General features: G+C 70.2%; 59 protein-coding genes and 1 other RNA gene (1 of these 60 running past the window's edge). 41 read left to right on the top strand and 19 right to left on the bottom strand.

Going from position 1 to position 54,179, the window contains the following annotated elements; all coding sequences use genetic code 11:
- The 3 genes in view from H1W00_RS00300 to H1W00_RS00290 are tightly spaced (at most 55 nt apart) and all read left to right on the top strand, a layout consistent with a single transcriptional unit that may run on beyond the window.
- A protein-coding gene (locus H1W00_RS00300; RefSeq protein WP_181752593.1) for an acyl-CoA carboxylase subunit beta crosses the window boundary here: on the top strand, nt 1-989 show its 3' portion. 520 nt of this gene lie to the left of the window's left edge; 989 of the gene's 1,509 nt are visible here — the last part of the coding sequence; its start codon lies beyond the left edge, outside the window; it ends in the stop codon at nt 987-989.
- Entirely contained in the window at nt 986-1,213 is a 228-nt protein-coding gene (locus H1W00_RS00295; RefSeq protein WP_181752591.1) for a biotin/lipoyl-binding carrier protein, read from the top strand. Before H1W00_RS00300 ends, H1W00_RS00295 begins: the two co-directional genes overlap by 4 nt.
- 55 nt (nt 1,214-1,268) lie before the next feature.
- On the top strand, nt 1,269-1,970 hold the full coding sequence (locus tag H1W00_RS00290; protein ID WP_181752589.1) for a thioesterase family protein: 702 nt from the start codon (nt 1,269-1,271) through the stop codon (nt 1,968-1,970).
- On the opposite strand, the gene H1W00_RS00285 is transcribed toward H1W00_RS00290, so the two are convergent.
- On the bottom strand, nt 1,971-2,363 hold the full coding sequence (locus H1W00_RS00285; RefSeq protein ID WP_181752587.1) for a globin: 393 nt from the start codon (nt 2,361-2,363) through the stop codon (nt 1,971-1,973).
- The gene (locus tag H1W00_RS00280) at nt 2,360-3,262 is read right to left on the bottom strand and encodes a mechanosensitive ion channel domain-containing protein (protein WP_181752585.1); all 903 of its coding nucleotides are present in this window, start codon (nt 3,260-3,262) and stop codon (nt 2,360-2,362) included. Before H1W00_RS00280 ends, H1W00_RS00285 begins: the two co-directional genes overlap by 4 nt.
- Nucleotides 3,263-3,318: 56 nt before the next feature.
- On the opposite strand from H1W00_RS00280, the gene H1W00_RS00275 reads away from it, so the two are divergent.
- From H1W00_RS00275 to H1W00_RS00260, 4 genes are all read left to right on the top strand, one after another.
- Complete coding sequence (locus tag H1W00_RS00275; protein ID WP_181752583.1) at nt 3,319-3,639, top strand: hypothetical protein; 321 nt, start codon at nt 3,319-3,321, stop codon at nt 3,637-3,639.
- Nucleotides 3,640-3,642: 3 nt separating this feature from the next.
- Nucleotides 3,643-3,852 carry a hypothetical protein gene (locus H1W00_RS00270; protein ID WP_181752581.1) on the top strand — a complete coding sequence of 70 codons (210 nt, stop codon included), beginning with the start codon at nt 3,643-3,645 and terminating at the stop codon, nt 3,850-3,852.
- Between the two features lie 78 nt (nt 3,853-3,930).
- Entirely contained in the window at nt 3,931-4,797 is an 867-nt protein-coding gene (locus tag H1W00_RS00265) for a hypothetical protein (protein WP_181752579.1), read from the top strand.
- A 133-nt stretch (nt 4,798-4,930) separates the two neighbouring features.
- The gene (locus H1W00_RS00260) at nt 4,931-5,284 is read left to right on the top strand and encodes a histone-like nucleoid-structuring protein Lsr2 (protein ID WP_181752577.1); all 354 of its coding nucleotides are present in this window, start codon (nt 4,931-4,933) and stop codon (nt 5,282-5,284) included.
- Between the two features lie 10 nt (nt 5,285-5,294).
- On the opposite strand, the gene H1W00_RS00255 is transcribed toward H1W00_RS00260, so the two are convergent.
- Nucleotides 5,295-6,320, bottom strand: coding sequence for an SGNH hydrolase domain-containing protein (locus H1W00_RS00255; protein WP_181752575.1), 1,026 nt, complete (start codon nt 6,318-6,320; stop codon nt 5,295-5,297).
- Between the two features lie 42 nt (nt 6,321-6,362).
- On the bottom strand, nt 6,363-6,974 hold the full coding sequence (locus tag H1W00_RS16210; RefSeq protein WP_206679939.1) for a DUF2510 domain-containing protein: 612 nt from the start codon (nt 6,972-6,974) through the stop codon (nt 6,363-6,365).
- Between the two features lie 105 nt (nt 6,975-7,079).
- Here H1W00_RS16210 and H1W00_RS00245 point away from each other — a divergent pair, with 105 nt between their 5' ends.
- The 7 genes from H1W00_RS00245 to H1W00_RS00215 all read left to right on the top strand — a co-directional run bounded on the left by H1W00_RS00245 (nt 7,080) and on the right by H1W00_RS00215 (nt 13,028).
- Nucleotides 7,080-7,229, top strand: coding sequence for a hypothetical protein (locus H1W00_RS00245; RefSeq protein ID WP_181752573.1), 150 nt, complete (start codon nt 7,080-7,082; stop codon nt 7,227-7,229).
- A 77-nt stretch (nt 7,230-7,306) separates the two neighbouring features.
- Nucleotides 7,307-9,028, top strand: coding sequence for an alkaline phosphatase (gene phoA, locus H1W00_RS00240; protein ID WP_181752572.1), 1,722 nt, complete (start codon nt 7,307-7,309; stop codon nt 9,026-9,028).
- A gap of 140 nt (nt 9,029-9,168) precedes the next feature.
- Nucleotides 9,169-10,281, top strand: a complete 1,113-nt coding sequence (gene prfB, locus H1W00_RS00235; RefSeq protein ID WP_181752569.1) for a peptide chain release factor 2 — start codon at nt 9,169-9,171, stop codon at nt 10,279-10,281.
- Nucleotides 10,282-10,288: 7 nt separating this feature from the next.
- Nucleotides 10,289-10,966: a coenzyme F420-0:L-glutamate ligase gene (gene cofE, locus H1W00_RS00230; protein ID WP_181752568.1), complete on the top strand. Its 678-nt coding sequence runs from the start codon at nt 10,289-10,291 to the stop codon at nt 10,964-10,966.
- Nucleotides 10,966-11,907, top strand: coding sequence for a 2-phospho-L-lactate transferase (gene cofD, locus H1W00_RS00225; protein WP_181752566.1), 942 nt, complete (start codon nt 10,966-10,968; stop codon nt 11,905-11,907). The genes cofE and cofD overlap by 1 nt, the downstream gene beginning before the upstream one ends.
- A gap of 225 nt (nt 11,908-12,132) precedes the next feature.
- Nucleotides 12,133-12,522, top strand: coding sequence for a hypothetical protein (locus H1W00_RS00220; protein ID WP_181752564.1), 390 nt, complete (start codon nt 12,133-12,135; stop codon nt 12,520-12,522).
- Nucleotides 12,523-12,623: 101 nt separating this feature from the next.
- Nucleotides 12,624-13,028 (top strand): hypothetical protein, encoded by a 405-nt coding sequence (locus tag H1W00_RS00215; protein WP_181752561.1) that lies wholly within the window; start codon nt 12,624-12,626, stop codon nt 13,026-13,028.
- Nucleotides 13,029-13,031: 3 nt separating this feature from the next.
- Here the strand turns inward: H1W00_RS00215 and H1W00_RS00210 are convergent, their stop codons facing one another.
- The 3 genes from H1W00_RS00210 to cofG are packed head-to-tail and all read right to left on the bottom strand — an operon-like array spanning nt 13,032 to nt 17,255.
- On the bottom strand, nt 13,032-13,622 hold the full coding sequence (locus H1W00_RS00210; protein WP_181752560.1) for an NTP transferase domain-containing protein: 591 nt from the start codon (nt 13,620-13,622) through the stop codon (nt 13,032-13,034).
- Complete coding sequence (locus tag H1W00_RS00205; RefSeq protein ID WP_181752558.1) at nt 13,615-15,054, bottom strand: flavin-containing monooxygenase; 1,440 nt, start codon at nt 15,052-15,054, stop codon at nt 13,615-13,617. The genes H1W00_RS00210 and H1W00_RS00205 overlap by 8 nt, the downstream gene beginning before the upstream one ends.
- Nucleotides 15,051-17,255: a 7,8-didemethyl-8-hydroxy-5-deazariboflavin synthase CofG gene (gene cofG / locus H1W00_RS00200; protein WP_181752556.1), complete on the bottom strand. Its 2,205-nt coding sequence runs from the start codon at nt 17,253-17,255 to the stop codon at nt 15,051-15,053. Before cofG ends, H1W00_RS00205 begins: the two co-directional genes overlap by 4 nt.
- Before the next feature lie 154 nt (nt 17,256-17,409).
- Between cofG and ftsE the strand changes: the two genes are divergently transcribed.
- The 5 genes from ftsE (at nt 17,410) to H1W00_RS00175 (ending at nt 21,853) form a co-directional block, all read left to right on the top strand.
- The gene (gene ftsE / locus H1W00_RS00195) at nt 17,410-18,096 is read left to right on the top strand and encodes a cell division ATP-binding protein FtsE (RefSeq protein WP_181756104.1); all 687 of its coding nucleotides are present in this window, start codon (nt 17,410-17,412) and stop codon (nt 18,094-18,096) included.
- Between the two features lie 5 nt (nt 18,097-18,101).
- Nucleotides 18,102-19,016, top strand: coding sequence for a permease-like cell division protein FtsX (gene ftsX, locus H1W00_RS00190; protein WP_181752554.1), 915 nt, complete (start codon nt 18,102-18,104; stop codon nt 19,014-19,016).
- A 116-nt stretch (nt 19,017-19,132) separates the two neighbouring features.
- On the top strand, nt 19,133-20,440 hold the full coding sequence (locus tag H1W00_RS16675) for a M23 family metallopeptidase (RefSeq protein WP_181752552.1): 1,308 nt from the start codon (nt 19,133-19,135) through the stop codon (nt 20,438-20,440).
- Between the two features lie 67 nt (nt 20,441-20,507).
- Nucleotides 20,508-20,981, top strand: coding sequence for an SsrA-binding protein SmpB (gene smpB / locus H1W00_RS00180; RefSeq protein ID WP_181752550.1), 474 nt, complete (start codon nt 20,508-20,510; stop codon nt 20,979-20,981).
- Nucleotides 20,978-21,853 (top strand): amidohydrolase family protein, encoded by an 876-nt coding sequence (locus tag H1W00_RS00175; RefSeq protein ID WP_181752548.1) that lies wholly within the window; start codon nt 20,978-20,980, stop codon nt 21,851-21,853. Before smpB ends, H1W00_RS00175 begins: the two co-directional genes overlap by 4 nt.
- 46 nt (nt 21,854-21,899) lie before the next feature.
- On the opposite strand, the gene H1W00_RS00170 is transcribed toward H1W00_RS00175, so the two are convergent.
- On the bottom strand, nt 21,900-22,457 hold the full coding sequence (locus tag H1W00_RS00170) for a YdeI/OmpD-associated family protein (protein ID WP_181752546.1): 558 nt from the start codon (nt 22,455-22,457) through the stop codon (nt 21,900-21,902).
- A 105-nt stretch (nt 22,458-22,562) separates the two neighbouring features.
- Here H1W00_RS00170 and ssrA point away from each other — a divergent pair.
- Nucleotides 22,563-22,934: a transfer-messenger RNA gene (gene ssrA, locus H1W00_RS00165) on the top strand.
- A 71-nt stretch (nt 22,935-23,005) separates the two neighbouring features.
- On the opposite strand, the gene H1W00_RS00160 is transcribed toward ssrA, so the two are convergent.
- A complete protein-coding gene (locus H1W00_RS00160) occupies nt 23,006-24,091 on the bottom strand; it encodes an NADH:flavin oxidoreductase (RefSeq protein WP_338072781.1) in 1,086 nt (361 codons plus the stop codon).
- Nucleotides 24,092-24,156: 65 nt separating this feature from the next.
- On the opposite strand from H1W00_RS00160, the gene H1W00_RS00155 reads away from it, so the two are divergent.
- Together H1W00_RS00155 and H1W00_RS00150 are read left to right on the top strand one after the other, a co-directional pair.
- Nucleotides 24,157-24,558: a pyridoxamine 5'-phosphate oxidase family protein gene (locus H1W00_RS00155; protein ID WP_206679938.1), complete on the top strand. Its 402-nt coding sequence runs from the start codon at nt 24,157-24,159 to the stop codon at nt 24,556-24,558.
- Between the two features lie 10 nt (nt 24,559-24,568).
- The gene (locus H1W00_RS00150; protein ID WP_181752544.1) at nt 24,569-25,363 is read left to right on the top strand and encodes an MBL fold metallo-hydrolase; all 795 of its coding nucleotides are present in this window, start codon (nt 24,569-24,571) and stop codon (nt 25,361-25,363) included.
- An 87-nt stretch (nt 25,364-25,450) separates the two neighbouring features.
- On the opposite strand, the gene H1W00_RS00145 is transcribed toward H1W00_RS00150, so the two are convergent.
- From H1W00_RS00145 to H1W00_RS00135, 3 genes are all read right to left on the bottom strand, one after another.
- Entirely contained in the window at nt 25,451-25,654 is a 204-nt protein-coding gene (locus H1W00_RS00145) for a cold-shock protein (RefSeq protein ID WP_078700207.1), read from the bottom strand.
- Between the two features lie 171 nt (nt 25,655-25,825).
- Nucleotides 25,826-26,821 carry an NYN domain-containing protein gene (locus tag H1W00_RS00140; protein WP_181752542.1) on the bottom strand — a complete coding sequence of 332 codons (996 nt, stop codon included), beginning with the start codon at nt 26,819-26,821 and terminating at the stop codon, nt 25,826-25,828.
- Complete coding sequence (locus tag H1W00_RS00135) at nt 26,818-27,987, bottom strand: cation:proton antiporter (protein ID WP_181752540.1); 1,170 nt, start codon at nt 27,985-27,987, stop codon at nt 26,818-26,820. Before H1W00_RS00135 ends, H1W00_RS00140 begins: the two co-directional genes overlap by 4 nt.
- Before the next feature lie 160 nt (nt 27,988-28,147).
- On the opposite strand from H1W00_RS00135, the gene H1W00_RS00130 reads away from it, so the two are divergent.
- The 10 genes from H1W00_RS00130 to H1W00_RS00085 all read left to right on the top strand — a co-directional run bounded on the left by H1W00_RS00130 (nt 28,148) and on the right by H1W00_RS00085 (nt 37,798).
- Nucleotides 28,148-28,306: a hypothetical protein gene (locus H1W00_RS00130; protein WP_181752538.1), complete on the top strand. Its 159-nt coding sequence runs from the start codon at nt 28,148-28,150 to the stop codon at nt 28,304-28,306.
- Between the two features lie 220 nt (nt 28,307-28,526).
- Entirely contained in the window at nt 28,527-28,709 is a 183-nt protein-coding gene (locus H1W00_RS00125) for a Flp family type IVb pilin (protein ID WP_181752536.1), read from the top strand.
- Nucleotides 28,710-28,824: 115 nt separating this feature from the next.
- Nucleotides 28,825-29,214: a TadE family protein gene (locus tag H1W00_RS00120; RefSeq protein ID WP_241732856.1), complete on the top strand. Its 390-nt coding sequence runs from the start codon at nt 28,825-28,827 to the stop codon at nt 29,212-29,214.
- Entirely contained in the window at nt 29,205-30,380 is a 1,176-nt protein-coding gene (locus H1W00_RS00115) for a pilus assembly protein TadG-related protein (RefSeq protein WP_181752533.1), read from the top strand. Before H1W00_RS00120 ends, H1W00_RS00115 begins: the two co-directional genes overlap by 10 nt.
- Before the next feature lie 32 nt (nt 30,381-30,412).
- Nucleotides 30,413-31,087: a Flp pilus assembly protein CpaB gene (gene cpaB, locus H1W00_RS00110; protein ID WP_181752531.1), complete on the top strand. Its 675-nt coding sequence runs from the start codon at nt 30,413-30,415 to the stop codon at nt 31,085-31,087.
- On the top strand, nt 31,084-32,289 hold the full coding sequence (locus tag H1W00_RS00105) for a CpaE/TadZ family protein (protein ID WP_181752529.1): 1,206 nt from the start codon (nt 31,084-31,086) through the stop codon (nt 32,287-32,289). Before cpaB ends, H1W00_RS00105 begins: the two co-directional genes overlap by 4 nt.
- A complete protein-coding gene (locus tag H1W00_RS00100) occupies nt 32,286-33,647 on the top strand; it encodes a TadA family conjugal transfer-associated ATPase (protein ID WP_181752528.1) in 1,362 nt (453 codons plus the stop codon). The genes H1W00_RS00105 and H1W00_RS00100 overlap by 4 nt, the downstream gene beginning before the upstream one ends.
- Entirely contained in the window at nt 33,644-34,582 is a 939-nt protein-coding gene (locus tag H1W00_RS00095) for a type II secretion system F family protein (RefSeq protein ID WP_181752526.1), read from the top strand. Before H1W00_RS00100 ends, H1W00_RS00095 begins: the two co-directional genes overlap by 4 nt.
- Entirely contained in the window at nt 34,582-35,466 is an 885-nt protein-coding gene (locus tag H1W00_RS00090; RefSeq protein ID WP_181752525.1) for a type II secretion system F family protein, read from the top strand. The genes H1W00_RS00095 and H1W00_RS00090 overlap by 1 nt, the downstream gene beginning before the upstream one ends.
- 52 nt (nt 35,467-35,518) lie before the next feature.
- On the top strand, nt 35,519-37,798 hold the full coding sequence (locus tag H1W00_RS00085; protein ID WP_181752523.1) for a hypothetical protein: 2,280 nt from the start codon (nt 35,519-35,521) through the stop codon (nt 37,796-37,798).
- A gap of 67 nt (nt 37,799-37,865) precedes the next feature.
- Here the strand turns inward: H1W00_RS00085 and H1W00_RS00080 are convergent, their stop codons facing one another.
- On the bottom strand, nt 37,866-38,474 hold the full coding sequence (locus H1W00_RS00080) for a vitamin K epoxide reductase family protein (RefSeq protein ID WP_181752521.1): 609 nt from the start codon (nt 38,472-38,474) through the stop codon (nt 37,866-37,868).
- Nucleotides 38,475-38,601: 127 nt separating this feature from the next.
- Here H1W00_RS00080 and H1W00_RS00075 point away from each other — a divergent pair, with 127 nt between their 5' ends.
- Nucleotides 38,602-40,077: a flavin-containing monooxygenase gene (locus H1W00_RS00075; protein WP_181752520.1), complete on the top strand. Its 1,476-nt coding sequence runs from the start codon at nt 38,602-38,604 to the stop codon at nt 40,075-40,077.
- Between the two features lie 44 nt (nt 40,078-40,121).
- A complete protein-coding gene (locus H1W00_RS00070) occupies nt 40,122-41,150 on the top strand; it encodes an NAD(P)/FAD-dependent oxidoreductase (RefSeq protein ID WP_181752518.1) in 1,029 nt (342 codons plus the stop codon).
- 100 nt (nt 41,151-41,250) lie between these two features.
- On the opposite strand, the gene H1W00_RS00065 is transcribed toward H1W00_RS00070, so the two are convergent.
- A complete protein-coding gene (locus H1W00_RS00065) occupies nt 41,251-42,495 on the bottom strand; it encodes a GDSL-type esterase/lipase family protein (protein ID WP_181752516.1) in 1,245 nt (414 codons plus the stop codon).
- Nucleotides 42,496-42,594: 99 nt separating this feature from the next.
- Between H1W00_RS00065 and H1W00_RS00060 the strand changes: the two genes are divergently transcribed.
- Complete coding sequence (locus tag H1W00_RS00060; protein ID WP_181752514.1) at nt 42,595-43,143, top strand: DNA-3-methyladenine glycosylase; 549 nt, start codon at nt 42,595-42,597, stop codon at nt 43,141-43,143.
- Between the two features lie 17 nt (nt 43,144-43,160).
- Here H1W00_RS00060 and H1W00_RS00055 read toward each other — a convergent pair whose 3' ends face one another.
- The 3 genes from H1W00_RS00055 to H1W00_RS00045 form a co-directional block, all read right to left on the bottom strand.
- On the bottom strand, nt 43,161-44,345 hold the full coding sequence (locus H1W00_RS00055) for an SGNH/GDSL hydrolase family protein (protein ID WP_181752512.1): 1,185 nt from the start codon (nt 44,343-44,345) through the stop codon (nt 43,161-43,163).
- A gap of 101 nt (nt 44,346-44,446) precedes the next feature.
- Nucleotides 44,447-45,109: a response regulator gene (locus H1W00_RS00050; protein ID WP_181752510.1), complete on the bottom strand. Its 663-nt coding sequence runs from the start codon at nt 45,107-45,109 to the stop codon at nt 44,447-44,449.
- Nucleotides 45,106-46,740: an ATP-binding protein gene (locus tag H1W00_RS00045; protein ID WP_206679937.1), complete on the bottom strand. Its 1,635-nt coding sequence runs from the start codon at nt 46,738-46,740 to the stop codon at nt 45,106-45,108. Before H1W00_RS00045 ends, H1W00_RS00050 begins: the two co-directional genes overlap by 4 nt.
- 74 nt (nt 46,741-46,814) lie before the next feature.
- On the opposite strand from H1W00_RS00045, the gene H1W00_RS00040 reads away from it, so the two are divergent.
- Genes H1W00_RS00040 through H1W00_RS00025 form a run of 4 tightly spaced genes read left to right on the top strand, consistent with a single transcriptional unit; the run spans nt 46,815 to nt 50,277 of the window.
- The gene (locus tag H1W00_RS00040; protein ID WP_181752506.1) at nt 46,815-47,822 is read left to right on the top strand and encodes a Bug family tripartite tricarboxylate transporter substrate binding protein; all 1,008 of its coding nucleotides are present in this window, start codon (nt 46,815-46,817) and stop codon (nt 47,820-47,822) included.
- Complete coding sequence (locus H1W00_RS00035) at nt 47,819-48,328, top strand: tripartite tricarboxylate transporter TctB family protein (RefSeq protein WP_181752504.1); 510 nt, start codon at nt 47,819-47,821, stop codon at nt 48,326-48,328. Before H1W00_RS00040 ends, H1W00_RS00035 begins: the two co-directional genes overlap by 4 nt.
- On the top strand, nt 48,328-49,857 hold the full coding sequence (locus tag H1W00_RS00030; RefSeq protein ID WP_181752502.1) for a tripartite tricarboxylate transporter permease: 1,530 nt from the start codon (nt 48,328-48,330) through the stop codon (nt 49,855-49,857). The genes H1W00_RS00035 and H1W00_RS00030 overlap by 1 nt, the downstream gene beginning before the upstream one ends.
- A 12-nt stretch (nt 49,858-49,869) precedes the next feature.
- A complete protein-coding gene (locus tag H1W00_RS00025; protein ID WP_181752500.1) occupies nt 49,870-50,277 on the top strand; it encodes a universal stress protein in 408 nt (135 codons plus the stop codon).
- A gap of 27 nt (nt 50,278-50,304) precedes the next feature.
- Here H1W00_RS00025 and H1W00_RS00020 read toward each other — a convergent pair whose 3' ends face one another.
- Both H1W00_RS00020 and H1W00_RS00015 read right to left on the bottom strand, forming a co-directional pair.
- Nucleotides 50,305-51,417, bottom strand: a complete 1,113-nt coding sequence (locus H1W00_RS00020; RefSeq protein ID WP_181752498.1) for an acyltransferase — start codon at nt 51,415-51,417, stop codon at nt 50,305-50,307.
- A 125-nt stretch (nt 51,418-51,542) separates the two neighbouring features.
- Nucleotides 51,543-52,235, bottom strand: a complete 693-nt coding sequence (locus H1W00_RS00015; RefSeq protein ID WP_181752496.1) for a DsbA family oxidoreductase — start codon at nt 52,233-52,235, stop codon at nt 51,543-51,545.
- Between the two features lie 31 nt (nt 52,236-52,266).
- Here H1W00_RS00015 and H1W00_RS00010 point away from each other — a divergent pair, with 31 nt between their 5' ends.
- Together H1W00_RS00010 and tyrS are read left to right on the top strand one after the other, a co-directional pair.
- Nucleotides 52,267-52,647 (top strand): universal stress protein, encoded by a 381-nt coding sequence (locus H1W00_RS00010; protein ID WP_181752494.1) that lies wholly within the window; start codon nt 52,267-52,269, stop codon nt 52,645-52,647.
- A gap of 49 nt (nt 52,648-52,696) precedes the next feature.
- Complete coding sequence (tyrS, locus tag H1W00_RS00005) at nt 52,697-53,953, top strand: tyrosine--tRNA ligase (protein WP_181752492.1); 1,257 nt, start codon at nt 52,697-52,699, stop codon at nt 53,951-53,953.
- Nucleotides 53,954-54,179 lie beyond the last annotated feature (226 nt).

The raw sequence follows: 54,179 nt of genomic DNA, 5'->3' as shown, positions 1-54,179 counted from the left end.
ACTCGCCCGCGCTGACGGACTGGACCGTCATGGTCAAGGGCCACGGCCACATGTTCCTGACCGGCCCCGACATCGTGCGCGCCGCCACCGGCGAGGACGCCACGGCCGACGAGATCGGCGGCTCCGGCATGCACACGCGCACGAGCGGCGTGGCGCACCTCGAGGTCGAGACCGAGCTCGACGCGCTGCAGTCGGTCCGCCACCTGCTGTCGTACCTGCCCTCGAACGCCGACGGCGTGCTGCCCGTGACCGCCCCCGTGCCGGTCAACCAGACCGCCGCCGAGGCGCTGCCCGAGGTCGTGCCCGAGAAGGCCAGCGTCATCTTCGACATGCACCAGGTCATCGACGGCGTGCTCGACAACGGAGCCCGCCTCGAGCTCTCGCCCGAGTACGCCGGCAGCGCCCTGACGCTGTTCGGCCGCGTGGAGGGGCGCCCCGTGGGCGTCGTCGCCAACCAGCCCGCCGTCCGCGGCGGCATCCTCGACTCCAAGAACTCGGTCAAGATCGCCCGCTTCGTGGAGTTCTGCGGCCGCTTCGGCATCCCGATCATCACCCTCGTCGACGTGCCCGGCTTCCTGCCCGGCACGGTCGAGGAGGGCCGCGGCATCATCACGCAGGGCGCCAAGGTGCTCAAGGCCTACGTCGAGGCGAAGAAGTCGATGCGCCTGACCGTGGTGGTCCGCAAGGCCTACGGCGGTGCTTACATCGCGATGGGCTCCACCTCGCTGGGCGCCGACCACGCGTGGGCCTGGTCCAACGCCGAGATCGCCGTGATGGGCCCCGGCGGAGCCGTGGGCCTGCTGCACCGTCGCGCGCTGGCCGCCGCCGAGGACCCCGCCGCGCTGCGCGACGAGCTCGCCGCGGAGTACCGCGAGAACGTCGCCCGCCCCTACGTGGCGGCCGAGGCCGGGATCATCGAGGACGTCATCCACCCCGAGGAGACGCGCGACCGCCTCGTCGCCTCGCTGCGCCTGCTGGAGCACCGATGATCGACGCGAAGGCCGAGATCGTCGGCAACGTCTGGAAGATCCTCGCCCGCGAGGGCGACCAGGTGGGTCCCGGCGACCCGCTGGTCATCCTCGAGTCGATGAAGATGGAGATCCCGGTCACCGCTCCGGCTCATGGGCACGTGGCGACGATCCTGGTCACCGAGGGCCAGATCGTCCAGGAGGGTGACCCGGTCGTCGAGATCGACGACACGCTCGGCGCCTGACGGTTATCGGTCACCACGGCCCGGCCGCGCGAAGGCCGCGTGGCAGGATGCCCGAGTGACCGAGTACCGCCACGAGATCCCGATGCGCTGGGCCGACCTGGACTCGTTGAACCACGTCAACAATGTCGTCTACCTCAAGTACGCGGAGAACGCGCGAGCCGCGATCCCGCGGCTGCCCGAGGGCCCGATCGGCGAGATGTCCATCCAGTTCAAGCGCCCGTTGCTGCTGGGCCGGCGTCCCGTCGTGGTCACCAGCAGCATCGAGGAGAACCGGGTCCTGCAGTCGATCGGCCTGGCCGACTCGGACGCCGTGTTCGCCACCGTCGAGGTCACCTACGGCGGCCTGGCCGCCGGGGGTCCGCTCCACGAGGCGGCCCAGCCGGGGGCGATCGCGCTGCGTCGCACCGATCTCGACGCCACCGGCGTCGTCAACGAGGCGCAGGTGTTCGAGCTCTTCCAGGAGACGCGCGTCCCGTTCATCAACGGCGTGCTGACGCGGGCCACCCCGGGCAACTTCGTCGTCGCGAGCGTGGAGGCGCGCTACCACCGCCCCATCACGCCGCAGGACCGGCTCGAGTCGACGGCGCGTGTCGGCCGGGTCGGCAACGCGTCCTTCACCATCGAGGCCCAGCTGGGCTCCGACGGTCAGGCGTTCGCCTCGTCCCTCGCGGTGCTGGTGGGCTTCGACGCCGCCACGCAGTCCTCGCGGACGTTCACCGACGCCGAGCGCGAGACGCTCGCCGCGGCGATGGGCTGATCAGCTCGGCGAGTTGATCATGAAGTTCGCGGCGTGCTGCGCGTACGCCCAGAACTGGGCGTCGTGCTCGGGGTCGAGCTTCGCCGCGTCGAGGCCCTCGCGGAAGTGCTTGAGCCAGCGGTCGCGACCGTCCTCGGTGACGGCGTAGGGCGCGTGCCGCATCCGCAGCCGCGGGTGCCCGCGGCGCTGCGAGTACTCGGTCGGGCCGCCCCAGTACTGCTCGAGGAACATCGTCAGGCGCTCGGCCGCGGGTCCGAGGTCCTCCTCGGGGTACATCGGCCGGAGCACCTCGTCCTGCGCGACGCCCTGGTAGAAGACGTCGACGATCAGCTCGATCGTCGCGCGTCCGCCGATCGCCTCGTAGAACGTCTCCTGCTGCGGCTGTTCGGTCATGCGGTGCCTCCCGAGGGCGGAAGTGTGGTGGAGGGGATGCGGACGCCGGCCTCGTCGAACCGGCGCAGCACGCGGCTGCGCAGGGCGCGGCCCACGTCGGCCTGGTGCAGGGGAGCGGTCTTGAGCACGGTGCGCACGACGGCGCCGTCCTTGTCGAAGCGCTCGACGCCCCACACCTCGGGCTCCTCGATGATGACGGCCGAGAGCGTGGAGTCGGTGGCGAGCGCGTGGGCCTCCTCGCGCAGGATCCGCTGGACCAGCTCGAGGTCGGAGTCGTAGGCGACGGTCACGTCGAGCACGGTGCGCGCCCACTCCTGGCTGTGGTTGCCGACGCGCAGGATCTCGCCGTTCCGGACGTACCAGACGGTGCCGTTGACGTCGCGCAGCCGCGTGACGCGCAGGCCGACGGCCTCGACGGTGCCGACGGCCTCGCCGACGTCGACGGCGTCGCCCACGCCGTACTGGTCCTCGAGGATCATGAAGATCCCCGAGAGGAAGTCCTTCACGAGGGTCTGGGCACCGAAGCCCAGCGCGACGCCGGCCACTCCGGCACCGGTCAGCAGCGGGGCGATCGGCAGCCCGAAGACGCCGAGCACCATGACGAACGCGATGCTCCAGATGACGCCCGAGGCGATGCTGCGCAGCAGCGATCCCATCGTCTCGGCGCGCTGACGGCGGCGCTCGCTCGAGCCGGTGCGCAGGTCGGCCAGGAACACGCCGGCCTTGGACTGGGCGAGGATCCCCGGGACCGCTCCCTTCGCGGCCCGCCCCGTGAGGCGGTTGATGAACCGGTGGGCGAGCCAGCGCAGCACGATCGCGATGAGCACGATGAGCAGGGCCCGTCCGGGCACGTCCAGCAGCCAGCCGGCGAGGTCCTCCGGCGTCCATGTCCAATCCACCCCTCAACCCTACGGGTGAGGGTTCACGCCCAGATGCCGGTGGATACGATGGACCCATGAGCCCCGCCCGAGTGATCACCGCCGTCACCGCCGCCCTGCTCGCCGTCGTCGCTGCCGCGACCCCGGCCTCGGCCAGCACCGCCCCCGAGTCCTGGCCCGTGGACGAGGCGGCCCTGTCCACCATCGAGTGGATCGGCCTGTTCATCGGCGGCACGGCGCTCGTCTACGTCGTCATCTGGGTCCTCGCCGCCGCGGTCAACGCCAAGAGCACGCACTTCGTCCCGGAGATCCCGCCCGCGACCCCCCAGGCGGATCACGACATCGAGGCCACGCAGCGCATGCCGCTGCCCGCCGCCGAGGGCACCCCGAAGCACTGATCCATGGTTGAGGACGCCCGGAACCGGTTCGCCGAGGACGTCTTCACCCACCGCGTGACGAAGGACGGCAAGGTCCTCGTCTCGTGGCAGGGCCGCACGGTCACCACGGTGTCCGGCCGGGCCGCCGAGCGGCTCATCCCGCGCCTCGAAGCCGCTGACCGCCGCGAGGTGCAGCACCTCCTCGCCCGCGCCACGGGCCACTTCAAGCACTAGCCGCCCTCGCGCTTGTCAGTCGCCCGCTCCGGGTCGCATGCTGGAGCGACAGGTGGAACTGCCACGGTCGGGGGCGACATGGCGAGGCGGCGCAGGAGTCGGTCGGGCCGAGCACCGTCGCGCTCCGACGAGGAGGCCGGATCCTCGCTCGGCCTCACGCGCCGGGTGAAGGTGATCGCGGCCGGGCTCGCCTCGATCGTCGCCGCGTGGGCGGTGTCCTACTTCGGTCCCGGGATCTGGTCGCAGGCCCAGGAGGTCGCCGGCCGCGATCCGCTGCAGGTCACCGTGCTGCAGTCCGACGAGTTCGACTCGATGGTCGAGGCCGACCACCGCGGCGAGCACGTCTGGCCCCCCGAAGCCCCGGAGGTGAAGACGCACGCGGCGGCCCACATCGCGGCGCGCGGCGGTGAGGCGGCGATGGAGGCGGTCGGCGCGCCAGTCGTCTATGACGCGGCCACCACGCTGTTCCGCCTCCAGCTGCGCGCAGCCACCGACGAGCCGGTGACCATCCATCAGTTCGCGGTGAAGATGCAGGACCGACAGCCGCCGCTCGCCGGCTACTGGTTCACCGGGGACAAGGGTGGGGCGGCCGACGTCTCGTACCTCGCAGTGTCGCTCGACGAAGAGAAGGTCGTGTGGCTCGATCCCGTGACCGGCCGGGAGAGCCAGCCGAGGTCGCTCGAGGTGACCCGGTCGGACCTGGAGTTCGTCGACGTGCTCGCGCGGGCCACCGCGTGTGCGTGCTCGTGGAGGCTCGAGCTCACCTACAGCACGGCCGACGGCGAGCGTGGCCGCATCGAGGTCGCGCCCGGACCGGGTGAAAACGACGTCTTCCGCACCACCGGGCTCGATGCCGCCGCGGTGGTGCACCTGCCGTACGGCTGCACGCCGCCGCCGAGATCGCCCGACCTCTGCGAAGGACTGCCAATGAGCGAATCGGGATGACTTCTTTCACTTTTCCGAATCCTTGCCTTTGTTTAGTCCACAAAGAAGAAGGGTGATCTCGCTAAGGTGAATTGATGATGAGTGGGCGATATTCGCCTTTCGTCGAAGAATTCATGCCGAAAAGGGAGAAATCATGGCGCAGCGCGTGATCACCATTCTTTCCAGCGACATCTCGGGCGAGGAGATCCAGGACGGCAAGGGAGAGACCGTCTCGTTCGCCCTCGATGGCACCAGCTATGAGATCGACCTGACGAAGAAGGAGGCCGATGCCCTCCGCGCCTCGCTCGAGACCTACGTCAAGGCCGCGCGCAAGGCACCGTCGCGCGGTACCTCCGCGCGCCGCAGCGGCAGCGCCGGATCCGGATCGGGTCGCAGCCCGGAGGAGCTCGCCCACGTGCGGACGTGGGCGAAGGAGAACGGCTACGAGGTGAGTGAGCGCGGCCGGATCAAGAAGGAGGTCCTGGACGCCTTCGACGCCGCGCCGTGATCGTCAGGGCTCAGCGAATGATCCGCATGGCGCGGAACTTGCCGGTCAGGACGGGCGCGAGCGTCTCGGCGTAGGTCACCGTGATGTGCGTGTGGTCGCGGTACACGTTGGCGCCGCCGATCACCGCGGGGCAGAAGCCCTTCTTGCAGAAGCGGGGCCGCAGGTCGAGGGCCGTGGCGCCGCGGGTCTTCTTCGCGGTCAGCAGGAACGGGTCGCGCGAGAGGCCCGCCTTCGTCGAGACGCCGCACTTCCTCGCACCGCGGATGGCGCCGTACTTCACGAGGCACTTCTGCGGCTCGCCCTTGAGGCGCGGGTTGTCGCTGATGGCCACGATCCGCACGCCCTTGCGGATCACCGGCCGCCAGAGCGCGCGCATCTTGATGACCTGCGACTTCGCGCTGCCCGACACCTGACGCGCGTACCCGGTCGTCACGACCACGTCGGTGCGCGGCGCCTGCTTCAGCAACCAGCGCTGGAGGTTCTTGCGGTAGAGCGTGCACGGCCGGACGCGGGACTTGTCGGGGTGGTTCACCCGTGACGTCGTCCAGGAGCACGAGCCGCGCACCTGCACCTCCAGCGAGATGCGCCCGGCCCGGGCCATCTCGACGAAGGCGGGCATGATCGCGCGTGCATGGGAGTCGCCCACGAGGATCACGTGCGGACGGCCGGCGGCCCGGGTGCCGAAGGTGCAGCCCCGGTTGAGGCGGATCTGCTGGACGCCGCTCTGGTAGCACTGCTTGCCGGGGTACTGCGCGGTCTCGCGCTTGGCGATGCCCGGGCGCTGGATCAGCTTGCCCTTGAGCGCGGGGTTGTGGCACCGCTTCTTGGCCATCGACGCGGCACCGAAGCAGCGGGGCCGCGCGGTGGCAGCGGCCTGGACGACCTGCGGAGCGACGACCGCGGTGGCGAGCGGGGCCACGGCTAGGGGCTTCCTCGCAGGCTCGTGGGCCGGTGCGGAGGCGGAGACCAGCACGCCGGCGCCCACCACGGCCGCCGCGACCAGCGCGATCCTCGTTCGGAGGTGCCCCCACACCATGACTCCACGATCACCCCGATCGCGCGCCGTGGCAAGTGGGGATCAGTCGCTGCTGTCCAGCTTCCAGCGGCCGTCCTCGCGGATGAACGTGTAGGTCTCGGAGCTGGAGAAGTCGTCGTAGTCATCGACGTCGTCAGCGCCGGTCTCCTCGACCACGAGAATCCCGATCGGCCCGAACCGCACGCCCCACATCGGGTCTCCCTCGCGAGAGACCGGGGGACGGGCGGCCAGGGAGGCGCACGTGAACGGCTCGTCGTACAGGTCGTCGCGGAAGCTCTGCGTCGTGACGGCCACGAGTGCCGCACAGTCCTGGCTCGCCTCCGCCCGGCTGAAGTCGGCGTACGTGCGTTCGAGGGGCTCGGAGTCGAATGCGCCCGAGCTCCACAGCGCGATCGCCGGCAGGGCGCCGACGAGGGCGGCCACCACGAACACGATCGGCAGGATCCAGACCAGCTTCGAGCGCTTCACGGGGACGAGGTCCTCGGTTCGCACCTGGGCGCGCGGCTGGACCGCGGGCCGCGCCGGGGGCTGGGGCGCCGCGGGCCGGCTCAGGGGAGCGGTGTGCTGCGTCCACTCCGATCCGTCGAACCAGCGCAGCTGGCCATGCCCGTCGTCGTACCAACCGGGCGGGGTGATCGGCCTGGGAGCGTCCATGGCCACCATCATGCCCCCCGGCGGGCCCGCGGCCGACGACCGATGTCCGTGCGTTCGTCGATCCTCGTTGGCGAGGGGTTCACCTGCGTCGGTTGCGCTGGAGACATGAACCGATACACGTGGCAGCAGATCCGGCGCACCGCGCTCGTGCTCTCGTGCGCGGCGTACTTCACGACCCTCGCGGTCATCGGGCAGGTCGCCGACGGCGACCCGGCCCCCGAGCTCCCCACCCGCCTCGTGGAGGCCGCGCGCTAGGCGGCGTGCCCGAAGTGGACCGCCCGACTTCGGCCGCGGTTCACCCGGGCGTCACCCGGCCACGGTGGGCTGACGGCATGAACCTACGCACCAGCACCCGCAGCGTGGTCGTCCTCGGCACCGCCTCACTGCTCCTCGGGGGAGCAGTGGTCGGCTCCGTGGCCACCGCCGAGCGCGACCTCAGCCGCCACGGCGGCGCCGCCCGTCTCTCGGGCGACCAGACCAAAGCCGTCAAGAAGGCCATCGACGGCAGCCGCCCCGAGAACGTCATCCTCATCATCGGTGACGGGATGGGCGACTCCGAGATCACCAGCGCCCGCAACTACGTCCACGGCGCGGCGGGAACGTTCCCCGGCCTGGACCGCCTCCCGCTGACCGGCCAGTACACGACGTACTCGCTCACCAAGGAGGGCAAGCCGGACTACGTCCCCGACTCCGCGGCCACCGGCTCGGCCTGGGCCACCGGTACCAAGACCTACGACAACGCGGTCAGCGTCGACATCGCCGGGAAGCCGCAGAAGACGCTGCTCGAGCTGGCGAAGCGGGCCGGCTACAAGACCGGCAACGTCTCCACGGCGGAGATCCAGGACGCGACGCCGGCCGTGCAGGTCGCACACGTGACGGCCCGCAGCTGCTACGGACCCGCGGCGACCACGAAGACCTGCCCCACGAACGCCAAGGAGAATGGCGGCGCCGGCAGCATCACGGAGCAGCTCCTCGACACGCGTCCCGACGTCACCCTCGGTGGTGGCGCGGCCACGTTCGCCGAGACCGCGACGGCCGGACGCTGGCAGGGCAGGACGCTGCGCGAGCAGGCGCAGCAGCGGGGCTACCGCCTCGTCGACGACCTCGCGTCGCTGTCGAAGGTGAAGAGGGCCGACCAGGACCAGCCGCTGCTGGGCCTGTTCGCACCGGGCAACTTCCCGGTGCGCTGGACCGGTCCCGCTGCCACGGCCGACGGTGGGAAGAAGGCGCCCGTCGCGTGCACCGAGAACCCGGCCCGCACCGACTCGCTGCCCGGCCTGGCCGACCTGACGAAGAAGTCGATCGAGCTGCTGGACCAGCGGAGCCGCAAGGGCTTCTTCCTCCAGGTCGAGGGAGCCAGCATCGACAAGCGGAACCACTCCTCGGACGCCTGCGGCCAGATCGGCGAGACGCTCGACCTCGACGAGTCCGTGAAGGTCGCGCTCGACTACGCGAAGAAGGACAAGAACACGACGGTCATCGTGACCGCCGACCACGCGCACACCAGCCAGATCGTCGAGGCGGGGTCGGTCACCCCCGGCGCCACGGTGAACCTGCTGACGCAGGACGGCCAGCCGATGACGATCAACTACGCCACCAGCGCCGCGGCCGGCTCGCAGCAGCACACCGGCTCGCAGCTGAGGATCGCGGCGTACGGGCCGCGGGCCGCGAACGTCGTGGGTCTGACCGACCAGACGGACGTCTTCTTCACCATCCGCGATGCGTTGCGGCTGGGGAAGCATGGCGGAGATACGGCGGGCCGTCCCCCTCGAGACGGCCCGCCGTTGGCATGTCAGGCGGACAGCTCGCTCAGCGACAGGTCCCAGGCCGGGTCCAGGCCGAGGTCGCGCCACGGGTCGTCCGCCCCGAACCGGGCGATGACGACGCGCGCGGTCACGGCCACCACGAGGGTGGACGCGACGGCCAGGGCGAACGTGAGTGCGGTGCCCAGCGCTGCCGCATGCGGCACGAGCAGGAACACCAGGAGGCCCAGCTCGACGCCGGCAGCGGTGGCGGCGATGCGTTCGTTCGTCATGTCGACTCCGGTTCGATGATCGATTCCCCCGCTGGGATCATGCCGAACGGGCGGGGCCGATGGGACGTGAATCACTCCAGATACCGAGGGTTTCTGAATCGGCCGTCCCGCCGGGCGGTCGACAGCACCCGGCAAGGCCCGCAGCGGTAACCTCGACAGGTGGCCACCACGGACCTGAACGACCGGATCAAACAGCTCGACACGACCCTGACGTCGATCGAGCGCGTGCTCGACGTGCCGAAGATGCAGGTCGAGATCGCCGACCTCCAGGAGCAGGTCGGCGCGCCGGACCTGTGGGACGACCAGGCGAACGCCCAGCGCGTCACCGGGCGGCTCTCGGTGCTCCAGGCCGAGACCGAGCGGGTCGCCAACCTGCGCCAGCGCCTCGAGGACGTGGGTGTCCTGCTCGAGCTCAGTGCCGAGGAGGGCGACGCCGATTCCCTGGCCGAGGCCGAGTCCGAGATCAACCGCCTGGCGAACTCCATCGACAGCCTCGAGGTGCGCACCCTGCTCTCGGGCGAGTACGACGAGCGCGAGGCCCTCGTGACGATCCGCTCCGGCGCCGGTGGCGTCGACGCCGCCGACTTCGCCCAGATGCTCCAGCGCATGTACATCCGCTGGTCCGAGCGCCACAAGTACCCCGTCGAGATCTACGACACCAGCTACGCCGAGGAGGCGGGGCTGAAGTCCACCACCTTCGCGATCCGCGCGCCCTACGCCTACGGCACCCTGTCGGTCGAGGCGGGCACCCACCGCCTCGTGCGGATCAGCCCGTTCGACAACCAGGGCCGCCGCCAGACCTCGTTCGCCGCGGTCGAGGTGGTGCCGGTGCTCGAGGAGACCGACAACATCGACATCCCCGAGGACGAGGTGCGCGTCGACGTCTACCGCTCCAGCGGTCCGGGCGGCCAGAGCGTCAACACCACCGACTCGGCCGTGCGCCTGACCCACATCCCCACGGGCGTGGTCGTCAGTTGCCAGAACGAGAAGAGCCAGCTGCAGAACAAGGCCAGCGCGATGGTGATCCTCAAGGCCAAGCTGCTCGCGCTGAAGAAGGCCGAGGAGCGCGCCCACCTCGACGAGCTGCGCGGCGACGTCCAGGCCTCCTGGGGCGACCAGATGCGCAACTACGTGCTGAACCCGTACCAGCTGGTCAAGGACCTGCGCACCGAGTTCGAGACCGGCAACACCCAGGCGGTCCTCGACGGCGAGATCGACGAGTTCATCGAGGCCGGCATCCGCTGGCGCCGGAACCAGACCGACGCGGCCTGACCCACCGATGCTGACCCTTCTCGGGATCGCCGGCCTGCCCGAGATCCGTCCCGGGGACGACCTCGCCGCGCTGATCCGCACGCACGCCTCGCTGGCCGACGGCGACATCGTCGTGGTGACCTCGAAGATCGTCAGCAAGGCCGAGGGCCGGTTCGTCCCGGCCGCCGACCGTGAGGCGGCGATCGAGGCCGAGACCGTGCGCGTCGTGGCCGAGCGCGGCGCGGTCCGCATCGTGGAGAACCGTCTCGGCATCGTGGCTGCGGCCGCCGGGATCGACGCGAGCAACGTGCCCGAGGGCCAGGTCCTGCTGCTGCCCGAGGACCCCGACGCGTCGGCCCGCCGGATCGCCGAGGGCCTCCGCGAGGTCGCTCACGTGGGCGTCCTCGTCTCCGACACCCTGGGTCGCCCGTGGCGACTCGGCCAGACCGACGTCGCGATCGGCGCGGCCGGGGTGCGCCTGTTCGAGCAGCCCGGGCGTGACGCCGACGGGCGCCCCCTCGCCGTGACGATGCCGTGCGTGGCCGACGAGCTCTGCGGCGCCGCCGAGCTGGTCAAGCCCAAGGACGGCCACGTGCCCGTCGCCGTCGTGCGCGGCCGTGGCGACCTCGTGGGCGACCTCGCGCTCCCCGGAGCGCGCAGCATCATCCGCCCGCTCGAGGACGACCTCTTCCGGACGGGCGGCTGATGCGCGTCACGGTGCTCGCCGGCGGCGTCGGCGGAGCACGATTCGTCACGGGCCTCCGGGGTGCGCTCGGCGCCGATGACGAGATCACCGTGGTCGTCAACACCGGCGACGACCTGTGGCTCTCGGGCGTGCGGCTGCAGCCCGACATCGACTCGATCCTGTACGCGTTGGCGGGGGTCAACGACACCGAGCGTGGCTGGGGCCGCGCCGACGAGACCGAGCGCGTCAGCGCCGAGCTGCGGGCGTGGGGCGCGGGCTGGCCGTGGTTCACCCTCGGCGACCTCGACCTCGGCACGCACCTGGCGCGCACGGGGTGGCTGCGCGAGGGTCTGACCCCCTCCCAGGTGGCCGAGCGGCTGAGCGCCCGCTGGCCGATCGGTGCGCGCCTGCTGCCGATGACCGACGCCGAGGTCGACACCCACGTCGTCGTCGAGGGCGGCGACCGCCTGCACTTCCAGGAGTGGTGGACGCGCCACCGCGCCTCGCTGCGCGCCGTGGCGTTCGCGAACCCCGGGATCGAGGCGGCCACGCCGGGAGCCGGCGTCGTCGAGGCGATCACCGGCGCCGATGTCGTCGTGCTGGCGCCGTCGAACCCCGTCGTGTCGATCGGCCCGATCCTGCAGGTGCCCGGCATCCGCGTGGCCTTGGGCGACGCGCGCCGGGTCGTGGGGATCTCGCCGATCATCGGCGGGAAGGTGGTGCGCGGCATGGCCGACGCGTGCCTGGCCGCGATCGGGGTCGAGACGTCGGCCGACGCCGTCGCCCGCCTCTACGGCCGTCGCGCCGCGGGGGGCGTGCTCGACACGTGGCTCGTCGCCGAGGAGGACGCCGCGCTGGCTCCCGCCCTCGCGGCCGAGGGCTGGGACGTGCGCGTCCAGCCGCTCTGGATGAGCGACCCCGCGACCTCCGCGGCCCTGGCCCGCGCCGCCATCACCCCCTGACTCCGGTCTCGATACACCGCTCGTTCCTCGCGGCACTCGACCACCGGGGTCCTGATCGCGGTCTCGATACACCGCTCGTTCCTCGCGGCACTCGACCACCGGTGATCGAGCACAGCGCGACGGCGTTTCGCCACCGGTGATCGAGTGGCGGCGAGCGCAGCGAGACGCTGTATCGAGATCAGGTGCTGGTGCCACGGAGCACGGGACGGCGGTTAGCGTGGACGCATGCGCCTCCTCGCCGCCCTGCTGCTGGCCCTGACCCTGCTGACCGGGTGCGCGGACGACAGCGATCCGCTCGCCACCACGGAGACGTCCGAGATCGAGGAGCCCGAGGACACGCTCCCGGTGCTGGGCCTGTGGGAGTCCGAGCCGCTGGAGTCCGGGCGCACCGTCATGCTCACGCTGTCCGACGACAACACCTACGTCGCGGAGAACGAGTGCCTCGAGCTGACGGGCCGGTGGGAGCTGGCCGGCGGTCAGGTCGTGCTGACTCCCGACCAGGGCGCAGGTCAGCAGTGCGGCGGTGACGCGGCCGTGGAGCTGCCGCCCGCGCTCACGGTCGACGGGGACACGCTGGTGCCCGAGGGCGCCGGGCCCACGTTCACCCGGGCCTGAGGTGCCGCTGCGACTGGTGTGAAAGTTGCTCGCATTCCAATGAAAAAGATGGTCCGTTCGAGCCGCTGACCGTGACTCGTTCCGGCCGTTAACTGGGGCCCATGCGCTCCCTCGCGGTCCTCGTCCTGGTGGGAGCGTTGCTGGGCGGATGCGGGCTCCAGTCACCTGAGCCCTACCCGGGGCAGACAGGCTCCACCGGGGTCGGCGAGCCGGGGGACACCCTGCCCGTGCTCGGTGCCTGGGTCTCCGAGCCGGTCCCGGAGACGGGCCGCCGACTGATCCTGACGCTCACGGACGACAACCGGTACGTCGTCACCGACACGTGCTCACAGGCTCCGGGCCGCTGGGACCTGCGGGGCGACCAGGTGCTGCTCACACCCGACGAAAGCGGTGTCGTGCTGTGCGGAGGCGACGAGGACCCGCCGCTGGAGCTGGCCGATGCGCTGACGGTGGAGCGTGGTCTGCTCGTCCCGACCGGGACGGGCCCGGTCTTCAGCCGGAAGTGAGCGTCACAGCACGCGGCCGAGCACGGCCGTCGTGCGCGGACCGAGCGTGCCGACGAGGTGGTCGGCGTGGTCGACGTCGCGACGCAGCGTGGACGACACCGGCACGGGCAGCTCGACGAAGCCGGCCGCCCGGTGGAGCTGCCACGATCCCGGCCCGAATGCCGAGGGCAGGTCGCCCTCGCGTGCCGTGACCAAAGTGGTGCCCTGACGCTCCTCGTCGGGCACGGCCCCGAGCCGGGTGTCCTCGGCCAGCTCGAGCGCCTCCGCGAGGTCGCCGGGCCTCAGGCCGGGCAGGTCCCCGAGCAGCACGGCGCGATGGCCGGCCGGCGCGACGTGGAGCCCGTCGGAGATCGCGGCGGCGATGCCCCGCGGCTCGGGCTCCAGCACGACCTCCACGTCGGGCGCCCCGAGGTGGGGATCGGCGGTGACCACCACGACGCGGGCCACCGCCGCGGCCGCCTCGATCGTGTCGAGCGCGATGGCGCGCGCCAGGGCGATCCGGTCGACGCCCGGCAGGTCGAGGCGCGACTTGCCCAGGTGGGCGGGCTTGACCGGGACGACGACGGTCCAGGCCCGGCGACGCCGGTCACGCACCGGCGGACTCCGAGGGCTCCTGGTGGGCCATTCCGAAGGGTGCGGGATCGAACCAACCGAACCGGTCGCGGAACTCCTGCGCCTTGCCGGGCCACAGCAGCACCTGCCGCCCGGAGCGCTCGTCGACGTACCAGTTGCTGCAGCCCGAGGTCCACACGCCGCTGCGCTCCTGGATCTCATCGATGTAGTCCTGCTCGGCGTCGACCGAGACCTCCAGCGGGCCGTGGCTGGTCCAGGGGAGCGCGGAGGCGGCGTAGTCGGCCTGCGCCTCGATCATCAGCACGGCCGAGTTGTGGGCGAGCGTCGCGTTCGGGCCGTCGAGGACGAACAGGTTCGGGAAGCCGTGCACCACGGTGGACGCGTACGCGCGCATGCCCTGGGACCAGTACTGGTCGAGCGAGATCCCGTCGCGCCCCGTGACGAGCTCGGCGTAGGGCTGGCGCGTGGAGTGGAAGCCGGTGGCCGCCACGACCACGTCGACATCGTGGCGCGACCCGTCGGCCGCCACGACCGCGCCGGGCTCGTAGGCGGTGAGCGCGCTCGGGACGAGCCTCACGTGGGGCAGCCGCAGGGTGGTGAAGTAGTCGTCGCTGAACAGGACGCGCTTGCAGCCGAACTCGTGGTCGGGCGTCAGCGCGTCGCGCAGGACCGGGTCGGGGACCTGGCCGGCGAGGTGGTCGAGCGCGCGGGCGCGGGCCTGCGCGCGACCGTCGCCGGCGCGCTGATCGAAGACCTCCTCGGTCTCGCGCATGAGATCGCCGCGCAGGTCGGCGAGTCGTTCGGGCTGCTGCTCGAACAGTGCGATCTCGGCGTCGGCGTAGGCCCGGTCGCCCTTGGGCAGGATGTAGGGCGCGCTGCGCTGGAGCACCACCACGGACTCGGCCTGCCGGGCCAGCTCCGGGATCACCTGGATGCCCGAGGCGCCGGTGCCGACGACGGCGACCCGCTTGCCCTCGAGGTCGAGGTCGTCGTCCCAGCGGGCGGTGTGGACGATCGGCCCGTCGAACGCTCCCGGCACCTCGGGCAGCCGCGGCTCGGTGAGCCGGCCCGCCGCCATGACCAGGACCTCGGCCTGCACCGGGCCGCGTGAGGTGGTGAGCCGCCAGCCCTCGCCGTCCCACGCGGCGGACTCCAGGCGAGTGGACAGCATGATGCGGTCACCGACGGGGGCGGCGGCCTCCTCGAGGTACTCGCGAATCTCGGCGCCCGGGGCGAAGACGCGGCTGAAGCCCGGATGGGCGATGTCGGAGTAGCCGTAGAGGTGCGCGGGGACGTCGCAGGCCACGCCCGGGTAGCGGTTGTCGTGCCACGTGCCGCCGATCCCGGGTCGTCGCTCGAGCACGACGAAGGACTCACCCGCCGCCGCGAGCCGGCGGGCCATCGCGACCCCGGCGAAGCCCGCGCCGACGACCGCGACGCGCACGCGCGTCATGACGCCACGCCGTACGTCGTGGTGCGCAGCCGCAGCTGACGTCCGAGGCTGCGGGCGATGCGCTCCGCCGCCGGCACGGTGAGCTCCTGGCCGTACTCGACGCCGGCCTCGGGCGCGACGCGTCCGTCGTACAGCGTGCCGCCGAGGTCGTCCGCGCCCGAGCGCAGCACCTCGGTGGCGCCCTCGACGCCCAGACGGGTCCATGCGGCCTGCACGTGGCTGATGCTGCCGTGCAGCACGAGACGGGCGAGGGCGTGCACGGCGCGGTGCTGGTCGGGGGAGTGGTCGCCGCCCGGGAACGCCATCGGCACGAGCTCGTTGAACCCGCCCGTGTCGGCCTGGATCTCCCGCAGGCGGCGCAAGTGGCGCACGCGCTGCAGCGGCGTCTCGCCGTGTCCGTAGAACAGCACCGACGTGGAGTGCAGGCCCAGGCCGTGGGCGGCGCGGATCGCCTGCTCCCACTCGTCGACCGGGAGGTCGGCAGCGAAGTGCTGGGCGCGATGGGCCTCGTCGAGCACCTTGACGCCTGTGCCGGGCACCGTGTCGGCCCCGGCCGCGGCGAGCGCGGCGTACTGCTCGGTGACGGTGCGCCCGGTGCGGCGCGCTCCGTCGATGACGTCGGCGGGCCGGAACGTGTGCAGGTGCAGGCCCGGCGCGGCGGCGCGCGCGGCCCGCAGCAGCTGCTCGTAGACGTCGGCGGGAGCGTCGGCCGGCGCCGTGCCCTGGATGCACAGCTCGGTGGCGCCGAGGTCGACCGCGTCGGCGGCCACCCGCGCCACGAGGTCGGGGTCGGTCACCCGGTCGGACCCGAGGTTGCGGTTCTGCACGAGCGACACGGTGGCCCCGGTCACCGAGCGCCGCAGCTCGTCGGCGAGGCCGGCGAGCCGGTCGAGGTCGCCGCCCGTGGAGGTCATGAGGCGGACGTACTCGTCGTCGCTCAGCCCCGACGGGTCGTTCGCGGCGCGCGCCAGCAGGGAGCGGCGATCGAGTGCCCCCGAGGAACGAGGGGGTGTATCGAGATCACGAGAATGTGCCGGGCCGCGCCCTGCCGCCATGCCGTCGGCGTCGGCGAGCGCGAGCACGGGGGCGTGGAGCGCCGGGTCGATCCAGGTGTCGCGGTCGCGGATGTAGTGCGGGTGCACCGTGAGCCGCTCGCGCAGCTCGTAGCCGGCGGCGCGAGTGAGCTCGGCCAGCTGGTCCACCTGGGGCCAGGGGCGCTCGGGGTTCACGTGGTCGGCCGTGAGCGGGCTGACGCCGCCCCAGTCGTCGATGCCCGCCGCGACGAGCCGTGCGAGCTCGCCGGGGTGGGACAGGTTCGGCGGCGCCTGGATGCGGGCGTCGGGCCCGAGCACGATCCGGGCGGTGGCCACGGCGGCGATGTAGGCGTCGGTCTCGGCGTCGGCGACGCCCTGCATCGCGGTGGCGGGCTTGGCGCGGAAGTTCTGGACGATCACCTCCTGCACGTTGCCGTGCCGCTCCGACAGACCGCGCAGCGCGAGGATCGTGTCGAAGCGCTCCTCCAGGGTCTCGCCGATGCCCACCAGCAGGCCCGTGGTGAACGGGATCCGCTGGCGTCCGGCATCCTCCAGCACCTGCAGGCGCAGGGCGGGGTCCTTGTCGGGCGAGCCGAAGTGCGCCTGCCCGGGCTCGGCGAACAGCCGGTGGCTGGTGGTCTCGAGCATCATGCCCATCGACGGGGCGGTGGGGCGCAGGGCGCGCAGCTCGTCGGCCGTCATCACCCCGGGGTTGAGGTGCGCCAGCAGGCCGGTCTCGGCGGTGATCCGCCGGGCGAGGTGCCCGATGTACTCCAGCGTGGAGGCGAAGCCGTGGTCGTCGAGCCACTCGCGGGCGACGTCCCAGCGGTCCTCGGGCCGGTCGCCGAGGGTCAGCAGCGCCTCCTTGCAGCCCAGCGCGGCGCCCTGGTGGGCGACGGCCAGCACGTGCTCCTCGGACATGTACGGCGCGATGCCCTTGCGCTCGAGCTTGCCGGGGGTGTCGACGAAGACGCAGTAGTGGCAGCGGTCGCGGCACAGGGTGGTGACCGGCACGAACACCTTGCGCGACCACGTGATGACGCCCGGCCGACCGGCCCTCGCGAGCCCTTCGTCGCGGACGCGGCCGGCCTCGCGGACGAGGTCGTCGAGGTCGGTGCCACGAGCCTCGAGCATCGAGGCGGTGGCCTCGATCGCATGCAGACTCATCTGAACTCCCGGCGTGCTGACTGGCTTTCACCCTAACCGCCGGAGCCACGGCCCCGCCGCTCGGCGGGGGCGGCCCGGTGAGGCGTCCTTCACAGCGAACCGGCGCGGCGGGGTCCCCGAATCCTCAGGTGCCACACCTACACTCGGTCGGGGGATTCGCTTCGACAAGGGCACCAAGACCTACCCCGGCCAGAAGCGCGCAGCCCTCGACCGACTCGACCTGGAGATCACCAAGGGCGAGTTCGTCTTCCTCGTCGGCGCGTCCGGCTCGGGCAAGTCGACCTTCCTGCGCCTGATCCTGCGTGAGGCGCGGCCCACGTCGGGCCACGTGTACGTCGCGGGCAAGGAGATCAACAAGCTGTCCAGCTGGAAGGTGCCCAAGCTGCGCCGCCAGCTCGGCACGGTGTTCCAGGACTTCCGCCTGCTGCCGAACAAGACCGTCTTCGAGAACGTGGCCTACGCCCTCGAGGTCATCGGCAAGCCGCGCGACGAGATCAAGAAGCTCGTGCCCGAGACGCTCGACCTGGTCGGCCTCGACGGCAAGGGTCACCGCCGTCCCGACGAGCTGTCCGGCGGTGAGCAGCAGCGTGTCGCGATCGCGCGCGCCTACGTCAACCGGCCGATGATCCTCATCGCCGACGAGCCCACCGGCAACCTCGATCCCAGCACCAGTGTCGGCATCATGAAGCTGCTCGACCGGATCAACCGCGAGGACACCACGGTCCTGATGGCCACCCACGACTCCTCGATCGTCGACCAGATGCGCAAGCGCGTCATCGAGCTCGACGAGGGGCGCGTCGTGCGCGACGAGGCCCGCGGCATCTACGGCTACGAGAACTGAGACCCATGCGAGCGATCCTCAACGAGCTGCGCGCCAGCCTGACCCGCAACACGTCCATGACGATCTCCCTGATCGTCACGATGAGCGTGTCGCTGCTGCTGGCCTCCCTCGGCCTGCTGATCCAGGCCCAGGCCGAGCGCACCGAGCAGTACTTCGGCGACCGGCTGCAGCTGCAGGTCAACCTGTGCACCAAGAACTCCCCGGCGGCCACGTGCGTCGGCGGCGCGGCCACGGACGAGCAGAAGCAGGCCGTCCAGACCGCGCTGACCGACAACCCCGAGGTCCGCGACTACACGGTCCGCAGCCCCCAGGAGAACTACGCCCAGGCGCGCGAGCTCCTCGGCCAGACCGACACGGGCCGCAAGCAGCTGGAGACCCTCGGCGTCGACTCGTTCCCCGAGTCCTACTTCGTCACCCTGAAGGACCCGCAGCAGTTCGACGGCGTGGTCAGCGAGGTCTCGGGCATGGACGGCGTGGGCAACGTCAACTCCCTGCGCGACCTGCTGGGCCCGCTGTTCGAGATGCTCGACAAGATGCAGTGGGCGGCGCTGGCCACGGCCGGCCTGCTCATCATCGCGGCGATCCTGCAGGTCTCGAACACGATCCGCATGACGGCGTTCGCCCGCCGCCGCGAGATCGGGATCATGCGCCTGGTGGGCGCCTCGAGCTGGCACATCCAGGCTCCGTTCGTGCTCGAGTCGCTGGTGGCGGCGTTCATCTCTGCTGCCCTCGCGGCGGCCGGGCTGGCGGCGTTCATGCACTTCGTCGTCTACGGCTACCTGCGCGACACACTCGGGAGGATCACCACGTGGGTCCGCTGGGAGGACGCCTTCCTCGTCATGGGCATGACCACGGTCCTCGCCCTGCTGCTGGCGCTCGTGCCCACGTTCGTCATGACGCGCAAGTACCTCGACGTCTGACGCGGTGACACGCGCGAGCCCCGGGCTCACGCCAAACTCTCAACCTGAGGCGTAGAGTCACTCGCGTCACATCGCACGATTCCGTCCTGACGGACACTTCCCCGGATTCGAGGCACATGACGAGATTGCGCAAGCCGCTGCTCGCCCTCGCCCTCAGCGCCATGCTGGTGGCCGGCTTCAGCGCGCCCACCTTCGGCGGCGAGAAGGACGACATCAAGCGCGAGCAGCGCCAGAACAACAAGAAGCTGAAGGACGCCAAGGACGAGGTCCAGGAGTCCACCAAGGCCGCGCGTGACGCGAAGCTCGCCCTCATCAACGCCAACACGAAGCTTTCGGCCGCCGAGTCCGAGCTCGGCCGGACCCGCGGGAAGCTCGCGGTCGCCCAGGCCGAGGACGCCCGGCTGCGCGCCGAGCTCGACAAGGCCGAGGCCCAGCTGTCGGCCGCTGAAGCTCGCCTGGAGAAGGCCGAGCGCGAGCTCAAGCAGTCGCGCGGAGCGGTGGAGTCCTTCGCCGTGGAGTCCGTCATGGCCGGCGACGCCGGGCTGAAGGCCTTCGGTGACCTGCTGCGCGGCAACGACCCCGGCCTGTTCTCCGAGCAGATGAGCGCCAAGACGTCGATCGGCGACGCCCAGGTCGCGGTCATGCAGGAGCTGGCCGCGTCCGAGGTCATGCTCGGCATCGAGCGCGACCAGGTCGAGCGCCTGCGCGACCAGGTCGCCGACCAGAAGCAGCAGGCAGAGGCCGTCGTGGTGCAGATGGAGGCACTGACGGTCCAGGCCCAGGCCCAGGCCGCGTCCGTCGCGAAGCTCGTGTCGGCCCGCGCCGGCGCCAAGCGCAACGCCGATGCCACCCTCGCGGAGGACCTGCGGCTCCAGCAGGAGCTCGAGGCCGACCGCCTCCGCCTGGAGAGCCAGATGGCCGAGATCGTCCGCAAGGAGCTCGAGGCCGCCGAGCGCGCCCGCAAGAAGCGCCGCGGCGGCGGTGGCGGCGGTGGCGGTGACAACGGCGGCGGCACCACCGGTGACTCCGGTGGCACCCTGAGCCGCCCGGTCAACGGCCCGATCACCTCGCCCTACGGGATGCGTCGCCACCCGATCACCGGCGTCTACAAGCTGCACGACGGGACCGACTTCGGCGTGGGCTGCGGTGTCCCGATCCGCGCGCCCGCGGGCGGCACGATCGTGTCGCAGTACTACAACAGCGCCTACGGCAACCGCGTCATCCTCAACAACGGCGTGAAGCGTGGCAAGAGCGTCATCACGACCTACAACCACCTGTCGCGGTTCGCCCGCAGCAGCGGCTCGAAGGTCAGGCGTGGCGAGGTCATCGGCTACGTGGGCACCACCGGCTACTCCACGGGGTGCCACCTGCACTTCATGGTGCTGGCCAATGGCTCGACCACGAACCCGATGAACTGGTTCTGACGTGTCACCGGCGCTGACCTGACACTCGCCCCGACCTGACACTCGCCCCACCTGACACAATGATCAGATGGCCAAGGAAACCGGTCGCAAGATGATCGCGCAGAACAAGAAGGCGCGGCACGACTATCACATCGAGGACACCTTCGAGGCCGGTCTGGTCCTGACCGGCACGGAGGTGAAGTCGTTGCGCCAGGGCCGTGCCTCGCTCGTCGACGGCTTCGGTGAGATCGACCGGGGCGAGGCTTGGCTGCTGCAGGTGCACATCCCGCAGTACGACAACGGCACGTGGACCAACCACGAGACCCGCCGCCGCCGCAAGATGCTGCTCAACCGCCACGAGATCGAGAAGATCGATCACCGCACGCAGTCCAAGGGCCTCACGATCATCCCGCTGAGCCTGTACTTCAAGGACGGCCGGGCGAAGGTCGAGATCGCGCTGGCCCGCGGCAAGAAGTCGTTCGACAAGCGCCACGCCATCGCCGAGCGTCAGGCGTCGCGCGACGCCGAGCGCGAGGTGGGTCGCCGCCTCAAGGGCATATGACCTGGCAGGACGCCGACCTCACCGCGTACCTGGAGCGGCTGGGGGTGCCGGGGATCGTCGACGTGCACGTGCACTTCATGGCCCCGCCGGTGCTGGCGAAGGTGTGGGCGTACTTCGACGCCGCCGGGCCGAAGCTCGGCCGGCCGTGGCCGATCCACTACCGCACCAGCGACGAGGAGCGCGTCGAGACGCTGCGGGCGCTCGGCGTGAAGCGGTTCACCGCGCTGTCGTACGCGCACAAGCCGGGCATCGCGGGCTTCATGAACGACTGGCTCGCGGGCTTCGCGGAGCGGGTCCCTGACTCGGTGCGGTCCGCCACCTTCTTCCCCGAGCCCGAGGCGGCCGAGTACGTGCCCGCGGTGATCGCCGAGGGTGTCGGCGCGTTCAAGGCCCACCTGCAGGTGGGGGAGTTCGCCGCCGACGACCCGCTGCTCGACCCGGTCTGGGCGGCGATCGAGCAGGCACAGGTGCCGGTGGTCCTGCACGCCGGATCGGGTCCCATGCCCGGCCCCCACACGGGTCCGCGAGGGGTGGCCGCCGTGCTGGAGCGCTTCCCGCGGCTGCCGCTGGTGATCGCGCACCTGGGGATGCCCGAGGTCGACGCGTTCTGCGACCTGGCCGAGCGCTTCGAGAACGTGCGCCTCGACACCACCATGACGTTCGTCGACTTCTTCCCCGACCCGCCGCCGGCCGACCCGCAGCGCCTGCTGGCCCTGCAGGACAAGATCGTGTTCGGCAGCGACTTCCCGAACATCCCGTACCCGTACGCCCACCAGGTCGAGGCCCTCGACCGGCTCGGCCTCGGCGACGACTGGATGCGCGCCGTCCTCTGGCACAACGGCGCCGACCTGTTCGGCACCGGCTCGGCCTGACCCGCCCGCCACTCGCGACCCCCGTCTGCGCCACCCGGCGGAAGGGTCAGTCGCCGGGGCGGGCGGACAGCTGCGCGACCGACCGCTGGACGAGGCGCGCCCGTGCCGCGGGCGTCCTGGCCTTGAGCACCGGCAGCACGATGGCGTAGCGCGCGGTGAGCCCCAGTCCCTCGAACGCCTCCGCCGCGAGGGGAGCCGCGGTCAGCGCGGCGGCCAGGTCGGGTGGCACCTGCGCCTCCGCCTGGCGCACGTACGCCGCGTCCCACCGGCCGTCCGCCCGTGCCGCGGCCACCTGCTCGAGGCCACCCGGACGCATCCGGCCGGCCGCTTCCAGCGCCTCGACCTTGGCGACGTTCACCTGCGACCACGGACTCCGGGCCCGCCGCGGCGAGGAGCGCTGCAGGAACGAGACCGCGTCGAGCGACCGCCGCAGGCCGTCGATCCAGCCGTGGCACAGGGCACCGTCGAGTGCGTCGCCGATGGTCAGCAGGGCGACGTCGGCGTTCTTGCGCCGGATCCTCAGCCACGCCTCGGGCGCGGTGGCGTGGTGCTGCTCCAGCCAGTCGTCCCACGCACCGGCATCGGCGAACTCCAGCACGTCCATCGGCACTCCTCGAGGATGTCTCGGGTCCACGCTAGGCCCCTCGTGAACGAGACGGAACAAATCGCGCGGTGGGGCGGTTAGTATGGGTGTATTGACAATTTCAGAGGGGCTGATCGGTTTCGACTGTGGTCGTTCGAATCCAGGAGAAGCGGGTAGAGAAGGCAACGTCATCTCTTTAACGTTCGTTGCAAACCCATAAGTGCCGATTCCAAGCGCACTGACTTCGCCCTCGCTGCCTGACAGCGACTTGCGGAGGGTGGACCCGGGAGCGTCCTCGTCCCGGATCGTCCATCTCATCTAGAGGACTTGCTGATCTGATCGTGTAGCGCGGCCAGATCGGGACTTTTTCGCTACTGAGCCTGTCGGTGACGCGTTCGTCCGAGCACCGGGGCTGAGAAAAGCGTCAGACGAACTGCACCCGGAGAAGACCTGTTTCAGCGCCAGAGGACCCGGGTTCGATTCCCGGCAGCTCCACCCTTGCTCCTCGTGAGTGTCATGCAGACTGAGGCCGCCCCCATCGGGGGCGGCCTCAGTGCGTTGTGTGGCCCTCAGGCGACGAAGTCGTCCCAGCCCTCGGCGAGGTAGTCGATGAACGTCGGGCTGAGGTGCTCCTGCCGCAGGCGGTCGCGGCTGAACGGCTGCGGGTCGCTCACGAAGTCCGGCGACTGCGCCACGAGCCGCGGCAGGTCGTGGTGGATGATCGCGGCCGTGCCCACCGTGACGAAGTCGGCTCCGCGCGCGAGGCACCAGTCGGCGTCCTGCGCCGAGAGGATCTTCCCGGCGACCCCGAGACGGGTGCCGTGGCGCGGCAGGTCGAGGTACTGGTCGATCAGCAGGCCGTCCACGTCGGGCTCGCGGGGCGCCTTGGCCACGTCCCAGAGCGAGAGGTCGACGTAGTCGGCGTCACCCGAGACGAGCAGCTGCTCGACCAGGGCGCGCGAGTCGGCCACCGTGATCCCGTAGCCCTCGGGCGACACGCGCACGCCCACCTGGAAGTCGGGCCCGGTCGCGGCGCGGATCCCACTCAGCACCTCGCGCAGCGGCCGGCTCCGTCCGTCGAGCGATCCGCCGTACCCGTCGGTGCGGTGGTTCTTGCGCGCGTCGAGGAACTGGCACAGCACGTAGCCGTGGGCGCCGTGGATCTCCACCCCGTCGAAGCCGGCGTCCTCGGCCCGCACCGCCGCGCGCACGAAGTCGTCGATCACCCGCTGCACGTCGCTCGTCGAGAGCGCCTCGACTCCGCGCTCGGGATCGGCCCACGGTGCGACCGTGGGGCGTCCCGTCACCGTCGCGTCGGCGCGCATCCCGCCGTGGTGCAGCTGGATCGACGAGACGGCCCCGAGCTCGCGGATCCCGTCGGCCAGTCGCCGCAGGCCCGCGTCGTGCCGGTCGTCGCTGATGCCGAGCTGTCCCCTCCAGGCCTGTCCCTCGGGCGACACGTACGCCGCGCAGGTCATCACGAGGCCGAATCCGCCGTGCGCCCGCGCGACCAGCCACGCGTACTCGTCGTCGGACAAGGTCCCGTCGACGTGGCTCTGCTTGTTCGTGAGGGGAGCCAGCGTCCAGCGGTTCCGCCACGCGGGGCCGTGAGGCAGTGGCAAGGTCGCGGCAGGGGAGACGGGAGAGATCGACACGCCCTTCAGCCTACGATCCGGCACCCGGGCCGAGCGGCCGAGGCGGGCCCGCGATGATGGAGCCCATGACCGACGTCTGGCTGCCCGAGGGTGACTTCCTGACCGACCGCCACCTGGCGACCCTGTCGACGATCGGACCGGGTGGCCGCATCCACGTGGTCGCGGTCGGCTTCACGGTGCACGAGGGAGTCGTGCGGATCACGACGATGGACGGCAGCCAGAAGGTCCGCAACGTCGAGCGCGACCCGCGCGCCACGGTGGCCCAGGTGGCCGGACCCCAGTGGCTCAGCATCGCCGGCACGGCCGAGATCCTGCGCGACCGCGAGTCGATCACGCTGGCCGAGAACCTCTACGCCCAGCGCTACCGCCAGCCCAAGGAGAACCCGCGTCGCGTCGTCATCGCGATCACGCCCGAGAAGGTCATGTGCTCGCCGGGGCTGCGCGGCGAGGCGCCGGCGCACGACTGACGCGGACATCGTGGACGTACTGCTGATGGGGACGGGCTCGGCCGACGGGTGGCCGTCGCCGTTCTGCCGGTGCGACTCGTGCACGACGATGCGCGAGCGCGGTGAGCTGCGGACCCCCACGAGTGTCCTGCTCGACGGGCAGGTGTGGATCGACCCGGGGCCGGAGGCCGCGCGCCAGGCCCTGCGCGCGGGAGTCGACCTCGTCGACGTGCACACGGTGCTCGTCTCGCACGCCCACTCCGACCACCTCGATCCCGCCTTCCTGCTGCACCGGGGCTGGGTCACCGACCGGCCGCTGACCGTGTACGGACCGGCGCCGGCGATCGAGCGGTGCCGCGACTGGCTCGCGCCCGACCAGACCGCGGTGCGGCTCGTCGAGGTGACGGCGGGCGACGGGTTCGCCGCGGGGGAGTACCGGATCACGGTCGTCCCGGCGGCCCACGAGGCGCTCGGCGAGGCGGTGCTCTACCGGATCGACGCGGAGCGGTCCCTGTTGTACGCCTGCGACACCGGCCCGTGGGCCGAGGGGGCTCTGGAGCTGATCGGCGAGCGGCGGCTCGACGTCGTGCTGATGGAGCAGACATTCGGCGACCGGCTCGACCTTGCGGGACAACGGCACCTCGGCCTGACGACCTTCGCCCGGTCGGTGGCGGCACTGCGTGCGGAGGGGCTGGTGGACGACGCGACCCGAGTGGTGGCCGTGCACCTCAGCCACCACAACTCTCCTGAGCTGGAGGACCAGCTGCGTGCCATCGGCGCCGAGGCCGGCCGCGACGGACAGCGCCTCGGCGCTGGAGATCGGTAACGCTGCCCACCGGGGTCCGGCGCCAGGGAAAGAGGAAAGCCCCCGCCGAAGCGGGGGCTTTCCGTGGAGTTCTCGCGTTGCGAAAGCTCAGATCGCGCGGATCTTGGCGGCCTGCAGGCCCTTCTGGCCCTGCGTCACCTCGAACTCGACCTTCTGGTTGTCCTCGAGCGAACGGTAGCCCGAGCCCTGGATCTCGCTGAAGTGCGCGAACAGGTCCTCGCCGCCGTCGTCGGGCGCGATGAAGCCGAAGCCCTTTTCAGAGTTGAACCACTTCACAGTTCCGGTAGCCATGTTGTCTCCTTGGGAGGTTGTGCGCACTCGTGAATCGCGTACGTCTTGTTGTCACGCGTCACTTCGAACCAAAGAGAAAACCGAAAAGCCTCAACGAGGCTCGACCATCAATCTGCCGAGTCATGCCATGCAACTGACTCCAGCCTAGTGCATGGACCCCCGCCGGGCCAATCAGTGCCCCGGACGAAGTCGCACCTTGCGCCGCTGGTTGGCCTCGTCGACCTCCACGACGGAGTTCCGCGACTTCAGGAAGTCCGTGAATGTCTTGAAGCCGAGGTCCTTCTCGTTGAAGGACGAGTCCATCCGCTTCATCTGGCTCTTGACCGTGCCCGAGTGGATCCACTCGTCCTCGGAGTCCTTCTCGCCCAGCAGGCGCAGGGCGCGCAGCAGCAGCCGCGTGGCCTGGCGGGTCAGCGCGAGCTCGTCATCCTCGTCGTCGACCGCGCCGCCCGCGGGGACGAACACGGGCTTCAGCACGGGCGCGGTGTCCGCCGGGGACTCCGACACCTCGGCCTCCTGCTCGGGCTCGGCGGCGGCCTTCCCCCCGGACGACCGGCGCGAGGACTTCTTCGCCGTCCTGCGCGGCGGGGGAGAGGCCTTCTCGACCTCGGCCTCGTCACCGCGATCGGCCAGGCCCGGGAGGTTGTCGTACGTGAGGAGCTCGTCGCACGCGGCGGCGAGGGAGCGGCTGGTGGCTCCGGCCACACCCACCGCCACGACGTAGCGGCCCATGCGCTTCAGCCGCTGGGCCAGCGGGATGTAGTCGGAGTCGCCGGCGGCCAGCACGACCGTCCCGACCTGCGGCATGCGGCCCATGTCCTCGAGGGCGTCGACGGCCAGCCGGATGTCGGCGCCGTTCTTGGAGCCCGAGGCCGGGAACAGCTGCACGAGGTCGATGGCGCGGTCGACCAGCTGCTTCTTGTAGCGCACGTTGAACGGCATCGACCAGTCGGCGTACGCCCGCGTCAGGGCGAGCCGGCCGAAGGAGGAGGCGTAGTCGAGGATCGCGTGGACGTCGACCTCGGCGGCCTGGAGCCTGGCCTCGTCGAAGCCGGCGTCGCGGTCACGCCAGAAGGACTGCTTGCCGTGCACCTGGTCGTAGCGCGAGATGACGATGTTGTCGAAGTCCAGGTAGACGGCGACGGCGGAGTCGCTCGGGGAGGTCATGGGTCCAGTCTGCCCGTCGCGTCGTTCTCCGCCCCGGTCGCGGTGGGTGGCGCGGGCAGGAAGCGCGCCGCGACGGACACCGCGGCGACGGTGATCAGCGCCCCGAGGATGAGAGCCGCGGGCAGTCCTCCCTCGAGCTCGCCGGTCTGGGTGCCAATGGTGGCGGCCGCGACGGGCACGCCGACCTGCCCCGCGGTGAGCACGGTCAGGGGGACCGGCAGCCCGGTCAGTCGGACGACGAGGTGGGTCACGATGGCGCCGAGGCCCAGGCACACGCCGAGCGCGATGAGTCCGGGCTCGTCGACGAGGGCGCTCAGGTCCAGCGAGGCGCCGAGCCACACGAAGAACACGGGGCCGAGGAAGCCGTCGGCGAGGGCGAACAGTTGGCGAGCGAGCCGGCGCGGTGGGCCGACGGCCGCGATGGCCAGCCCGCACACGAATCCCGCGAGCATCACCGTCACGTGGGTCGCGACCGCGAGGGCGGCCACCGCCGTCAGCACGATCAGGCTGATCCGCAGCTCGATGGCGAACCGTCGCTCCTTGCTCTCCTCGTGCACGGCCTCCCAGATCCCGCGGGCCTCGAGGGCACGCAGGACCAGGAACAGCACGACGCCCGCCGCCACGACGATGACCGAGCCCAGCGCCGCCTCGGCCGCTCGGTCCGGCGCGATCGCCAGCGGCAGGACGAGGATGCACACCACGTCGGCGACCGCGATCTGCGTCAGCAGCGGCACGAGGTGGGGCCCCTCGAAGCCCTCGTCCTCGAGTACCGGCATCGCCAGCGCGGCCGAGGAGGAGGCCATCAGGACGGCGAAGACGGCCGGGTGAGACGCATCGAACACGTCCGCCAGGACGATCCCGCCGACGGCGGCGGCCACTCCCACGAGCGCCGCGCGTCCGGCTCCGACGGCCAGCGCCGACTTCAGTCCGTGCTCCGGGATCGGCACCCGCGTGCCGACGACGAACATCGTCATCGCGAAGCCCAGCTCGGCCAGGAAGCTGAAGGTCTCGTCGCCCGGGTCGAGCCACCCGGCGCCGCTCGCGCCGACGGCGAGCCCACCCAGCAGCTCGCCCACGACCACCGGGATCCGCCAGGTCGACGGCACCGCGAGCAGCGGGCCGAGCAACCCGATCGCGCAGATCAGCGCGAGGGTCTCGAAGGTCATCCTTCGATTGTCTGCCCGTTCCGCCGCGGGCGCGGGCGAAAAGGCGCGGGATTCTTGGGCGAATCGCCCCGGGGCCGTTCGCGCGTGCACTACCTTCAGCCCCAAGCGTCACATGGTCCCGTCTCGGGGACGGGCTGACGACACGGCCCCAGGAGAAGACATGGACCAGCAGCAGCCCGCCTTCGGCGGAGAGCGTGGAGCGAGCGCCACGGAGTACGCCCTGCTGATCTCCGGCGTCGCCGTGGTCCTCGTGGGCGTCATCGTCATGTTCGGCGATTCCTTGGCAGCGAGCCTGGGTGGCTTCGCAGCCATCTTCTGAGGCGTGAAGCGGACCGCGCTGAATCTTCGCGCCCAGTGCTTTCGCGTATCGGACGCCTGATCCCATCAGTCACACCAGTCCCAGTAGTACCTAAGAGCTATTTTTCTCGCTTGGGCGTGTTTGTTTCACAGAAAGCGACACCAGTGCGATACAGCCCCATTAGCGTTCGTTTTGGGACTTCGCAGTATGCGAGTTCACCACGACACAGAGGAGAAAACCCATGCTGCAGATTCTGAACTTCCTGGCCGCCTTCACCGCCGAGCGCGACGAGAAGGGCGCGACCGCGACCGAGTACGCGCTCATCATCGCCGGCATCGCCGTCGCCATCGTCGCCGCCATCGGCGTCTTCGGCGAGGCGCTCACCGACTTCTGGAACGGCCTCGGCGGCCAGCTCGGCATCTGATCCGAGCGGTTCGCACGAACCGACCCTGGGTGTGCCGCGTCGCGTCTCGCGGCGCGGCACACCCGTCCCGGGGCGACGGAGCCCCAACCCACGAGTCCTTGAGGGAGGAGACGTGATGCTGCACTTCACGACCTGGACACGACGTTCGCGCCGCGAGCGCGAGCGCGGTGTCGCGGCCGTGGAGTTCGCACTCGTCGTCCCCATCCTCATGACGATCGTCATCGGGATCGTCGAGTTCGGCATGGCCTTCAACTACCGGACCCAGCTGAACAACGCGACGCAGATCGCCGCCCGGAGCTACGCGATCGACCGCAACTGGGGCACCGCCCGTGCGAACGTGACGGGCCTGGCCCCCGCCGCGACCGTCACCAAGTCGATCGACTGCACGGCCACCACGGTCGGCTCCGCCGTCACGGTGACCTCCACGGTCGTGCGACCCACCTACACCGGTCTCTTCGGGGCCAGCTTCACCTACCGCGGAAAGGGCGTGGCCCAGTGCAGCTGACCTCCGCGCGCCGCCGCTTCGGCCTCCGCAAGAAGGAGAAGGGCGCCACGATCGTCCTGGTGACCCTGTCCATGGTCGCCCTCCTCGGCATGGCCGCGGTCTCGGTCGACTTCGCGGTCGCCTCCAGCGAGAAGGCCTCGGTGCAGGGCGCCGCCGACCAGGCCGTGCTCGCGCTGGCCAACGACTGCTCGCTGAAGAAGCCCAGCTGCCTGCCCAGCACCGCTACTTGGTACGCGCAGCAGAACGCCGGTGCCTCGGCGTCGGCCCAGGTGCTGAAGGACGGCGTCGTGAAGAGCCCGACCTTCGACGACGGCAAGGTGACGGTGCGGGTCTCCAAGAACGTCAACCACACCTTCGCCAAGGTGCTTGGCGACTCCTCCAGCACCGTGCGGTCGGAGGCGACCGCGACGTGGAACACCGTGCCGCTCGTGGGCACGAAGCTGATCCCGATGGGCCTGCCCTATTGCGACTGGCTGGCCGCGCAGCCCGGATCGGCCACGTCCCCGGGCGCCATGAGGACCTACCTGTGGGCCCGGTACAGCACCGGCGAGGCCAGCTGCCCCGGCACCGGAGCGACGGCTGCGACGGTGTACTCCAAGCGCGGGACGGCCTCCGGCTATGGAGCGGTCGGTCAGGCGATGTACTTCACGCGCTCGATCTTCCCCGGCGTCAACACGAACTGCGACTTCAGCGCCAACCTGTGGGACGTCTACCGCAACACGCTGGACGACTGGGCCCTCATCACGGTCGATACCTGCATGGAGAGCAAGTTGGCCGGCGTCGGTCCCGGCTCGGTCGTGATGATGCCGATCTACGCGGTCGAGAAGAAATCGATCTTCTGGGGTTCCGTCAGCTACACCAGCCGCCTGGTCATCCTCGGCTTCGCTCCCTTCAAGGTCGACAAGTGGGTCAACTACCCCTTCCTCTACTTCGGTGTGCAGCCCAGCTTCTCTGCGCTGAGCTACACCAACAACTGCGACATGAAGTTCAACTTCGCCACCATCGGCGGCGGTTGTACTGGTGTCCGCGGGCAGTTCGTCCGCTCCTCCGAGGGGGCGCTGTTCAACGGCTTCACCCAGTACGGGTCGTTCTACAACAACACCGGCTCGGGGCTGAGCGGCGACGCTCCCAACCTCGGTCTCACCAACGTCAAGCTCGTCAAGTAACACCTCCCTGATCAACCCGAAGGACTCCGCACATGAACTCTCGCGTCATCGCCGCCATCGCCGCCGCCGTGCTGGCGATCGTGGGCATCGGTGCCGTCGTCGCGTACGCGGCCAGCGCCAAGAACCGCGCGTTCGAGGGTGCGGAGCTGGTGAAGGTCTACCGGGTGGTCAACGACCTGTCGGCCAACGCGGACTCCGCGACCGTGGGCGACAACGTCGAGCTCGTCAGCCTGCCGAACGCCTCGGTCGCCAAGGGCGCGGTCAGCGACCTGAAGACCATCGAGGGTCTCAAGACCACCGTGCCGCTCGTCCAGGGTGAGCAGCTGTTGGACTCGCGCTTCGCCAAGGAGGGCGCGAAGGCCGCCGCGAAGGCCAACGTGCCTGACGGCCTGCAGGAGATGTCCGTGTCGCTCGATGCGGCCGCCGGTGTCGGCGAGCGCATCGACGAAGGGGTTCGGGTGGGCGTCATCGCCACCGTGGAGCAGGACAAGGACAAGCGCAGTCGCATGATCGCGCAGAACGTCCTGGTCACGAACGTCAAGTCCAACGAGGACAACACCATGGTGGTCACGCTCGCCGTGAACACCTCGCAGGCCACAGAGGTGGCCGCCGCTGCGCAGTTCGGACAGGTTCGCCTGACGGTCCAGAATGACAAGACCAACCGTGACGGTGCCTCGGCCGTGGATGTGGGGACACTCGTCAAGTGAGCATCATCGTCATCACCGAGTCCAGCCCGTTCGCGGGACGGTTGCGCCGCGTCGCCGACCGGCAGGTGGTGGGTCTGCGACCCACCTTCTCCGAGCACGCGCTCAACTCGATGCTGGGCACGATGCGGGCCATCGACCTCGTGGTGATCTGCGAGGACGTTGATGACGAGCAGTCCATGGAGATGGCCGACATCGTCCACGACCACCAGCTCGACGTGCCGGTCGTCCTGGTACGCGAGTCGCCCGAGCCGCTCTCGGCCGAGCAGCGCCAGTTCGGCGTGGTCGAGTCGGTCCCGGCGATCTCCTCCGACCTCGAGATCGAACGCCTGCTCGCCCGGCACGCCGGCGCGACGATGCCCGGCGCCGCCCCCGAGCGAGATCGCCAGCGCGAGGCGCCGGCCGTGCCCGCCGCCCCGGTCGTGAAGATCGACCCCGAGGAGCACCGCGTGGTCGTGGTGCTGTCGCCCAAGGGCGGCGTCGGGAAGACGACCATCTCGACCAACCTCGCCATCGCCCTGTCGCGCCGTGCCCCGCTGGACACCGTGATCGTCGACTTCGACTCGCAGTTCGGCGACGTCGGCAGCGTCCTGAACATCAACGCGCAGCACACGCTGGAGAACGCGTTCACGCAGGACGGCGTCCAGCCGCCGCTCGTGGTCAAGGGCCTGCTCAACGCGTTCGACGAGAAGTTGCTCGTGCTCGCCGCGTCGGAGTCGCCCGCCGCGCTCGAGAAGTTCACGCCCCAGCAGGAGAGCGACCTGCTCCGCCAGCTCTCGAAGGACTACGCCTACGTCGTCATCGACACCGGCTCGGGCCTGACCGACGAGACACTGGCGGCGCTGGAGGTCGCGACCGACGTGATCATGGTGACGACGATGGACGTCTCGAGCGTCAAGGCCCTGCGCCGGGCCGTCGACCTGCTCGACACCATCGACCTGCTGCCGCGGAACCGCCACCTGGTCGTGAACATGACCGAGTCGGGCACCGGCCTCGAGCTCGACGACATCTCGGCCGCGCTGAAAATGCCCGTCGACGTCTCCGTCGCCCGCTCGGTCGACATCGCGCTCTCGGTCAACACCGGCAAGCCGCTGGCCCAGGCGAAGCGCTCGGCCGAGCTCTCCGGCGCGGTCGACGCCATGGTGGCCAAGCTCCGTGGCGAGACCGCTCGCCGCCGGGGCGGACTGTTCAGGAGGGACGAATGAGCATCACCGACCGGCTGCTGGCAGCCGAGAAGCACATCGAGACCGGCAGCCGTCCCACCACCGTCCTGCAGCGCTCCGCGGTGCTCGACGAGCTCAAGCGTCGCTCCGTCGAGTCGCTGTTCCGCCGCATCGGCACCCGCATCAACGACGCCTCGCTCACCGACCTGCAGCTGCGCGACTTCGTCCGCTCCGAGCTCGAGCTCATCCTGCAGGAGGAGCACGTCCAGCTCGGCAGCGCCGAGCGCGCCCAGCTCATGCGCGAGATCGAGGACGACGCGCTCGGCCTCGGTCCGATCCAGCGTCTGCTCGACGACGACGACATCAGCGAGATCATGGTCAACCACCCCTCGCAGATCTTCGTCGAGCGCAAGGGCAAGCTCACGCTCGCCGACGAGTCGTTCAGCTCCGAGGACCAGCTGCGCCGCGTCATCGAGCGCATCGTCGGCAAGGTCGGCCGTCGCATCGACGAGTCGTCCCCGCTGGTCGACGCGCGCCTCACCGACGGATCGCGCGTCAACGCCGTCATCCCGCCGCTCGCGGTGCGCGGCTCCTCGCTGACGATCCGCAAGTTCGCCAAGAAGGCGCTCAGCATCCAGGACCTCATCAACTACGGCTCGATGAGTCCCGACCTGGCCGAGCTGCTCGAGCTGTGCGTCCGCGGCCGCCTCAACATCCTCGTCTCGGGCGGTACCGGCACCGGCAAGACGACGCTGCTGAACGTGCTGTCGTCGTTCATCCCCGAGGACGAGCGCATCGTCACGATCGAGGACGCGATCGAGCTCAAGCTGCAGCAGGCCCACGTCGTGCAGCTCGAGGCGCGCCCGGCCAACATCGAGGGCCGCGGCGAGGTCACGATCCGCGACCTGGTCAAGAACTCGCTGCGTATGCGCCCGGACCGCGTCGTCATCGGCGAGTGCCGCTCGGGCGAGGCGCTCGACATGCTGCAGGCGATGAACACCGGTCACGACGGCTCGATCTCAACCCTGCACGCCAACTCGCCGCGCGACTGCATCGCCCGTCTTGAGACGCTCGTGCTGATGGCCGGCATGGACCTGCCGCTGCGTGCGATCCGCGAGCAGATCGGCTCGGCCGTCGACATGATCGTGCAGATCTCGCGCCTGCGCGACGGCTCGCGTCGCATCACCTACGTCACCGAGCTCACGGGGATCAAGGACGACGAGCCCGTGCTCAACGACCTCTACCGCTTCGACTTCGGTGCCGGCTACGACGAGGACGGACACCCCCGCGGCACGGTCAAGGCCGTCGGCGACGGCGCCCACCTCGTCGACCTGCTCGAGGAGCGCGGCATCCACGTGCCGCCCCATCTGCTCAACGCCCGCAAGGAGTCCGCTTCGTGACCAGTCTGTTGGCGATCGGTGTCGTATTGATCCTTGTGGCCGTGGCTGCGTTCGGCTACGCCATGTTGCAGCCCGACCTGGCGACCCTGCGCTCGGAGCAGATGAAGGCCGAGACCGTCGGCGAAGGGCGTCGCGTCAGCCAGTCCACGCCCGTTTACGACCTCATCGACAAGTTGCTCTCCACCTTCGGGCTGAGGCCATTCTCGGAGGACGAGCTCTCCTTGGCTGGCATCAAGTCCAGTGTGACGTCGGTGGTCGCCACGACCTTGCTGGTCGCCTTCATCGCCTTCGCGGGAGGACTGGCCTTGACGAGTTCCTTCTTCTTCGCGTTCATCCTGCTCCTGGCCGCTCCCTTCCTGGTCAAGATGTACGTCGGTGTGAAGACGTCGAGGCGCCGAGAAAAGTTCGGCCGCCAGATGTCGGAGACGATGACTCAGTTCAGTTCGGCGCTGAAGTCCGGCATGAACGTGCCGAATGCGCTGGGCAGCGTCGCCGCGGAGATGGACGAGCCCATGGGCGAGGAGCTCGCCCGGATCGTGAACGAGACGCGGCTGGGACGTGACCTGATCGACGGCATGAAGGACACGGCCGAGCGCATGCAGAGCGCCGACTTCATGTGGGTGACCGAGGCGGTCGCCATCCAGCGCGAGTCTGGCGGTCGGTTGAGCGAGATCCTCGACCGCGTCACCGAGACGATCTCCCAGCGCAACGAGCTGCGCATGAAGGTCGAGTCTCTCGCGGCGGAGGGCAAGGCGTCCGCGGTCATCCTCATGGGCCTGCCCGTTGGTGTCGGGCTGCTCTTCCTGGTGATCAATCGGGAGTACATGATGCCGTTGTTCAACACCGGCGCCGGCAAGATCTTGATGGTTGTGAGCCTCGTCTTCTACACCCTCGGCGGGATTTGGCTCCGCTCGATCACGAAGGTGAAACTGTAATGCTGCTCATCGGGATAGTGGCGATCTTCGCATCGCTCGGTCTGCTGTTCAAAGCCTTGGGCGTCTTCGGGAAACAGGAGTCAGTCGCCGCTGCTCGGCTTCGTGAACTCACGGAGTCCGAGGTCGTCGTCGCCGGGTCTGCCAAGGATCTGCACCAGGCATCAAAGGGCGGCTTGGGTTACCGGTTGACGCCTCGCGGCATCGTCGACAAGGCGGAACGCAACTACATGTTGGCGGGTCGTCCCGATGGCTCGAGCGTCGCGAAGATCCTCATGCAGAAGGTCATCTTCGGGGCCGTGGGACTTGGCTTGGGCATCATGGTCTACTCCAGCAAAGGCGGGTTGTTGGGCGTGATGATGCTGGTCGGTGCGCCCTTGCTGGGGTATTTCGCGCCCGACATCATCCTCAACGGCAAGGCCGTGCGCCGCCAGGAGGAGATCCAGTACGCGCTGCCTGACCTCCTCGACCAGATCACGATCTCGATCGAGTCCGGTACAAGCTTCGAGAACGCGCTCGCCCGTACCGGCCAGACCGGCAAGGGGCCGCTCGCCGAGGAGATCGTCCGTACGGTTCAGGACATCGGTCTCGGTCTGCCGCGCCGCGAAGCCTACGAATCCCTCGTCGCGCGTACCGACGTGGACGAGCTGCGCAAGTTCGTGCGCTCGATCCTGCAGGGCGAGGAATTCGGCGTACCGGTCTCGGACATCGTCCGTGAGCAGGCCCAGGAGATGCGCGTCGGTCGACGACTGCGCGCGGAGGGCGTAGCCAACCAGATCCCCGTCAAGATGCTGCTGCCCCTCATGGGCACGATCCTGCCGGTGCTTTTCATCATCGTCATCGGTCCCGCCATCATCAGCGCGATCGGGCAGTTCAAGGGTGCGTGATCCGAGCCGAGGTTGCATCGGCATCGGTCGTTCGGAATCAGAGGGGATTTCCATGCGTAAGTTCATCAGTCCGGTCATCGCCGGCACGCTCCTCGGGGGCCTGCTTGCTGCGACGGCCGGAACCGTCGCCCACGCCGAAACCACGGACGCGGCATTGTCGACGGCGCTCGATCTCCCGGCGGGGGTCGCGGTGACGCAAGCTGGCGACGCACGCGCCTTCGGCGTCGAGGCCCGCGTCTTCAACGACTTTCCGCGGCGGTTCGGGAACGGCCAGTACGCCGTCATGTCCACGGGCAAGGCGTCCGACCTGTACAACATGGGCGTTGCGGGCCTCCAGCCGTCGACCAACCTCGATGGGGACGACCGCGTGTCGATGACGTTCAGCGTCGATTCGACGGCTTCCGGATCATGTCTGCTGATGGATGTCGCGATGGGCACCGAGGAGCGGGTGCACACGTACTCCATCGGGACGCCCTCCGACACGATGTCCTTGAAGCTGTCCGACGATGAGAACATGGAGTACGCGCTCAACGCCGGACCGCACTACACCGGGCAGACGGCCGAGGCTCCACGGGATGTCGTCACGCCGACTCCGGCGATGATGACGGTGAACGCGATCCAGTACTGGCACGGGATTGATCAGGAGTTCGAGCGCCAGCCTGACGATCACGCGGCTCCGCTTCTGCCGGCGGTGACTCCCTTCGACCACTTCACGTCGGTTGAGACGTTCGAGGTCCCTGTCAGCGCCGGATCCGACGTCACGTTGTCGATCACGGACGCGAACAACGCGTCGCTGGACTCGGTCGCGTTGGTCGATCGAGTTCGATTGGCCGACAACTGCTCGTCCGACCAATCGGCTGAGACAGGTCTGTTTCCGCAGAATCCGGCCGTCGTTGCGGGCCACCGTGGCGTTCAGAACATCCTCACGGTGGACCTCGTGCCAGGAACGCCTCAGATCGAGCGGTTCGACGCCTCGAACAACGGCTGGTTCCCGAGTGGGGTCGATCTGCGATTCCGCTGGTACCGCTACAAGTCCACCTCGACTCTTTGCAACGATGGCGCGCTGGCCAACTGGGAGGCCATCAATGATGCCGACCGCCAGTCGTTCGCGCCCACGATCAACGAGAAGGGCCGATGCCTGATGGTGCTCGTCACCGGCAAGAAGGATGGGTATCGTCTGGAGACCTTTCCCAGCCCGGCGGATCGCGACTTCACGCCCACGTTGAACATTCAGGATGGCGTCTTCACCAACCTGGCGGTTCCGACCATCTCGGCGCCCCGCACGGACATCCGAGTCAACGACACGCTCACGGCTACCAACGGGTCGTTCACGCCGCGACCGGACTCCTACAGCTATCAGTGGTACGCAGACAAGCTCCCGATCTCGGGTGAGAGCGGTCAGACGTTCAAGGTCACAGCCGCTCAAGCAGGTGAACCCATCAGCGTGCGTGTCACAGCGCGTCGACTCAACTTCGACGACATGTGGATCCAGAGTTCGCAGACCGTGCCGGTCACGAACCTCGACTTCACGTCCACGCCGGTTCCGACCGTCTCCGGCACGGGAGTTCAAGGAAAGCAGCTGACGGCCGTACCTGGCACGTGGACTCCCGTCACTGAAAAGTTCGAGTACGAGTGGTACGCGGACAACGTCCGAATCCCGAGCCAGGTCCGCGCAACGCTCACTCCCACCACGGCAATGATCGGCCAGGAAGTCCACGCGGTCGTGAAAGGCATTAGGAGCGGGTACAACCCGGTCTCCCGTCCCAGCTCGAAGATCATGATCACGGGTGCGAGCTTCACCTCGGGCCGTGTCGTGGTCAGCGGTACGGCGCAGGTGGGTCAACGACTGGTAGCCACAGCCGACGGATGGGCTCCTGCGGCGCCGTCGAAGCGGACCTTCGTGTGGAAGGTCGGTGCCCGCGTCCTCCAGAAGGGTGCGTCGACGAACTTCACCGTCCCCGCCATCGCTGTGGGGAAGCCGGTCCATGTCCAGGTGATCGGCGAGCGGAGTGGCTATGCGCCGATCACGATCACGAGTGGTTCGACCCGCGCGGTCGCGGCCGGCACTATCAGGTCGACGACGCCCCGGATCTCTGGAACGGCGCGGCCTGGAAAGCGCCTGATGGTCTCGGCTCGGTGGACGCCGACGCCGATCTCCTATCGCTACCAGTGGTACGTCGGGTCGAAGAAGATCTCCCGCGCGACCAAGTCGACCTACAAGGTCCCCAAGAAGTACCGGAGCAAGAAGATCCGTGTCCGCGTGACGGCGACGAAGTCGGGCTACCGAACTGTCGCTCGGTACTCCTCCTACAAGAAGATCTCGAAGAAGTAGCACCCACGACGAAGGCCCGGCTGGTTCCCCAGCCGGGCCTTCGTCGTTGTCGATGCGGGGGAGGGGCTCACGCCCAGAGGGTCTCGCCGAACTCGAACCAGATGGTCGCCACGATCGCGATGATCCACAGGGCCGAGATTAGGACCGTCCAGTTCTTGAGGAAGCGGCTGCCGGTGACGCGCGCGGTGACCGCGACGAACATCGGGATCATCATCGCCCAGACCACCATGCACCAGGGGCAGAGCTTGCCGATCTCCCAGATCGCCTGGTACTGCAGCCACGTCACGAAGCCGATGCCGAACAGGGTGCCGAGTCCGAGACCGACCCAGATCCAGCGGGGGAACACGACCCCGGAGGCCAGCAGGACACCCAGCGTGACCACCACGCTGAAGCCCACGACGCCCATGAAGGTGTTCGGGAAGCCGAACGCCTCGGACTGGTCGGACGAGATGACGCTGCTGCAGCTGACGAATGCCGAGATGTCGCAGTTCAGCTCCTTCGCGGTACCGGAGGCCTGGGCCTTCAGCAGCGAGATCTTGTCGTAGGTCAGGATCAGGGACGACCAGAGCGCGATCGCTCCGGAGACGACCAGGAAGATCCCGAGTCCGCGGTCGGAGCGGTGGGCATCGTCTTCGGCGGGTGCCGGCGCTGGAGCGTCGGAGGCAACGGCGGTCATGGTCCAGATCCTAGACGGGCGGCGGTCACCGATCCCGGCGTCGCAGGGACCCGAGCGGTCCAAGGCCGTGACGAGGACCACAAGTGCTGTTAATGTGACATCACCAATGTCACATAGGAGTGTGCAAATGACCGATCACGTCGACGTCCTCATCGTCGGAGCCGGCCTGTCGGGCATCGGCGCGGCGTACCGCCTCCAGGAGCGGGCCCCGGGCCGGACCTACGCCGTCCTCGAGCAGCGCGACGCGATCGGCGGCACGTGGGACCTCTTCCGGTACCCCGGCGTGCGCTCCGACTCCGACATGTACACGCTCAGCTTCCCCTTCGAGCCGTGGACGCACCCCAAGGCCATCGCCGACGGTGACGACATCCGCCACTACCTCGAGACGACCGCCGCCAAGCACGGCATCACCGACCGCATCCGGTTCGGTCGTCGCGTCACGACCGCGGAGTGGTCGAGCGAGGACGCCGTGTGGACCGTCACCAGCACGGTCAAGGACGGCTCCACCGAGGTCGTCACCGCCTCGTTCCTCTACCTGTGCAGCGGCTACTACAGCTACGACGAGGGCTACACGCCCGACTTCCCCGGCCTGGAGGACTTCGAGGGGCAGGTCGTCCACCCCCAGTTCTGGCCCGAGGACCTCGACCACGCCGGCAAGCAGGTCGTCGTGATCGGCTCGGGCGCCACCGCGGTCACGCTGCTGCCGTCGATGGCCAAGGACGCGGCCAAGGTGACGATGCTGCAGCGCACCCCCACCTACGTGCTCAGCCAGCCCGGCAGCGACCCCGTGGCGAACCTCGCCCGCAAGGTGCTGCCCGCCTCGCTCGTGCACAAGGTCGCACGCCTGCGCTACGCGGTGATGACCGTCGGCTTCTACATGTTCTGCCGCGCCTTCCCGAAGGCCTCCCGCTCGATCCTGCTCGGGCTCACGGGCAAGTCCATGCCCGGCGTCGACCGCACCAGCCTCACGCCGCCGTACAAGCCGTGGGACCAGCGGCTGTGCGTCGTCCCCGGGGGCGACCTCTACAAGGCGGTGCGCGACGGCAGCGCCGCGATCGTCACCGACGTGATCACCGAGTTCACCCCGAAGGGCGTCGCCCTCGCCTCGGGCGAGCACCTCGATGCGGACATCGTCGTGACCGCCACCGGCCTCAAGCTCGTGGCCCTGGGTCAGATCGACGTCAGCATCGACGGCGTCAAGGTGGACCCGCACGAGCTCTACACCTACAAGGGCCAGATGTTCAGCGGCGTGCCCAACCTCGCCTGGTGCGTCGGGTACACCAACGCGTCCTGGACGCTGCGTGCCGACCTCACGTGGAAGTACGTCGCCGACTACCTCAACCACCTCGACGCCCACGGCTACGCCTACGGCATCCCCGACCCGGACTCCGACTTCGGGCACGACGCACGGCTGCTCGACCTGTCGTCCGGCTACATCGCACGCGCCGACGAGCTGCTGCCGCGGTCGGGTGCCCGGACGCCGTGGAAGGTGCGCCAGAACTGGTTCCTCGACAGCTGGGACGCGCGGCACACCGACCTCGACGAGGACATGATCTGGGTGCGCCGCGAGGACCTGCCGGCGGCGAAGCCCGAGGTGGCCTGAGCCGTTCGTCGGCCTTTCCCGGAGGTCTCGGCCATGATGGGTCGATGGACGTCATCGTCATCGGCGGTGGGATCTCCGGGGTCGCCATCGCCTACGAGCTGGCCGCCGACCGTGAGGTCCTCGTGCTCGAGGCCGAGAAGTCGCTGGCGGTGCACACCACCGGCCGCTCCGCCGCCACGTGGATCGGCAGCTACGGCCCGCCGGTCGTGCGCGAGCTCACGACGGCGAGCCGCGACTTCCTGGTCGACCCGCCCTTCGACGTTGACGGGCCTGTCGCCTCACCGATGTCGTGCCTGTGGCTCGGCGTCAACGGGCGCGACGCCGACGTGCACCGGCTGGCCGAGGACACGCACGCCCAGCTGATCGACGGTGCCGAGGCCGAACGGCTCTGTCCGGTCCTTCGCCCGGGCGAGATCGCGGTGGCGGCGTGGGACGAGACGGCTCTCGACCTCGACGTGATGGGCCTGCACCACGCGTACGCCCGAGCCTTCCGTGCCCGCGGCGGCACGATCGCCACCTCGTCGCGCGTGGCCTCGGCGCTGCGCGACGGATCGGAGTGGGTCGTCACGACCACCTCCGGGGACGTCTTCCGTGCCGACGTGGTCGTCAACGCGTCCGGCGCCTGGGGCGACGTGGTGGGGGCGCTCTTCGGGGCCGAGCGACTGCGCCTCGAGCCGCGCCGTCGCACGATCTTCCAGTCGTCCACGACGGTCTCGCTCGCGGGCGTGCCCTTCACCGCCGGCATCGACGACGGCTTCTACTTCAAGTCCGAGGGCGGTGCGGTCCTGTGCTCGCCCCAGGACGCCTCGCTGCACGAGCCCGGCGACCCCAAGCCCGACGAGCTGGAGATCGCCCGCGCCATCGAGGCGGTCAACGCCGTCACGACGTTGGGACTGCGCAGCGTGCGCACCGCCTGGGCCGGGCTGCGCACCTTCGCCCCCGACGGCAACCCCGTCGCTCGCTGGGACGCCAAGGCGGAGGGGTACTTCCACTACCTCGGCCAGGCCGGCTACGGCATCCAGATGGCCCCGGCGCTGGCCCAGCTCGCCGCGCCCCTCGTTCGCGCCGCCTGACCTCCGTCTGCCCGACCTCAGGCCACCCACTCCACTTGTGGAGCGGGATCAACGCCGATGTGCTCGAAGTACGTGGATCCCGTTCCAAAAGTGCGCGGGGTCAGCGCAGGCAGCCGGGCCGCGGGGCCCTCAGCATGACCGCGCGCGAGGCCGTCCCGTGGCGCAGCACCACCCGGGCGCTCGCCGCGCCGCGGAACTTCGTCCGCTTCAGGGCCGAGCTGCTGCGCGTCAGCGTGAACGGAGCCCGGGTGTCGCGTGCGATCACGGAGCGACCGAGCCGGAAGGTCGATCCACGGACGAGCCCGTGGCCTCCCGAGATGCGCAGCGTCACCCGACGCGAGGCACGCGGGCCGGAGCACACGGCCCGCAGCCGCAGCGTGCTGACCGCCGCGCCGAGTCGCTGGGCCGAGGTCGGCACCGGCTTCGCCGTCGGAGCCGGCGAAGGGACGGGCTTCGGGCTGGTCACGGGCGGTGCACTCGGCAACGGCTGCGACTCCGCCGGCGGCGCGGGTCGCGCGGCGGTGATGGTCTTCAGCACGTGACCCGCCATCGCCACCATGCCCAGCGCCGAGGGGTGCAGCTGAACACCGTCGCCGTGGGTCTCGAGGCCGCGAATCCACTGCGCCTCGGGCGCGGCGCACGCCGAGTGCTCCTGCCAGCCCGGCAGGTCGCGCATCTCGACGAACGACACGGCTTCCTCGGAGGCCACGCGGCGCAGGGTGTCACTCAACCGGTCGACCAGGCCCTGCACGTAGCGAAGATCGGTCTCGGTGGCGGTGCCGAGCGCCTCGCACGCCGTCGACGGCATCGCCGTCCCGTACCCGACCGTCACGATTCGGGCGAGCGGCGACCGTCGGCGGATCTCGGCGATCAGGCCGCGGTAGACCGGCTCCAGCGCGTCGATCGCGGCGCGGTGCTCCTCGACCGCCGGCTCGGCGCACCCGCTCAGGATGCACACGCCGGCGATGCCCGCGATGTCGATGTCGTTCCCGCCGATCGTGCCGAGGGTGACCAGCGTCGTGGTCGGGCGCAGGGCGTCCAGCTGGGCGGGGTTCATCTCGCCGTAGGTCGACTGGGGAGTCCACAGGTGCTTCGTGGTGGCGGCGCTGCAGCTGGCGTCGGTGAAGGAGGCCGTACCCAGGGCGGAGGCGACCAGGCTCGGGTAGTTCCGGTCGCTGCGGCCGCATCCCGGGTGCACCTGACCCTCGATCCCCGGGCCCGCCACGTAGGAGTCGCCGAGGGCGACGTAGTGCTCACCGGCGGGCCTGGCGGACTCGTCCGCGGCCGCCGGGGTGGCGTGCGCGAGCCCCACCGCCAGCGCGAGAGCGGTGACGGCGGCGAGCATACGATGACGTGACGTGGTCACGAAGTCCTCCCCGAGTGCACTACTGGGAACTCACGTTACCCCTGTGACTGCTGTGAAGAGAGGGAAAGACCGAGAATCATGACCGACGTCACCCAGCGCGCCCGCGACCTGCTGGGTCGCCTGCTCCACGGTCACGGAGTGGTCGCCCGGATCACCGAGGTCGAGGCGTACGGCGGCATCGACGATCCCGCCTCGCACGCGTTCGTCCGGACCCCGCGCTCGGAGATCATGTACGGCCCGCCGTGGCGCCTGTACGTCTACCGGATCCACGGCCACCACGCCGCGAACGTCGTCACGGGCCCGACCGATCGCGCGGCGGCCGTGCTGATCCGTGCCGGCGAGATCGTCGAGGGGATCGACGTGGCGCGCGAGCGTCGCGGACCCGTCGCGGACCAGGCGTTGGCTCGCGGGCCGGGCAACCTCACGAAGGCGCTCGGCATCACGAGCCTGGACCTCGGCACCGACCTGCTCGATCCCGAGCCGGTGTCCCTCGGCGAGCGCGTGGAGACGCCCGAGATCGTCGCCGGTCCCCGGGTCGGGGTGCGACTCAACGCCGACCTCCCGTGGCGCTTCTGGGTGGCGGACGATCCGACCGTCTCGGCGTACCGCCGCCACCCGCGGGCCTGATCGGCCCGCTCCTCAGCTCAGCGCAGGCACTTCGGCCGGCTGGTCCGGACGGACGTCGTGTGGGACACCGTGCCGTGCTTCAGCGTGACCTTGGCGTGCACCGAGCCGCGCAGGTCGCGCAGGGAGCGCGCCGAGCGGGTGAGGGCGAACGGTGCTCGCGTGTCCGCGCCGACGGTCGTATCGCCGATGTGGAAGAGGGCCGCGGTGGCCAGACCCTTCCCGCCGGTGACGCGCAGCGTGACGTCGGACCGTCGCGAAGGGCCGTGGCACACCGCGTGCAGACGCACCGTGTGGGCCGCGGCCGCGACGCGCCAGGCAGATGCCCGGCGGGCCCGCACCAGCGGCTCGATCACCTTGAGCGCCTGGTCGGCCATCTGCTCCATGCCGGCGGTCGAGGGGTGCAGCGGTGCGCCGTCGCCGTAGGGGTTCAGGGCCCGGACCCACTGCTCCTCGGGCGCGGCGCACCCGGAGTGCTCCTGCCAGCCCTCGATGTCGCGCATGTCCACGAAGGCGACGCCCTCGTCGGCCGCGACCTCGCCGATCGTGTCGCTCAGCCGGTCGATCATCGACTGGAGGTACGCAAGGTCGGCGCTCGTGGCGTTGACGAGCGCCGCGCAGGTCTCGCGCGGGACGTAGGTGCCGTAGCCGACGGCCACGATGGTGGCGCGCGGCGAGCGCTCGCGCACGTCCGCGATCAGGCGCTCGTACACGGGCGCGAGGGCGTCGATCGCGTCGTGGAACGGCTGCGTCGGCAGCGTGCTGCACCCCTGGACGAGGCACGTCTGCGCCAGCCCGACCAGTCCGACGTCGTTGCCGCCCATGGTTCCCAGCGTGACGAGGGTGGTCTTGCGGTTCAGTGCGTCGAGCTGCGGCGGGACGGTCTCTCCGCCGATCGTCTGCGGGTTCCAGTAGTGCGTGGTCCGCGCCGCGCTGCAGCTGGCGTCGGTGAACGACTTCGCGCCGATCTCGGCGGCGACCAGGCTGGGGAAGTTGTGGTCGCTGCGCGCACAGCCGCCCGGCTGCTGCGTGGGGATGCCGGGTCCCGCGACGAACGAGTCGCCCAGGGCCACGTAGCGCTCGCCGGAGGAGGGGTGGTGCCACGAGGGGGAGCGGTCGGCCGCCGAGGCGGGCAGGGCGGCCACCAGCCCGGCCGTCAGGGTCAGGACTGCGGCCAGGGCCGCGGGGCGACGAAGGGTTCTCACGGGGGACTCCTCAGGACTACGGATGTGACGCACGTCACGGTGACGCTACCACCGGACGCGGACGTTCGCGGACCCCCGAATTCGGGGGTCAGGGAGGTGCCTCAGCCGAGCAGGTACCGCCGCTCCGGGCGGCCCGCCGCGCCGTACCGGAGCCGAACCGTCGCGTGGCCCGCGTGGACGAAGTGCTCGAGGTAGCGGCGCGCGCTGACCCGGGAGAGCCCGACGAGCTCGGCCGCCTCGGCCGCCGACACCTCGCCGGCGTTCTCGAGCGCCCGGAGCAACGATGCGGCGGTCTCGGTGCTCAGGCCCTTCGGCAGGGGCGAGCCGCCGGGGGTGCTGCCACCGAAGGCGCGGTCGATCGCCGTCTGGTCGGGCTCGGACTCGTTCCGCAGGACCGTGAGCGACCGGGCGACCGCCCTCAGTCGCTCGGCGAGCTCGGGGTACTCGAAGGGCTTCACCAGGTACTGCTGGGCGCCTCCGAGCAGGGCGGCCCGCACCACTTCGGCGTCCCGCTCCGCGGTCACCATGATGACGCCCACGCCGTGGCCCGCCGCGCGCAGCGAGCGCAGCACCTCGATGCCGTCCATGTCGGGCAGGTGCACGTCCAGCAGCACGAGGTCGGGTGAGAGCTCGGCGACGGCGCTCAGCGCCTCGGCACCCGTGCCCGCGGTGCCGACGATCGAGAAGCCCTCGGTGCGCTCCACGAAGCGCTCGTGGATCCGCGCCACCATGAAGTCGTCGTCCACCACGAGGACGCGGATCATGCGGCATCACCGACGCGGGGCAGCCGGACGTGGAACGTCGCACCCGGGCCGCTGCCGTCGAGGGTGGCCGAGCCCCCGCGACGTGTGGCGATGAGGCGCACGAGCGGCAGGCCGATGCCACGTCCTCCGAGGACCTCGGGCTTGGTCGAGTACCCCCGCGAGAAGATCGACGCGGCGATCTCGTCGGGCACGCCGGGTCCGTCGTCGCTCACCACGACCTCGATCGTGCCATCGACGTCGCCCACCCGGACCACGACCTCGCTCCCGGCGCCTCCCCGGCAGGCGTCGAGCGCGTTGTCGACGAGGTTGCCCAGCACGGTGGTGAGGTCGGCGGCCAGATCGGGGTCCAGTGTCGGCAGGCGGGACGACTCGTCGATCCTCAGCCGCAGCCCGGCCTCGCCCGCCTGGCTCGCCTTCGCCGCCAGCAGCGCCGCGACGGCCGGATCCTGCACGGCCTCGCGCAGGCTCGCGTCCAGGACGGCGCGCTCGCGCGTGAGGGTGCCCAGCAGGCTCGCCAGCTCGTCGTACTCGCCGAGCTCGACGAGGCCCGAGATCGTGTGCAGCCGGTTGGCGAACTCATGGGTCTGCGCGCGGAGGGCGTCGCTGATCGAGAGGTTGGAGCTGAGCTGCTGCTCGACCTCGACCACGTCGGTGCGGTCGCGCATCGTCGTGACGCTGCCGATGCCGAGGCCGCGGCTCGAGGCGGCCCGGCGGTTCACCACGAGCACCCGGTCGCCGGTGAGCACCACAGCGTCCCGGGCCTCGGCGTCGCCCGCGATCAGGGCCGTCAGCTCCGGATCGAGCCCCACGGTGCTGATCGGTCGCCCGACGGGATCGTCCGAGACGCCCAGCAGCCTCCGGGCTGCGTCGTTCATGACGGTCACCGTGCCGGCGTTGTCCACCGCCACCACGCCCTCGCGGATGCTGTGGAGCAGGGCGTACCGGTGGTCCGCGAGCGTCGCGATCTCCTCGCCACCCAGTCCGCGGGTCCGCCGCTTGAGCAGGTGCGCCACGGCCCACGTGCCCAGCCCGCCCAGGAGCGCGCCGAGGCCGAGGTACAGAGCGAGGTCGCTCGACGAGTCGACCACGCGGTCCCACCACGAGGGGTACGACTGCTCGGCGACGGCGATCCCCACGAGCGTGCCGTCGTCGGCGAGCACCGGAGCGTGCGCGGTGACGTACCGACCGCCGTCCCGGACGACGTCGCCGCTCCATCCGCGGCCTTCGCGCACGCGACTCTCCCCGAGGTCGACGGTGGTCCCCACGCGCGACGGCTCGGCCGCGGCGATCACGACGCCGTCCGGGTCGGTGACCAGCACGTCGGTGGCTCCCGACAGGGCCACGGCCCGCTCCACGAAGGGCGCCAGCGTTCGGGTCGCCGTCGTGTCGTCGACCCCGGTGCGCACGACCTCCCCGCCGGCGAGGTACTCCGCCACCGATCGCATCGCGCTGCCGCGCTCGTCGGTGAAGGCGGCCGTGCTCTGGCGGAAGGAGATGACCGCGACGACGAGCAGCACGCCGGCGACGACCGCCAGCTGCAGCAGCAGGACCTGCCCCGCGAGCGTCAGCCGCCGCCCGCTCGACGGGCCGTCGCCCGGCAGCACGCCCTTGCGCTTGACCACAATGACCACAATCTCCTTTGGTTCCGCAATCGTGACCCACGCCACATCCGGACGCATGATCAGGGGGACGACGAGGAGTATCCATGACCACGTGGGCAAGGAACGACCACCGCCGCCGCAGTCTCGGGATCGGGATCGTGGCGGCGTTGGTGCTGGCGATGCTGGCCGGGTGCGGCGTGACGCGGGCCGAGGACGACGATCCCGCGAATCGGCGACTGCGCATGATGATCCCGAACAGCCCCGGCGGCGGCTACGACCTGACCGGCCGGGCCGGGGTCCGGGCGATGGAGGAGAACGAGCTCACCGGACGCTTCGAGGTCACCAACGTCATCGGCGCCGGCGGCACGGTCGCGATGCAACGGCTCATGAACGAGCGCGGTGCCGACGACCTGATGATGACGATGGGCCTGGGCGTGGTCGGCTCGGTCTTCACGAACGGCTCCGACGCCACGGTCGACAAGGCCACGCCCATCGCGCAGCTGGTCTCCGAGCCCGAGGGCATCCTCGTCCCCGAGGACTCCCCGTTCGAGAACGTCCAGGACTTCGTGGACGCCTGGAAGAAGGACCCGGGCAGCGTGACGATCGGAGGCGGCTCGTCGCCCGGCGGCCCCGACCACCTGTTCCCGATGCAGCTCGCGCAGGAGCTCGGCATCGACGCGAGGGACGTCAACTACATCACCTACGACGGTGGCGGACCCCTGACGACGGCCCTGCTCGGCTCCAAGATCGAGGTCGGCATGTCCGGCCTGGGCGAGTTCGAGGGCCAGATCGACGACGGTTCGCTGCGCGTTCTCGCGGTCTCGGGCGAGGAGCGGCTCGACACCGTCGACGCGCCCACGCTCATGGAGGAGGGCGTCGACTTCAGCTTCATCAACTGGCGCGGCGTGCTGGCCCCGCCGGGCATCTCAGACGCCACGCGCGACGAGTACATCGAGCTGTTGACGCAGATGCACGACACGCCCGAGTGGCGCGAGGCGCTGGAGCGCAACGGCTGGATCGACGACTTCACCACCGGCGACGAGTTCGGCACCTTCCTGGAGGAGCAGAACGAGCGCGTCGCCTCGACCCTCGAGGAGCTGGGACTCGCATGAACACCACCGGCACCACGCCGTCACGCACGGTGGACACCCCGCAGTACGGACTGGCCGCCTTCGTGGCCATCGTCGGGATCGTCGTGCTGGTCGACGGCCTCGGCCTCGACCCCGGCTTCGCCGACCAGCCGGTCCAGCCCTACGCCTTCTCCTACGCGATCGGCTCCGTCCTGGTCGTCCTCGGCATCCTGCTGGCCGTCGCCACCTGGCGCGGTGACGTCGCCCAGCCCGAGGAGGGCGAGGACGTCGACCTGAGCGGAGGCATGGACTGGCCCACGCTGCTGCAGCTCGTCGCCGTGATCGTGGTCGTCGTGGCCCTGATCAACTGGCTCGGCTGGGCGATCATGGGCGCGTTCCTGTTCGCGGCGTCGGCCCGGATCCTCGGCAGCCGCCGGCTCCTGCTCGACATCGGCGTGGGCGTGATCTTGTCGCTCGTGACCTGGTACGGCTTCTACGTCGGCCTCGGGATCCCGATCCCGGCCGGCGTCCTGGACGGGGTGCTCTGATGGAACTGCTCCTGGACGGCTTCGCCAACGCCCTCACGCCCGAGAACCTCATGTACGCCGTCATCGGCGTGCTGCTGGGCACGGCCGTGGGCGTGCTGCCGGGCATCGGCCCGGCCATGACGGTGGCCCTGCTGCTGCCGATCACCTACAACGTCGAGCCCGCCGGCGCGCTCATCATGTTCGCCGGGATCTACTACGGCGGGATGTACGGCGGCTCCACGACGTCGATCCTGCTGAACACCCCGGGTGAGTCCTCGTCGGTCGTCACGGCCCTCGAGGGCAACAAGATGGCCAAGGGCGGACGCGCGGCCCAGGCCCTGGCCACCGCGGCGATCGGCTCGTTCGTCGCCGGCACGATCGGCTCGGTCCTGCTCGTCCTGCTGATGCCGCGCATCGCCGACATCGTGGTCGAGCTCGGTGCGCCGTCGTACTTCGCGATCATGCTGTTCGCGCTCTTCACCGTCACGGCGGTCCTGGGCTCGTCGAAGCTGCGCGGGTTCATCTCGCTCTTCCTCGGCCTGACGCTCGCCCTGGTCGGCTCGCAGACCGGCCAGGCACGGATGACCTTCGGCCGCCCCGAGCTGGCCGACGGCATCGACGTCGTGGTGGTCGCGGTCGCGATCTTCGCGATCGGCGAGGCGCTCTGGGTCTCCGCGCACCTGCGCCGCCGCCCGCTGGAGATCATCCCTGTCGGGCAGCCCTGGATGAGCAAGGCCGACTGGGGCCGGTCGTGGAAGCCGTGGCTGCGCGGTACGGCCTACGGGTTCCCGTTCGGCGCCCTCCCCGCGGGCGGCGCCGAGGTCCCCACCTTCCTGTCCTACGTCACGGAGCGACGCTTCACGAAGCACCCCGAGGAGTTCGGCAAGGGCGCGATCGAGGGCGTGGCCGGACCCGAGGCGGCCAACAACGCCTCCGCCGCCGGCACCCTCGTGCCGCTGCTGGCGATCGGCCTGCCGACCACGGCGACGGCGGCGGTCATGCTGCTGGCGATCCAGAGCTACGGCATCCAGCCGGGTCCGCAGCTGATGGACACCGAGCCCGAGCTCGTCTGGGCCCTGCTGGCCAGCCTGTTCATCGCCAACGTGCTGCTGCTCGTCCTCAACCTGCCGCTGGCCCCGGTCTGGGCGAAGCTGCTGCGGATCCCGAGGCCGTACCTGTACGCGGGCATCCTGTTCTTCGCCGGGCTCGGCGCCTACAGCGTCAACTTCCAGGCCTTCGACCTGGCCCTCCTGCTGGTGCTGGGCCTGCTCGGCTTCGCGATGCGGCGCTTCGGGCTGCCGGTCCTGCCGCTCATCATCGGCGTGATCCTCGGACCGCGCCTCGAGGAGCAGCTGACCACCGCGCTGGCCATCTCGCAGGGCGATGTGAGCACCCTGTGGAGCGAGCCGGTCGCCGTCCTGGTCTACGTCCTGATGGCCGCGATCGGGATCGTGATGGCCGTCATGGCATGGCGCCGGCGCGGTCAGGAGCCCGACGAGATCGACCGCGTCCTCGACCGGGCCGCGGCCACCGACACGCACGACATCTGAGAGGACGGCGACATGACGATCGTGGTGGCCTACAGCCCCGACAGGTACGGACGGGCGGCGCTGGCCCACGGAGCCGCCGAGGCGACGCTGCGCGGCGAGCACCTGCTCGTCGTCAACGACACGCGCGGCGACGCCCTCGTGGACGACCGGTTCGCCCACGAGGAGGAGGTCGCACGGGTCAGGGGCCGGCTGGAGACCCTCGGACTCACCGCGGAGGTCCGGCAGGAGGTGGTGCGCGACGTCGCCGAGGGCGTCGTCAAGGCGGCCACCGAGACCGGCGCGAGCCTCATCGTGGTCGGCGTCCGGCATCGCAGCCCGGTGGGCAAGGCGCTGCTGGGCAGCGTCGCGCAGCGCGTGATCCTCGACGCGACGTGCCCGGTCCTGGCGGTCAAGCCGGACGAGGAGTCCGACGGCATCTGACCGTCCGGCCGGACTCCGACCGGGTCGTCAGATCCAGCGGCGCAACGGCTTGATGAAGTCCAGCGCCCAGGCGACCAGCACCGAGAGCGCCACCGTGGCGACGTAGATCAGCGGCAGCCCCACCACCGGCCGGTCCTCCACGAGCGGGCCGAGCTCGGTGGTGTACCGCAGCGTGTGCAGGACCAGCACGTGGACGAGGTAGATGCGGAAGCTGAGCTCGGAGAGCCGCTTCACCAGTGGCCACGCCGGGCCGGGACCCCAGCTGCGCGTGGCGAAGAACGCGAAGACGCCCACCGAGTACATCAGCACGGGCGGCTTGAGGTTGTCGTACGCCGCGTAGACGTCGGGGTCCCCGTGGCTGGCCGCCTGCCAGACCCCCACGAAGGTCCAGACGAGCCCCACGGCGGCGATGGCGAGCCAGGCGAGCGACGGCACGCGCAGCCGGTCGCGATAGTGGCTCAGCACGAAGCCGAGGACGAAGAGCCCGATGTAGCCGGTCGGCAGGGCGGCGAGCGGCGCGGGGTAGGCCGCCGGGAACCGGTCCTCGAACAGCCACGTGCCCCACCGCGGCAGGAGGTCGGCGATGAACCACAGCACGAGGAACCATGCCAGCAGCCGGAGTCGCTGGGGTTCGGGACGGTCCGTCAGCGCGCGCAGCAGCGGCACCGTCAGGTAGATCCCGAGCAGGACGTAGACGAACCACAGGTGGTAGACCGCAGGGCCCGACACCAGCGCCCGGACGAGGTCGCCGAGTCCGAGCTCGGCCGGGTCGCTGAGGCCGCCCTTGACCCCACGCAGCTCCTGCTGGCGGAACAGCGCGTTCGCGACGGCGTAGATCATTATCCAGGTCAGCGTCGGCAGCGCCACGCGCAGGAACTGCGGGCGCAGCACGAAGCGCCGCACGGGGTCCAGGAGCAGGGCTCCGGAGGTCATGAAGAAGCAGTTGACGGCGAAGCGACCGAGCGAGTTGGCGGCGTTGCCGACGTTGAAGGCCGAGACCAGCTCGGGCACGGAGTCGCGCCAGAGGACGACCGGGATGACCCCGGTGTGCAGGAGGATGACGCCGAACGTCGCCAGGACGCGCAGGTGGTCCAGCTCGTACCGGCGCGCGGTGGTGGTCGTGCTCGCCGTGGTGCTCATGGCGGCACCTTAGATGCCGTCCGGCTCCTGCTCCTCGTCCGCCCCGGCCGCGGCGGGCTCGATCGCGCAGACGCCGTCCACGCAGGTGGGCGCGTCCTCGTCGCCGACGATCTCGAACGGGCCGGTCATGCCGACGCCTCCGTCGCGACGCGGTCGAGCACCTCGCGGAAGGTCTCGGGAGCCTGGGCGCCGGACACGCCGAGGCGTCCGTCGAACACGAAGAACGGGACGCCGTTGATGCCGTAGGCGCGGGCCTGCGCGATGTCCGCGTCGACGTCCGTCGCATACGTCCCGGACTCGAGCGCCTCACGGAGGGCGGTCCCGTCGAGGCCCACCTCCGAGCCGAGGGCGACCAGCTCGTCGACCCGACCGACGTGGCGGCCCTGCTCGAAGTACGCCGAGAGCAGGCGCTCCTTGAGCTCACCCTGGAGGCCGTGGGACTTCGCGAAGTGGAGCGCCTGGTGCGCCAGCAGGGTCTTGGTGTGCCGCAGCGCGTCGAAGTCGTAGGACAGGCCCTCGTCGGCGGCGAGCGCCTTCATCTGGCCCAGCATCTGCTCGACCTGCGCCGGGTCCATGCCCTTGTGGTGGGCCAGGAAGTCGACCTCGCTGCCCTCGAAGTCCACGGGGGTGTCGGGCGCCAGCTCGAAGCTGTGGAACTCGACCTCGACGTCACCGTCCCACTCGGCCACGGCGCGCTCGAAGCGGCGCTTGCCGACGAAGCACCAGGGGCAGGCGATGTCGGACCAGATGTCGACCTTGACGGGACGGGCAGCGTTGTCGTTCACGTCGGTGACAACGCCCACGGGCCGTCCGGTCATTCCCGGCGTCCCTGCGCGATACGCTCGGAGCATGACCATCGCCGTCGCTTACCGACCCGACGACTATGGGCGCGCCGCGGTGCGCTGGGCAGCGGCCGAGGCCGAGGCGAACAAGGAGAAGCTCGTCCTGATCACGGTCAGCGAGATCGACCCGGAGTTCGACCCGCCCGAGGAGATCGACCTCTCGGAGTTCACCGAGCGCTTCGACCTCGACGGGCTCGACTACGAGATCAGACGGGCAGCGTCGCTGTCGGTCTCCGACGTCGTCATCGACGAGGCGGTCGACGCCGGCGCCGAGCGCCTCGTGATCGGCATCCGCAAGCGCACGCCCGTCGGCAAGATGCTCATGGGTCGCGTCACCCAGATGATCCTCCTCGACGCGCCGATGCCCGTCATCGCCGTCAAGCCCTGACGGGAGACGGGCCCGCAGGCCGGTCGTCGAGGCTCGATAGCCTCGGGCCATGACCGACCACGTGATCGACGACCTCCAGGCGCGCGGCCTGATCGCGCACTCCACCGACCTCGACGCCCTCCGCGCCGAGATCGACGAGGGGCCGATCACGTACTACGTCGGCTTCGATCCGACCGCCCCGAGCCTGCACGTCGGCAACCTGCTCCAGCTGCTCACCGCGCGACGACTCCAGCTGGCCGGACACCGCCCGCTGATCCTCGTGGGCGGCTCTACCGGCCTGATCGGCGACCCGAAGGAGTCGGGGGAGCGGGTCATGAACTCCAAGGAGACCGTGGCCGAGTGGGTGGAGCGCATCCGCGACCAGGTCTCCCGCTTCGTCGAGTTCGGCGGTGACGACGGCGCCACCGTGGTCAACAACCTCGACTGGACCCAGCCCATGTCGGTGGTCGACTTCCTGCGCGACATCGGCAAGCACTTCCCGGTCAACCGGATGCTGGCCCGCGACGTGGTCGCCAGCCGGCTCGAGGCGGGAATCAGCTACGCCGAGTTCAGCTACGTCCTCCTGCAGTCGATGGACTACCTCGAGCTCTTCCGTCGGCACGGGGCGGTGCTCCAGACCGGTGGCAGCGACCAGTGGGGCAACCTCACCGGCGGGGTCGAGCTGATCCGGCGCGCCGAGGGTGCGAAGGTCCACGCCCTCGCGACGCCGCTCATCACGAAGGCCGACGGCACCAAGTTCGGCAAGACCGAGAGCGGCACGATCTGGCTCGATCCCGAGCTGATGAGCCCGTACGCCTTCTACCAGTCCTGGATCCAGGCCGAGGACTCCAAGGTGGGGGAGTACCTCAAGCAGTTCACGTTCCTGCCGGTCGAGGAGGTGGAGGCGCTGATGGCCGAGCACGACGAGCGGCCCGGTGCCCGCGCGGCCCAGCGCCGGCTCGCCGCCGAGCTGACCACCCTCGTGCACGGTGAGGCGGAGACGAAGGCGGCCGAGCTCGCCTCGGGTGCGCTGTTCGGGCGTGGGGAGCTCGGCGACCTTCCCGAGTCCACGCTGGGGGCTGCACTGCGGGAGGCGGGCGCCGTGGAGGTTCCCCGTGGCACGACCCTCGTCGATGCGTTGATCTCCTCCGGCCTGGCCGACTCGAAGTCCGCGGCACGGCGTGCGATCGGCGATGGCGGCGCGTACGTCAACAACGAGCGTGCGGACGACCCGGACCTCGTGCTCGAGGACGGCCACCAGCTGCCTGGTGGGTGGGTCGTCCTGCGCAAGGGCAAGCGATCGGTGTCCGGCGTCCGCGTCGTCTGAGGGCCGGCGAGCCGCCCTCCGCGTGAAAATCCTTGGAATTGCAGGTGTGACCCAGGCGACGCGGGGGGCGGTTTGCATCCTCGGGAAACGTGCGTGTAATGTTCTTCTTGTTGCGCCGAACAGCGCAGCGGAGCGCAGACCGAAGCGGTTAACGCCAGGAACTTCCTCTGGGAGGTCCGGAAACTGGCCGCGGGAAAACGTAGCGCGCATCGTGACCGACCCGGGT

This window comes from Aeromicrobium phoceense, from assembly GCF_013868155.1.
Classification (GTDB): Bacteria; Actinomycetota; Actinomycetes; order Propionibacteriales; family Nocardioidaceae; genus Aeromicrobium; species Aeromicrobium phoceense.
The sequence above is the reverse complement of the archived record's forward strand: the minus strand, read 5'-3'. Positions and strand labels throughout refer to the sequence as shown.

Excerpts from the sequence above, each read along its gene's own strand:
- H1W00_RS00295 (WP_181752591.1), top strand. The coding sequence starts at position 986 with ATGATCGACGCGAAGGCCGAGATCGTCGGCAACGTCTGGAAGATCCTC.
- H1W00_RS00285 (WP_181752587.1), bottom strand. The coding sequence starts at position 2,363 with ATGACCGAACAGCCGCAGCAGGAGACGTTCTACGAGGCGATCGGCGGA.
- H1W00_RS00275 (WP_181752583.1), top strand. The coding sequence starts at position 3,319 with ATGAGCCCCGCCCGAGTGATCACCGCCGTCACCGCCGCCCTGCTCGCC.
- H1W00_RS00270 (WP_181752581.1), top strand. The coding sequence starts at position 3,643 with ATGGTTGAGGACGCCCGGAACCGGTTCGCCGAGGACGTCTTCACCCAC.
- H1W00_RS00265 (WP_181752579.1), top strand. The coding sequence starts at position 3,931 with ATGGCGAGGCGGCGCAGGAGTCGGTCGGGCCGAGCACCGTCGCGCTCC.
- H1W00_RS00260 (WP_181752577.1), top strand. The coding sequence starts at position 4,931 with ATGGCGCAGCGCGTGATCACCATTCTTTCCAGCGACATCTCGGGCGAG.
- H1W00_RS00255 (WP_181752575.1), bottom strand. The coding sequence starts at position 6,320 with ATGGTGTGGGGGCACCTCCGAACGAGGATCGCGCTGGTCGCGGCGGCC.
- H1W00_RS16210 (WP_206679939.1), bottom strand. The coding sequence starts at position 6,974 with ATGGACGCTCCCAGGCCGATCACCCCGCCCGGTTGGTACGACGACGGG.
- H1W00_RS00245 (WP_181752573.1), top strand. The coding sequence starts at position 7,080 with ATGAACCGATACACGTGGCAGCAGATCCGGCGCACCGCGCTCGTGCTC.
- phoA (WP_181752572.1), top strand. The coding sequence starts at position 7,307 with ATGAACCTACGCACCAGCACCCGCAGCGTGGTCGTCCTCGGCACCGCC.
- cofE (WP_181752568.1), top strand. The coding sequence starts at position 10,289 with ATGCTGACCCTTCTCGGGATCGCCGGCCTGCCCGAGATCCGTCCCGGG.
- cofD (WP_181752566.1), top strand. The coding sequence starts at position 10,966 with ATGCGCGTCACGGTGCTCGCCGGCGGCGTCGGCGGAGCACGATTCGTC.
- H1W00_RS00220 (WP_181752564.1), top strand. The coding sequence starts at position 12,133 with ATGCGCCTCCTCGCCGCCCTGCTGCTGGCCCTGACCCTGCTGACCGGG.
- H1W00_RS00215 (WP_181752561.1), top strand. The coding sequence starts at position 12,624 with ATGCGCTCCCTCGCGGTCCTCGTCCTGGTGGGAGCGTTGCTGGGCGGA.
- H1W00_RS00205 (WP_181752558.1), bottom strand. The coding sequence starts at position 15,054 with ATGACGCGCGTGCGCGTCGCGGTCGTCGGCGCGGGCTTCGCCGGGGTC.
- cofG (WP_181752556.1), bottom strand. The coding sequence starts at position 17,255 with ATGAGTCTGCATGCGATCGAGGCCACCGCCTCGATGCTCGAGGCTCGT.
- ftsX (WP_181752554.1), top strand. The coding sequence starts at position 18,102 with ATGCGAGCGATCCTCAACGAGCTGCGCGCCAGCCTGACCCGCAACACG.
- H1W00_RS16675 (WP_181752552.1), top strand. The coding sequence starts at position 19,133 with ATGACGAGATTGCGCAAGCCGCTGCTCGCCCTCGCCCTCAGCGCCATG.
- smpB (WP_181752550.1), top strand. The coding sequence starts at position 20,508 with ATGGCCAAGGAAACCGGTCGCAAGATGATCGCGCAGAACAAGAAGGCG.
- H1W00_RS00175 (WP_181752548.1), top strand. The coding sequence starts at position 20,978 with ATGACCTGGCAGGACGCCGACCTCACCGCGTACCTGGAGCGGCTGGGG.
- H1W00_RS00170 (WP_181752546.1), bottom strand. The coding sequence starts at position 22,457 with ATGGACGTGCTGGAGTTCGCCGATGCCGGTGCGTGGGACGACTGGCTG.
- H1W00_RS00155 (WP_206679938.1), top strand. The coding sequence starts at position 24,157 with ATGACCGACGTCTGGCTGCCCGAGGGTGACTTCCTGACCGACCGCCAC.
- H1W00_RS00145 (WP_078700207.1), bottom strand. The coding sequence starts at position 25,654 with ATGGCTACCGGAACTGTGAAGTGGTTCAACTCTGAAAAGGGCTTCGGC.
- H1W00_RS00140 (WP_181752542.1), bottom strand. The coding sequence starts at position 26,821 with ATGACCTCCCCGAGCGACTCCGCCGTCGCCGTCTACCTGGACTTCGAC.
- H1W00_RS00135 (WP_181752540.1), bottom strand. The coding sequence starts at position 27,987 with ATGACCTTCGAGACCCTCGCGCTGATCTGCGCGATCGGGTTGCTCGGC.
- H1W00_RS00130 (WP_181752538.1), top strand. The coding sequence starts at position 28,148 with ATGGACCAGCAGCAGCCCGCCTTCGGCGGAGAGCGTGGAGCGAGCGCC.
- H1W00_RS00125 (WP_181752536.1), top strand. The coding sequence starts at position 28,527 with ATGCTGCAGATTCTGAACTTCCTGGCCGCCTTCACCGCCGAGCGCGAC.
- H1W00_RS00120 (WP_241732856.1), top strand. The coding sequence starts at position 28,825 with ATGCTGCACTTCACGACCTGGACACGACGTTCGCGCCGCGAGCGCGAG.
- cpaB (WP_181752531.1), top strand. The coding sequence starts at position 30,413 with ATGAACTCTCGCGTCATCGCCGCCATCGCCGCCGCCGTGCTGGCGATC.
- H1W00_RS00100 (WP_181752528.1), top strand. The coding sequence starts at position 32,286 with ATGAGCATCACCGACCGGCTGCTGGCAGCCGAGAAGCACATCGAGACC.
- H1W00_RS00090 (WP_181752525.1), top strand. The coding sequence starts at position 34,582 with ATGCTGCTCATCGGGATAGTGGCGATCTTCGCATCGCTCGGTCTGCTG.
- H1W00_RS00085 (WP_181752523.1), top strand. The coding sequence starts at position 35,519 with ATGCGTAAGTTCATCAGTCCGGTCATCGCCGGCACGCTCCTCGGGGGC.
- H1W00_RS00080 (WP_181752521.1), bottom strand. The coding sequence starts at position 38,474 with ATGACCGCCGTTGCCTCCGACGCTCCAGCGCCGGCACCCGCCGAAGAC.
- H1W00_RS00075 (WP_181752520.1), top strand. The coding sequence starts at position 38,602 with ATGACCGATCACGTCGACGTCCTCATCGTCGGAGCCGGCCTGTCGGGC.
- H1W00_RS00070 (WP_181752518.1), top strand. The coding sequence starts at position 40,122 with ATGGACGTCATCGTCATCGGCGGTGGGATCTCCGGGGTCGCCATCGCC.
- H1W00_RS00065 (WP_181752516.1), bottom strand. The coding sequence starts at position 42,495 with ATGCTCGCCGCCGTCACCGCTCTCGCGCTGGCGGTGGGGCTCGCGCAC.
- H1W00_RS00060 (WP_181752514.1), top strand. The coding sequence starts at position 42,595 with ATGACCGACGTCACCCAGCGCGCCCGCGACCTGCTGGGTCGCCTGCTC.
- H1W00_RS00050 (WP_181752510.1), bottom strand. The coding sequence starts at position 45,109 with ATGATCCGCGTCCTCGTGGTGGACGACGACTTCATGGTGGCGCGGATC.
- H1W00_RS00040 (WP_181752506.1), top strand. The coding sequence starts at position 46,815 with ATGACCACGTGGGCAAGGAACGACCACCGCCGCCGCAGTCTCGGGATC.
- H1W00_RS00035 (WP_181752504.1), top strand. The coding sequence starts at position 47,819 with ATGAACACCACCGGCACCACGCCGTCACGCACGGTGGACACCCCGCAG.
- H1W00_RS00030 (WP_181752502.1), top strand. The coding sequence starts at position 48,328 with ATGGAACTGCTCCTGGACGGCTTCGCCAACGCCCTCACGCCCGAGAAC.
- H1W00_RS00025 (WP_181752500.1), top strand. The coding sequence starts at position 49,870 with ATGACGATCGTGGTGGCCTACAGCCCCGACAGGTACGGACGGGCGGCG.
- H1W00_RS00020 (WP_181752498.1), bottom strand. The coding sequence starts at position 51,417 with ATGAGCACCACGGCGAGCACGACCACCACCGCGCGCCGGTACGAGCTG.
- H1W00_RS00015 (WP_181752496.1), bottom strand. The coding sequence starts at position 52,235 with ATGACCGGACGGCCCGTGGGCGTTGTCACCGACGTGAACGACAACGCT.
- H1W00_RS00010 (WP_181752494.1), top strand. The coding sequence starts at position 52,267 with ATGACCATCGCCGTCGCTTACCGACCCGACGACTATGGGCGCGCCGCG.
- tyrS (WP_181752492.1), top strand. The coding sequence starts at position 52,697 with ATGACCGACCACGTGATCGACGACCTCCAGGCGCGCGGCCTGATCGCG.